Below are 54,133 nucleotides of genomic sequence, written 5' to 3'. Positions count from 1 at the left end.
GCAACAGACCGGGCGTGGTCACCTTGTGACCGACGATGGTGTTCACGAGGGTCGACTTGCCGGCGCCGGTGGAGCCACCGACGACGACGAGCAACGGTGCCTCGACCTCAGCAAGGCGCGGGATGACGTAGTCCTCGAGCTGGTCGATGACCTGCTCGCGCCCGACGCGCAGGGCGCTGACCCCGGGGAGGTCCAGGGGCAGCGGGGCTGCCTTCAGCGCGCCGTTCAGCCGCACCACCTCGGTGAGCATCCGGGAGCTGAGCCCGTCGTCGTGGAAGTCGGCACCGGTCAGGGCCTGGTGTCCGGGGGTCATCGCTGGGGTACCACCTGTCCGGGGAAAGCGATCCGTGGCCGAGCGGCCTGGATCCGACCGAGGAAGTCCTGTCCGCGCAACTGCCAGTCGGCAGGCGCGGTGCCTCGGAGAAGTCGGTGATGCAGGAAGCCCAGTTCGATCGCTGCCTGCTGGTAGTCGCGCATGGCGCGTTCTGCGTCGGGGCCGCTGTTGCGGCGGGCGTGCTGGCGGGCTTGCCGACGACCGCGGAGGTTCACGACCCAGCCGATGTCGGTGGCCGGCAGCAGGCCGCGGTTGGCGGCATCGGTGAGGGCCGCACGCAGGATGGTTGCTTCGGTCTCCCGCGCCCACCAGGCGAGCGCCACCAGGCCGATGAAGGCGGGCGCCATGATCACGAGGTAGACCACGAGGAAGCTGCCGACGCCGAAGACGGTCGAGCCGTTCCACAGCCCGTGGGCGAGTACGGCGAGCGCGTAGCCACCGAGCGGTGCGAGCCAGCGCACGGACTTGTTGCGCGAGGTCACCGCGAGGCCGATGCCGATGCCCGTGAAGGCGGTGAAGAGCGGGTGCGCGAACGGGCTGAAGATGCAGCGGACCAGGAAGGTGCCGGTGACCGCTTCCACGCCACCGGGGCCCATGCCGTCGGAGCCGTTGTAGGCCGCAGCGAGGTAGAGGATGTTCTCGGTGAACGCGAAGCCGATGCCCACCATGCCGGCGTAGACGATGCCGTCGAGGATGCCGTCGATCTCGGCCCGCCGCCACCACAGCAGCAGCACCAGGAACAGGCCCTTGCTCGCCTCTTCGACGACGGGCGCGGCGATCGCGAGCGCGAAGGTGTCGGTGAAACCGACGAGGAGGCCCCCGAGGCCCTGGACCACCACGGCGGCCATGGTCGCCACGAAGGCACCCCAGGCCAGGCCCGAGGCGAGCAATCGCTTGGGCTCCGGCTCGTAGCGGTCCAGCCAGAGGTACGCCGCCAGCACGGGTCCGACCGGGACCGCAGCGAGCCCGGTGGCGACCAGCGTGGTCCCCGGAGCACCGGACAGTGCCAGCACGAGCAGCGTCAGCAGCGCCCCGACAGCGACCGCCACGGTCACGACGACCGTGAAGGCAACACTGTTGCGGGGGGCTGTGGACATGGGCTGCAGCCTATCGGGAGGCGGACCTGCGGCCCTGATCGCGGCGTACAGTGGGAGGGGTGAGTGACAACACCCCCGAACTCAAGACTGAACAGCACGACCCCGCGGTCCCGGAGGCCTACCTCGCCTTCATGCGGACCGGTTGGGACGATCGCGGCGATGCCGTGGAGCGTCAGGCCGTCGCAGATCCGGCAGCCGCACGACGTACCCGGTTGGCCGAAACGTTCCCCGGCGAGCGGTTGGTCCTGCCCGGCGGCGGCTACAAGGTGCGTGCCTACGACACCGACTACCGTTTCCGCGCCGACACTGCCCACGCGTACTTCTCGGGCAACCAGACCTCCGACGCGACGCTCGTCATCGAGCCCGACGGATCGCCGGTGCTGTACGCCCGTCCGCGGTCCGGCAGAGAGAGTGACGAGTTCTTCAGGGACCGCCAGTACGGCGCCCTGTGGGCCGGCAAGCGTCCGTCGGCGGAGGAACTGGAGGCCGCCCTCGGGTTGCCGGTCCGGCACGTCAACGACCTGGCCACTGACCTCGCAGCCGGTGGCGCCAAGACCCGTGTGCACCGCAAGGTGTCGGCCGACGTCGACGCCCTCGTGGCAGGCGACGAAGGTCGCGACACCGAGCTGGCCCGCGTGGTCTCGGAGATGCGGCTGGTCAAGGACGACTGGGAGCTCGCCGAGCTCCAGGCGGCCGTCGACGCGACTGCGCTCGGCTTCGAGGACTGTGTCCGCGAATGGGACCAGGTCCTGGTGCACGGCGAGCGCTGGCTGGAGGGCACCTTCTTCCGCCGCGCACGCACCATGGGCAACGACCTCGGCTACGACTCGATCGTGGCCTGCGGACCGCACGCCACGACGCTTCACTGGATCGAGAACTCCGGTCCGATCGTCCCGGGCCAGTTGATCCTGCTCGACATGGGCGTCGAAGGTGCGAACCTCTACACCGCCGACGTGACCCGCACGATTCCCGTGTCCGGCACCTTCACCCCGCTGCAGCGCGAGCTCTACTCCTTGGTGCTCGAAGCGCACGAGGCCGCGCTCGCCGTCCTCAAGCCCGGGGCGAAGTTCCTCTCGGGCCACGACGCCGCGATGAACGTCCTGGCGCACGGGCTCGGCGACCTCGGCCTGCTCCCCGTGTCGGTGGAGGAAGCCCTGTCCCCCGACTCGAAGGTCTACTCGCGCTGGACGCTCCACGGCACCAGCCACATGCTCGGCATGGACGTCCACGACTGCGGGCACGCCGCGCCTGAGGCCTACCGCGACGCCGACCTGACGGAGGGCATGGTGCTCACGGTCGAGCCCGGCCTGTACTTCCAGTCCGACGACCTCCTCGTCCCCGAGGAACTGCGCGGCATCGGCATCCGGATCGAGGACGACGTCGTGGTGACGGCCGACGGCGTACGCAACCTGTCCTCGGCGCTGCCCCGGACTCCGGACGCCATCGAGGAATGGATGGGTTCGCTGCGCGGCTGAGCACGCCTCGGAACGGCCGCGAAAACCCGCTCTGACGGGGGTTCTTGACAGGCCGCTGGCGGAGGCGCAACCTGAGGAATTGGACGCAAAACGCGCCGGGGACCGAGACGCATTTCGCGCGCAAGTGATCTAGGAGCCTCCGGGGAACAAGCGTGTACAGGGCAACGAGTTGCTGCTTCTCGTGGTGCCCTGCCGCCTGCCATCCCTCGTCCGAGCGCGGACCCCCGGCCCGGCCATGTGACGACGAGACCTAGCCAGTCATTTCGCGGCCATCGCGACCCGAGTCGGGGATCCGCTTCGTCGAGTATCCCCGGGACCGATTCATCCGGTCGCGCCAGCGAGCCCTTTTGTCACCGAACTGCAACCCGACAACGGCTCGCGAAACGCACCACAGAGAACGCACTCCTTTGGAGAAAGCTCATGTACAAGAAGCTCATCGCACTCCTGGCCACACTGTTGGCCTGCTTCGTCGTGGCAGGAGGCGTGGTGCCCTCGCCGGCCTTCGCCGACAGCCCGCACTACGTCAAGGGCCCCACGGCAACCGTCGACGGCAACAGCCTGACCGTGTCGTGGAAAGCGGTCGGTCTGGGCAACACGGTGACCAGTGTCGACTTCAGCCTGACCGGAACCGTCACCACCACCTCGCAGTGCTTCACCAAGAGCGGCAACCCGGTCAACGGCGTCCCGAAGTCGGAGACGGTCAACGTCAACGCGACCGGCTCGTTCCCCGTCCGGAACGGTCAGACCACCGGTTCGCTCACGATCGCGCCGATCTCGACGCTCCAGTGCACCGGCAAGCAGCACGTCGTGATCCTGGCGGCCTCCTTCGACCTCACCCTCACCGGTGACGGCCTGCCCGCGGTCCACATCACGGGCTGACCAGCACCACACATCGCCTCGGGGCCGAACAGCGAGCACCGACATCAGGCGGCAGGACGCGTGGGAGTCCTGCCGCCTCTGCGCGCCAGAGGACCGAGGGACCGTCAGACCAGCGCGATGGTCTCCAGCTCACGGATGGCCGCACAGGCGCGTGCGGTCATCACCGCGAACATCCGATCGCCGCGTTCGGTGCGGGTTCCGTAGGCCTGGCCGAACACGCAGACCAGTGGTACCTGAAGCATCGCGAACCGGTAGTCGTCCCAGCACAGTTCCCGTGAGTACGACGTCACGCCCTGTCCCACGAGCGCTCGATGGTAGGCCGCGACCAGCGCCTCCTCCGCTCCACGTCGCGACTCCGGGTCGAGGCTGGTGGCGACGGCGTACGCCAGGTCGCGCGCAGGCAGGGCCAGGCTCAGTGTCTGCCAGTCGACGGCCACGACACCCGGTCCTCCGTCGGGCGGGAACAGCAGGTTGTCCAGGCGGTAGTCGCCGTGGACGGGACCGAAACGCTCGGCGCGCGCAAGGGCCCACCGCTCGATGACCTCTGGAACGGCACGGACCGTCGCGACGTCGTCGTCGGAGAGTTGGTCGGCAAGGTTGTCCACGAAGAGGTCGACCGCCGGGCCGAACAGCTCGGCCATCAGCGCTGCGTCCTCGGGGCCGTTGATGGACAGGCCCTCGATGTCCAGCAGCGTCGGATCACACCAGCGCGGCCCGTGGAGCCCCGCGAGGTTCACGACCGCGTCCTCGACCTGGGCGATGGTGCAGCCGCCGATCTGGTCGCCCTGGACGGCAGGCGCCAGGTCTTCGAGGAGCAGCACGAAGTCGCCGCCCTCCTCGGCTCCGTCGGCGTGGTGGACGGCGGGCACCCGCACCGCGAGGGTCGGTGCGATCTCGCGGTAGAACCGGAGCTCGGTGCGGTAAGGGTTGGCCAGCATCGCCCGCGCTGCGGGATCGACGGCGGGCAGCTTCGCCAGGACGCTCGCCGGCAGCGAGGGGTCACCGTGCAGCTCGAGACGATGGCAGGTGCCGATCTGACCGGTCCCGACCGGCGTGAGGGTCACCGAGTCGACCCGCGCACCGAGAGCGAGGCTCAGCCAGTCCGCAGTCAGGCCCTCTGCCTCCGCCACCAGCGGCACGCTGCCGCTCATCGCCCGGCCCCCGGCGTGCGCACCCAACCGGGATTGACGGGAAGCGCGTCGAGGGCGGGATCGCGCACGGCCGCCCAGGCCTTCATCACGGGCGCGAGCTCGGCGGGCGTTGCCCCGTGCAGGACCACCGAGTCGGCGCCGGCGTCGAGCTGGTCCTGGATCCGTCGCGCACAGTTCTCGGCAGAGCCGCTGGCAGCAGCCGCCAACCACTCGGCAGGAAGCACCTCGTCCCTCAGCCGGCCGAGCTCCTCGACCGTCCCGATCGCGTCGAACGCGCCCGGGTAGCCCTGCACCAAGGGGTGGTCCCGGAACCGCTGGAGGTCGTCGAGCGACCAACCGTTGGCCCGAACCAGGACCTCGCCGTACCCCTGCAGGTACGTGGCCAGCCGCCCGACGAGTTTGCGGAGGCGATCCTGCTCCGAGATCGACTCCTCCACGGTGGCCAGCACGGACCAGATCCGCACCGATGCCGGATCGCGACCAGCGTCTGCCGCCGCACCGCGGATCGTGGCGACCGCGCGCGCCAGCGTCTCGTCGGTGAAGAAGGTGTGCAGGACCACTCCGTCGGCGACCTGGCCGGCGAGCCGGAGCGACTTGTCGCCGATCGCCATCATCAGCACGGGGATGTCCTCGTTGAAGGAGGGGTCCTGCGACAAGTACGGGTAGTCGCCAGCGGGTCCCGTGTGACCGAAGGCCTCCCCGCGCCAGAGCCGGCGGTAGATCGAGATCGCGTCGGCCATCTGCGCACTGGTGACGCGCGGGAGTCCCATGACGTCGAAGAGCAGATCGAAACCGCGGCCGAGACCGAAGGCGTAGCGGCCGCCGCTCATCCGGTGGACCGATGTGGCGAGGGTCGCGGTGACCAGCGGGTGCCGGGTGTTGTGGTTCGTGGCCGCGGTCGCGATGCCGATTCGTTCGGTCGCCGCCGCGACGGCACCCGCGAGCACGCCCGCGTCCTTGACGTTGAACCGCTCGGACAGGAAGACCGACCCGATGCCGAGGTCTTCGGCGAGGCGCACCTCGTCGAGGAGGTCGCGGGGGGACTCGGTGTGGCCGGCCAGTCCGTAGCAGCCGATCTCGGACATCATCGGCGCAGCATGACACTCAACTGGACACCTGTCCAGCAGTGTGACCAGTATGAACATTTTCCGCACTGACTTCCAAGTAACCCGCTGCCGGGACCAGACTCGACCCGTGCCCAAGCGAACTGCCACCGCGTCCTCGTACTCCATCACCATGCGTCTGCACACCACAGTCGACCACGGCGTGGTCGGCGAGGTGGCCACGGCCATCGCCGATGCCGGTGGCGTCGTCACCGCCATCGACGTCGCAGAGTCCAGCAACCAGCGGCTCACGGTCGACGTGACCTGCTCGGCCGCCGACGCCGAACACGCGGGCGAACTGCAGGTCGCCGTGGCCGCGGTCGAAGGCGTCGACGTCCACAAGGTTTCCGACCGCACCTTCCTGATCCACCTCGGCGGCAAGATCGAGGTCGGCTCCAAGGTCCCGTTGAAGACGCGCGACGACCTCTCGCTCGCCTACACGCCCGGCGTCGGCCGGGTCTGCATGGCGATCGCCGAGAACCCGGCCGACCTGCGCCGCCTCACCATCAAGGGCAACACGGTCGCCGTGGTGACCGACGGCAGTGCCGTGCTGGGCCTGGGCAACATCGGTCCGGGCGCCGCGCTCCCCGTGATGGAGGGCAAGGCCGCCCTGTTCAAGCGGTTCGGCGGCATCGACGCGTGGCCGATCTGCCTGGACACCCAGGACACCGACGAGATCGTGCGCACCGTCGAACTGATCGCCCCCGGCTTCGGCGGCATCAACCTCGAGGACATCGCCGCACCCCGCTGCTTCGAGATCGAGGCCCGCCTGCGCGAGCGCCTCGACATCCCGGTCTTCCACGACGACCAGCACGGTACGGCGATCGTCGTGGTCGCCGCACTGACGAACGCCTTGCGCGTGGTCCGCAAGGAGATCGGCGTGGCCCGCATCGTCGTCTCCGGTGCCGGCGCTGCCGGTACGGCGATCGTGAAGCTCTTGCTCGCTGCCGGTGTGCAGGACGTCGTGGTCGTGGACCGCGCCGGCGCTCTGGTCACGGGCGACGAGGGCCTCTCCCCGGCGCACGTCGAGCTGGCTGCCCTGACCAACCGCGACAGCCGTCGCGGCGGACTGCAGGACGTGCTCGTCGGTGCCGACGTCTTCATCGGCGTGAGCGCCCCTGGCGTGCTGCAGGCGGAATGGATCGAGACCATGGCGACCGACCCCGTGGTCTTCGCCCTCGCAAACCCGGACCCGGAGGTGGACCCCGCCGTGGCCGCGAAGTACGCCGCCGTGGTGGCGTCGGGACGCTCCGACTTCCCCAACCAGATCAACAACGTGCTCGCCTTCCCCGGCGTCTTCCGGGGCCTGCTCGACGCCCGCGCCACCGAGGTCACCACCGACATGATGCTGCGCGCCGCAGACGCGATCGCGCACGTCGTACACGACGACGAGCTCAACGCGAGCTTCATCATGCCGTCGGTCTTCCACCCCGAGGTGCACACGGCCGTGGCGACGGCCATCGCGCTCAAGACGGAGTGAACCTCAGCGGGTGCTGACGACCGCGTGACCGGAACCGTGGCTCGGCGACTTGCTGTCGTCGTCCTCGAGCGAGGCGGCGGTCGAAACGACGAGGCCTCCCAGCAGGAAGCCGATCACGCCGGCGGCAAGGGTGTTGACGTTCATCAGTGGTGCTCCATTCCGGAGTGCTGGTCGTGCTCTGAATGTTCTGCGTGATCGTGGTGGGCGTGGTGCAGGGCGTGGCCCTTGCCGCGATCGATGAGGTAGCGGTTGACCGGGAACGCGGCCACGAACGCCGCCGACAGGGCGAGAATCATGGCGAGCCAGAAGACGGGGTCGACCAGGCCGGAGTCCATGGCCCCGGGGATCGCTGCCATCACGGCGTTGTCGACGACCTCCATCACGATGATCGAGATGGTGTCGGCCGCGAGCACCAGGCGGAGGGCCTGGCCGAACCGCATGCCGGCACCCATCAGGGGCAGCGACGACAGCAGGTAGCCGAAGACGAACGCGAGGCTGACGGCCAGCACGATCGTCTGACCGGTCGTGAGCCCGATCGCGGTGCCGATCATCAGGCCGAGGATCTCGCCGATGGCGCAACCGGTGAGGCAGTGGAGCGTTGCGTTGGCGGCCAGGACGTTGCGGGGTTTCATGGGCGTTCCTCTCCGTGTGAGTACCCAGTGAACCATACCCCTAGGGGGTATATTCCGCAGGAGGGAAATTCACCACGCCGAAGGGCACCGATATCCTCGAAGCACTGCCTCCGTAGCTCAACTGGATAGAGCAGGGAGCTTCTACCTCTCAGGCTGCGGGTTCGACTCCTGCCGGGGGCACCCATCACCGAGTTGGGCGGGGGAGAGTGACCCATGGGTCACTCTCCCCCGCCCAACTCTCCGCGCGGCGCGCCTCCCCCGGCGCGGCCCGCGGTCGTCGTACAAAAGAGCAGTAGCCCCGCGGGAGTATGAGTTCCGCGGGGCTGAATGCTTGCTGGACTCGCGGCTAGTCGACCTTGGCGTACGCCTCGATCTCACCCAACAGGCTGACCTTCACGTCGTCCGGGGCGAACGAAGCGCTGACGGCCGCACGGGACAGGTCGGCCACGCCGCTCGCGTCCAGGCCGAGCAGGTCGGCAGCGATCTCGTACTCCCGGTTGAGGGAAGTGCCGAACATCGGCGGGTCATCGGAGTTGATGGTGACCAGCACACCGGCATCGACGAAGACCGGCAGCGGGTGCTCGGCGAGGGTGGCGACGGCGCGGGTCGCGACATTGGAGGACGGGCAGACCTCAAGCGGGATCCGGTGCTCGGCGAGGTACGCCAGCAGTTCGGGATCACCTGCCGCCGACGTACCGTGTCCGATCCGCTCGGCCCCCAGTTCACGGATCGAGGTCCAGATCGTCTCGGGACCGGTGGTCTCGCCGGCATGCGGGACGGAGTGGAGTCCGGCGGACCGGGCCGCCGCGAAGTGGGGCGCGAACTGTTCGCGCGGCACCCCGATCTCCGGACCACCCAGACCGAAGCCGATCAAGCCCTCGGGCCGGTGATCGAGCGCGAACCCGAGCGTCGCGTCGGCCGCAGGCAGGCCGGACTCCCCCGGGATGTCGTAGATCCAGCGCAGCACGAGCCCGAAGTCACGCTCCGCCGCAATCCGCGCGTCCTCGATCGCCTCGGTGTAGGCCTCGATGGCCATGCCCTTGCCCGGAACGTCTGGCAGGACCGACGTGTACGGCGTGCAGGTCAGCTCGGCATACCGGACCGACTGGCCCTCGGCGAGCTCGCGACCGATCTCGTAGGTGAGGTAGCGGACGTCCTCGGGCGTCTTCACCAGGTCGACCACCGCCAGGTACACCTCGATGAAGTGGGCGAAGTCGCGGAAGGCGAAGAACTCCTTCAGCAACACCGGATCCGAGGGCACCGTGCCCGGGTGGCGCTCAGCCAGTTCGGACACGATCCGCTCGGAGGCCGACCCGACGTGGTGGACATGGAGTTCGGCCTTGGGCAGGCCGGCGATGAATCCGGCGAGGGCGCTGTCGGACATGGCTCAGTCCAGCGCCGCGATCAGGTTGTCCGCAAGGTCCTGGACCGTGCGGCCGTCGTCGAACACCTCTCCGTCGAGGAGGATCGTGGGCGTGCCCTGGACATTGGCCTTGCGGGCTTCGTCCGTCGCCTTGGTGACCCAGTCGGCGTGCGACAGGTTCTCCACGCCGTCACGGACGTCGGACTCCGTGGCACCGGCCTCGACCGCGAGGGCGATGATGTCGTCGTTCGGCGCCTCGGCGTCCGCGTTGGCCTCCGAGGGCTGGTTCTCGAAGAGCAGGTCGTGGAACTTCTTGGCCACGTCGGGGCCTGACTTCTCCAGCACGATGGCGAACGCGTTCGTGGCCCGGATCGAGTAGGTGCGCCCCTCGGCGCCGAGCAGGTTGAACGGGCGGTACTCGACGAGGACCTTGCCCTCAGCGGCGAGGTCTTCCAGATCGCCGCGGGTCTCGGACTCCAGTGCTCCGCAGTAGGGGCAGAGGAAGTCCTCGTAGATGACGACCGTGTGCGGCGCACCCTCCTCGCCGATGCTGACGCCGTAGTCGCTCGAGCCGGCCGGCGTGGCCTTGACGTCCTTCTTATTCAGCAGGCTGATCCCGATGGCACCGCCGACGATCAGCACCATGGCGGCGACGACGGCGCCGATCGTGAGGAGGCGGCGCTGGTTCTCACGCTTGGCCTGCTCGGCGCGCAGCTCGGCAGCCTTGGCTCGGGCCGTGGCCTTCGAGTTCTCGTTGGACATCAGTTCTCAGCTCCTTCAGGGACGTCGGCAACCGGGGCCGAGCGCCTTTCGAACAATAGGGAATCCAGCGCCAGTCGGGTTCGTCGTACCGACGCGATGAAGAGTGAAGCGGCCAGCAGGGCGCCGTCGCGGGCGATCTCCCACGGGTAGTCCGAGGTGGCGCCCGCCTTCGAACCACCGCCGCCGAAGCACCCGCAGTCGATCTCGATCCCCCGCGCCCACACGGACGCGATGCCGATGATGAACGCGACGAACAGCAGCGCCGAGAGGACCGCGGCGCCGCGGGTCAGCAGGCCGGCCACCAGCGCGAGGCCGATGACCACCTCCACCGCGGGCAGCGCGATGCCGACGACCTCGGCGACCGAGGACGGAAGCAGCTGGTAGGCACGCACCGCCGCGATGCTCGCGTCCGGCTCGGTGATCTTCAGACCACCCGCCACGATCCACACGCCGCCCGTCACCAACCGGGCGAGCAGCCCCGCCCAGGGCAGCGTCATGGGCACGGTTCGGTTCACGGCCCCGAGGTTAGTGGCACCCGCTGAGCGAGTCCTGAGAAGGAGGTACGGCGTAGGGTGCACCCTCGTGAACGAACGACTGGTCTGGATCGACTGTGAAATGACGGGGCTCGATCTCGTCAACGACGCGATGATCGAGATCGCAGCCCTGGTGACCGACTTCGACCTCAACGTGCTCGGGGAGGGTGTCGACGTCATCATCAAGCCGCCTGCCGAGGCGCTGGACCAGATGATCGAGTTCGTGCGCAACATGCACGAGACGTCCGGCCTGCTGAACGAACTCGAGAACGGCGTGACGCTGCGTGAGGCCGAGGAGCAGGTGATGGCGTACCTGCGCGAGCACTGCACACCGGACAGCCGCCCTGCCCTCGCCGGCAACTCGGTCGCCACCGACCGCGGCTTCGTGGTGCGCGACATGTCCGAGCTCGACGCGTTCCTGCACTACCGGATCGTCGACGTCTCCTCGATCAAGGAGCTCTCGAAGCGCTGGTTCCCGAAGGCGTACTTCAATGCACCCACCAAGCGTGGCAACCACCGTGCGCTCGCCGACATCCAGGAGAGCATCGAGGAACTGCGGTACTACCGCGACACGGTTTTCGTGCCGTTGCCCGGCCCCGACGCGGCCGCCGCGAAGGAGGCCGCGGCGCGGTACGGCGGCTCGCTGACCGGGCTCGGGACACCCGGAAAGGGCACCAATTCCTAGTTCCGGACGGGATGCGTCTAAACTCATCCCCGCCTGACTGACCGCAAGGTTGAGTCAGCATGGTGGGTATAGCTCAGCTGGTAGAGCGCCGCCTTGTGGTGGCGGATGTCGCGGGTTCAAGTCCCGTTACTCACCCCAAACAGATCAGCCGGACTCCTCGGAGTCCGGCTGGCTGTTTTTTGCCTGTGCTCAGAAACTGCCGCCGCCGCTGGCGCCGCCGCCCAGGTGGTTGTCCAGGTCGCCACCACCGCGGAGGAACGCGTCGCCTTGGTCGACCTCGCGCTGGCTGGTACCGAACTTCTTGTTGCTGCGCCGCGGGCGCAGCACCTCGAGCGCGAGAACGCCGACCGCGAGGACAGCGAACACGATGAGGGTGATCGTGAACCAGTTCATCTGCGCCTGCTCTCGTTCGAGGGATGAGGCCCCTACAGCGTATCCGGGGGGTGGCCTTTGAGGTTGGACCGTGCTTACAGTCGCAAGATCGCCTCCCGAGGAGCTTGCCATGCCCATGGAACGCCGAAGCCTGCTCAGGTCCGCTGCCGCCGTCTCGATCGCGGGACCGTTCGCCGGCCTGGTGGCCGGCCCCGCCGGGGCCGCGAAGCCGACCAAGCCCAAGTACCCGCTGCTGCCGGTGGCCGACCTGCGCGACACCGTCGTGCGCCTCCACCTCCCACCGGGCTTCAGCTACCGGTCCTTCCACGACACGTCCACGCCGGTGGAACTGACCGACAAGACGCTGCTCCCCGGCCGCCACGACGGCATGGGCGCCTTTGCGGGCACGGACGGGCGGGTGACGCTGATCCGCAACCACGAGGTCAACGGCCCCGTTCCGGCATTCAGTTCGACGGCGCCGGTGTACGACCCGATGACCGGCGGAGGTACGACGACGATCGACGTCGACCACTACGGCACCGTCGAGTCGTCCTTCGCCAGCCTCGTCGGCACGCAGATGAACTGCTCGGGCGGGATCATGCCGTGGGGCGCCTGGGTCACGTGCGAGGAGACGGTGAACGGCCCCGACGTCGGCCCGGACTTCACCGGAGCCTCGAACATCGCGCTGACCAAGCCGCACGGCTACGTCTTCGAGGTACCACTGAACGGCGTGGCCAGTGCGGAACCGATCCGCTCCGCCGGACGCTTCGCCCACGAGGCCGTTTCCTTCGATCCCGTCAACGGCCACCTCTACCTGACCGAGGACAACTTCGGATTCCCGTCCGGGTTCTACCGGTACCTCCCGCCCCACCACCCCATGGACGTCGGACGCCTCGAGGACGGCGGGCAACTGCAGATGCTCAAGGTCGCAGGCATCGACAACGCACTCCTGGTGGAGGCCCAGTCCAAGAACGCCGTGTTCCCCGTCGAGTGGGTGGACATCGACGACCCGGACCCGAGTTTCCCGTACACCCCGGGCGTCGTTGCGCCCACCTCGAACAACACGGCGATCAACCACGTCGCGGCCCAGGGGATCGCCCTGGGCGCGGCCCAGTTCTCCCGCCTGGAGGGCCAGGTCTACGACAAGGGGCGGGTGTACTTCTGTTCCACACAGGGCGGAGGGCAGATCGGGACCAATCCCTCCGTCGACGGGTACGGCACCGGGTTCGGCCAGGTGTGGGCCCTGAACATCGAGGAGCAGGAGTTGCGTCTGGTCTACCAGTCGCCGGACCGCGTCACCCTGGACTTCCCGGACAACATCACCGTCTCCCGACGCGGAACCCTCGTGGTCTGCGAGGACCACGACCAGGACAACTACATCCGGGGACTCACGCCGCAGGGTCGCATCTCGGACATCGCACTGAACCGGATGGTCGGCCGCTTCGGCGACGAGTTCGCAGGAACCACCTTCAGCCCGGACGGGTCGACCCTGTTCGTCAACATCCAGGCCTCACGTGGGCTGACGTTCGCCATCTGGGGTCCCTGGTCGATGATCGGGCTCTGACTCACCCCTGCGCGTGAGCGACGTGTCCTCGGTGAGCAGGCCCCAGTCGGTCACGATCGGCACGAGCCGGCCGTCGAGCCACGGCCGCAACTGGTCGTCGTAGTGGGCTCCGGGCCGCCCGGACGCACCGGTCGGCACCACCCAGCCGCCCGCCGAGCGGTCCGCGAGGTCCCAGACGTAGCGGGCGACCGCTCCACGCGTCGCGGCGTCACTGATCGCCGGCCAGGACCCCATGGTGCGTACGGCGTCCTGGTCGCCCGCGACGGGGAGGAACGCGATGCCGGGCTCGAAGCCCTCGTCGGCGTGGAGGGCGTGCGCAGGCTGCGCGACGTGGGTCTCGCCCCAGGTCGCAGGGAGGTCCGTGCCGGCGACGTCGTCGAGCGCGGCCTGCGCATGGGCGAAGAGGTCGATGCCGAATGGCCGTCGCGCGGCGAGCGCCTCCAGCGCCAGGGTCGGCAGGGCGAGGCCGAGCCGGGCCACGAGATCGAGGGACGGCGCGAGGAGCGGCCCGTGGTCGTGCTCGGGCGCCGGGTCGGCGATCGGGGCGAACACGGACTCGGCTGCCAGTCGTCGTACCAGGGCGGAACGCCAGGCGGCATAGCGCGCGGCGGGTGCGGAATCGACGGCCATCACTCCGTCGAAGTCATCGAATCCTCCCGGCACCAGTTGGGTCAGGATCGCGGCCGAAGGCAGCAGCGCGTCATTGTGGATGTCGGCGAAGTCGGCGGTGGTGAAGCCACTGCGGCCGGCAAGGAGTTCCCTGATCCGGTCCGCCCGGAACGGCGGCGAAAAGGACGACCCGATCAGGTCGCTCTCGGGGCCGCGACGTTCGTTGGCCGTGACGATGGCGCCGTCGGGGACGGCGTCGAACCGGTTCGGGTCCGCGAGCCAGCCCGTCCAGTGGCCGTCGGAACCCCGCAGGGGCACCCGTCCTGCGATCCGGTAGCGCACCGCTCCCGCCCGATCAGCGATGACGAGGTTGTTGACCGGCTCCACCCAGTGGTCGAAGGCACGGTCGACATCCTCGACGGAGCGGGCACGGAGCAGGGGCAGCAGGGCGTCGAAGCCGAGGTCGCCGAGAACCGCCGAAGTGGTGCGCACGGCCAGCCGCGGACCAAGCCTCAGCAGGCCGGGAAGCAGGGGCTGGTCCGGGTCGACCTCGACGACATCCTGGTAGTCCGCCGCGGCGTTGGTGATCGCCCACGCGACCTCGCCGGCATGGGCGAAGTGCTGCACGCCCGGGACACCGACGAACGAGAAACCGGCGACATCGAAGGTGTCGTCCGGGTCCGTGCAGGCCAGCCGCACCTGCTGGTAGACGCCGGGCTGCTCGAGGTTGCGGTGCGGATCGCCACCGATGAGCGGGAATCCGGATGCGGTGCGGGCGCCGCCCACCACCCACGCGTTGCTGCCCGACGTGTGCGGCCCCTCGTGCGACAGCAGTCGCGCGTCCTCGCCGAGCACCCCGGTCGCCAGCCGGTCCCACAACCGGGAACCGACATTGCCGAACAGCACGTGCTGGGCCAGGAAGGTCGCCAGCGGCGTCCACGGCTCCCACTCCCCCGGTCGGTGCCCGAGGTGGGCGAGTTCGGGGATCTCCGTCGGTTCGGTCGCAGCGAGTCCGGCATTCACGCCGTCGACGTACGACGTCAGGAAGGCCCGGGTCTCCTCGGTGCATGTCGCGAAGGCTCGCTGCGCGGTGTCGACGATCCGCATCCGGTCGGCGTAGTCGTCCCAGGCCTCGGCGAGCTCGCCGCCCGCTACGACCGCGGTTGCCCCGGAGGCCCGCAGGCGCAGCCACTCGACCTGCCAGGTCCGGTCGCGCGCGGTGACCTCGCCCTGGCCGTGCGCGAGGTCGAGGACGGATGACGCCCGCACGTGCGGGACGCCGTACGCATCACGAAAGAGCCGGGCCATGCCCGAAGGCTACGACCCGGCTCTTCACGTACGACCCGCTACTGATCAGCCGATCGGCAGACCGAAGCGGCCCTTCTGGAAGTCCTCGTAAGCACTGAGCACTTCCTGCTTGGTGTTCATGACGAACGGTCCGGCCCACGCGATCGGCTCGCGCAGCGGCTGGCCACCGACCACGATGACGTCGAGCTTGGGCGACCGGCTCTCCTGCTTCTCGTCGGCCGTGATGGTCACGTAGTCACCCGCCCCGAGGACGGCGGACTGGCCCATCCGGATCGGTCGGGCGTCGGTCGCGCCGACCGTGCCCGAGCCGTTGAGCACGTAGACCAGCGCGTTGTGATCGACGTTCCACGGCAGGTCGAGCCGGGCACCGGGTTCGATGGTGGCGTGCACCAGGGCCATGGGCGTGTACGTCGCCCCGGGGCCGTCGTGGCCGTCGACCGAACCGGCGATCACTCGGACGAGCGCACCCGCGTCGTCGCCGGTGAGCAGGGCGACCTCGCCGGACCGGATGTCCTGGTAGCGCGGCTCGGTCATCTTGCTGTCGCGCGGAAGGTTCACCCAGAGTTGGACACCGTGGAACAGACCACCGGACTGCACGAGCCACTCGGGCGGGGTCTCGATGTGGAGGAGCCCGCTCCCCGCGGTCATCCACTGGGTGTCGCCGTTCGTGATCGTGCCGCCGCCACCGTGGCTGTCGCGGTGGTCGAAGACCCCGTCGATGATGTAGGTGACGGTCTCGAAGCCACGGTGCGGGTGCCAGGGCGTGCCCTTGGGCTCTCCGGGTGCGTACTCCACCTCGCCCATCTGGTCCATCATGATGAACGGGTCGAGGCGCTGCATGTCGATGCCGGCGAAGGCACGCCGCACCGGGAAGCCCTCCCCCTCGTAGCCCTGCGGAGCAGTGGTCACTTCCCACACGGGTCGCGGCTGGTCGCCGAGGCCGGGCGCCTTGAGGCGCGGCAGGACAGTCAGGTCGTCGACGGTGATTGCGGGCATCGGGCCCACCTCCCAGGGTTTGGTGGTTGGTAGTTGCCATGTCAACCATAAGCCCGGCCGACATATTCCGCATAGGGTCGAGGCATGTCCCGCTACGACGTCGTCGTCGTCGGTGCCGGCCACAACGGCCTCACCTCGGCCGCCTACCTGGCCCGTGCCGGACTTTCAGTCCTGGTGCTCGAACGACTCGGCCACGTCGGAGGCGCGGCGATCTCCGCGCAGGCCTTTCCCGGCTACCCGACGCGGCTGTCCCGCTACTCCTACCTGGTCTCCCTGCTGCCCGAGCAGATCGCCACCGACCTCGGCCTCGACCTGCAGCTCGTCAGCCGACAGACGGCGTCGTACTCACCGATCGAACGGGGCGGCCGGGCCACCGGACTCCTCGTCGAACGCAACGAGGGCACAGCGACGCGGGACTCCTTCCGGGCACTCACCGGCGATGAGGCCGAGTACGACGCCTGGCGGGCCTTCTACGAGGGCGTGGCGGTGCTGGCGGGGGCGGTGGCCCCCACCCTGACGCAACCGCTCGTGACGGACGCCGCCCTGCGCAGCGCCGTCGATCCCGACATCTGGCGCGACCTCGTCGAGGAGCCGATCGGGCGGGCGATCGAACGCCGGTTCACCGACGACCTCGTGCGCGGCGTCGTGGCGACGGATGCGCTGATCGGGACGTTCGCATCCGTGCACGACCCGAGCCTCGTGCAGAACCGCTGTTTTCTGTACCACCTGATCGGCAACGGCACCGGTGAGTGGCGGGTGCCTGTCGGCGGGATGGGCGCGGTGACCGATGCCCTCGCCCGGGCCGCGATCGAGGCCGGCGCGACCATCGTGACGGGGGCCGAGGTCCGCTCGATCCGGTCCGGTGAAGTGACCTGGCACGACGGCATCGCCGACCACGTCGTCGAGACCGGCCAGGTGCTCGCCAATGTCGCCCCCTGGGTGCTCGGCGGCCTCCTCGGCGAAGAGGCCGATCCTGCGGCCAAGCCCGAGGGCGCCCAACTCAAGATCAACTTCCTGCTCTCGCGGTTGCCGCGACTGCGCTCCGGCCTGGATCCGCGGGTCGCGTTCTCCGGGACGCTGCACCTGGCCGAGGGCTACGGCGAACTCGAGGCCGCGTGGTCCGCGGCAGCCAGCGGCGCCCTCCCCGACACGTTGCCGGGCGAGGTCTACTGCCACTCGCTGACCGATCCCTCGATCCTCGGCGACGTTCCGGCCGGCACGCACACGCTGACCTACTTCGGCCTGCACACGCCCGCGTCGCTCTTCGACGCCGACCCGGTCGGCACCCGCGAGGAAGCCGTCCGACGAGCCCTGGCGTCACTGGACGCGGTGCTCGAGGAGCCGATCGACTCCGTCGTGCTGCGCACACCCGACGGCCAGCCCTGCATCGAGGCGAAGATCCCGCAGGACATCGAGGCCGACCTCGCGATGCCCGGCGGCCACATCTTCCACGGCGACCTCGAGTGGCCGTGGGCGCCGCACCGGGCCCGCCTCGAGACCCCGGGCGAGCGCTGGGGTGTCCAGACGTCGTACGACGGCGTGCTGCTGTGTGGCGCAGGCGCTCGTCGCGGCGGCGCGGTCAGCGGCCTCGGCGGTCACAACGCCGCGCAGGCCGTGCTGGAAAGCCTCGGTGGTTGAGGTGCGAGCGCAGCGAGCCTGCCCGGTGGTTGAGGTGCGAGCGCAGCGAGCCTCGAAACCCGGCCCGATTTCACGCCTCCAGTGATTCGCTGGTAGCGTTTCGCCCTGCTTCACCCTGCTTCATCAGATGCACCTCTAGCTCAATTGGCAGAGCAGCTGACTCTTAATCAGCGGGTTCCCGGTTCGAGTCCGGGGAGGTGTACCAACCACGAAGGTCCGGTCCTCAGACCGGGCCTTCGTGCGTTTCACGGCGCTTGCGCAGCAGCCCCCCGCCCCACAGTGCCCAGAGCACCAGGACGGGCTGGAAGAACAGTCGCGCGAGCCGTTTCTGGTCGGTGTCGAGGCCGAACGCGTCGTTGCCTTCGACGTACTGCGCGATGTTGCCGGGGAAGATCGCCACGAAGAAGGCGGCCAGGAGTCCGCCGATCAGGCGGCGTCGCTTCGGCAGGGCGACGAAGGCCGCGCCGAGGCCGATCTCGACCGCTCCCGACGCGAGCACGACGAGGTCCTTGTCGATCGGGAACCAGTCCGGCACCTGGGCGCGGAACTCCTGACGGGCGGTCGTCAGGTGGGTGACACCCGCGACCGCCATCGTCGTACCGAGCACGATCCGGGCGGTGGTCTGCGCAAGGCTCACACCCGGAACCGTACCCGGGACGACGCGGTCAGCCCCGCGGGAAGACGGTGAGGTTCTGCGCGCGGTTGATGAGGCCCCGGGGCAACTGCCCGATGCCGAGCACCGCGAGCGCGAGGTTCGCGATCGCGCCGGTGAAGATCGGTTGCGGGCCGGTGTAGGCAACCCGGGCGGCGCCGGGGTTGGTCACCAACGGGTTCATGGCATAGAGGTCCCCGCCCGCTTGCACGCCGTAACCCCAGACGAGGATCGGGACCTGGTAGCGCAGCAGCGACGCCTCGGTGCCCGGACCGCCGCCCGAACCGGAGGTCACGATCACGAGGGTGTTCTTGACCAGCGCCGCGTTCCCCTTGACCGCGTTGATGATCCGCCCGACATGGGCATCGACGGTCTTCACGGCCCGCTGGTACTGCGTGCTGGAGAAGCCGTACCGGGCTCCGATCCGACCGAGGTCAGCCAGTTGCACGTAGGAGAACGCTGCCGGACGGACGTTGAGGTCGGTGCGCAACTGCGCCACCAGCAGGCCGTCGCCGGTGGTCCGGATGGTGCGGGTGATCTTGTCGCGCCCGTTGTCCTGCCCGAAGTTGTCGCCACCTCCGTTGGTGGCGTTCCAGGCGCGGTCGAGCGCCGTCGCGGCGGGGTCCGACGAGTAGAGCGCCGTACTGCGGCCGCGGTTGTGCACCATGTCGAACACACTGGACATGTACTGCCCCGTGACGGCGTGAGGCGTCGTGCCCGGATCCGTGGCCGTGGCCATCCCGTGCCCGCCCGAGGGGACATGGACCGGCCGCGCCGTCAGCAGACTGAAGGCGTTCGGCAGCGGCGTCACTCGTTCATAGGCCGTTCGGGCATTGAGCGTGCTGGCCCCCTTGGCCCGGATGCTGCGCAGGTTCGGCACCAGCGGAGCCGCCGCATCCGCCCCGATCAAGCCGGAGCGCAGGCCCTCGATCGAGACCACCACGACGTGCTTGATGCCTCGCGACCGCGCCCACCGCGGTGGGATGTCGACGTTGGCGATGATGATCGGGTGGTCGGTGGTCGCCTTGACCAAGGTGTCCCGCAGCGCCTGGTAGCCCCAGAACGTCACGTCGGGAGTCGCCGTGACCCAGTCGATCTGGGAGCGCGGCGGCGCCGTGCAGGTCGATCCGGAGATGTAGCCGCCGGGCTGAGCCGACTCGAGCTCGGTGCCCTTCATGACCGGGCAGATGAAGTCGGAGCGTTCGTTCATGTCACCGGTGAGGAAGACCGGGATCGTCGGGTTGTCGGCGCGCAACTTGTTGACCAGCGCGATCTCGGTCCGGGTCGCGGCATTGCGGTAGCCCTCGGCGTTGCCGAAGGTGTCGGCCGGGTTGTGGACGTTGACGAACCACGCGCGCTCACCGCTCGCCCGGTGCTGGAGCAGCACGTAGGGCATCTGGATGAGCTTGCCGTAGAAGTACGGCACGCCGAACGTGTGCTTCTCGACGGCGATGAAGGTGTTGTTGCGCCAGCTGATCGAGTTGTGGCCCGAGGAGTCCGACATGGTGTTGAGCGGATAGGTGAGCCAGGTGGGCGACGCGATCTTCTCCCACAGGTCCTGCTGGGATCCGTGCATCTCCTGGAAGCCGACGACGTCGATGCCGTTGTTCGTCAGGACCTGGAGCGCGCGCTGGAGTCGGATCGGAGACTTGGCGTACCCCTTGCGCGGGTTCGCGCCGTCGGTGTGACCCGAGCCGAGGATGTTGAACGAGGCGACCTGGAAACGGGCCGAGGCGGTGGCGTTGGGCAGGGCAGCGGAAACCTCCGGCGCCGCGACCACTTCGGCTTCGCGATCTGGCGTCGACGACTGCACCGCGGTGAGAGCGGCTGCTCCCAGAGCAGTGGTCACCGCGACGGCAACGAATCCGAGGGCAGCTCGGCGGCGCAGTTCCATGACGCTTCCTTTTCTCCCCGCACCCGAGGACGATCGATGGTGCGGGTGAGGATGACGTGGTCTGTGTGACAGTTGATGCTACGTCAGACAGTGCGATGCGTCAGCCCCATCGGTCTCACCGGTACCAGACCTGAGGACTACGGGTCCCCCGGGTTGGCTACGACGAGTGGTGGAACAGCAGTTCCTCAGCGAGTACGACGCCCGCGGTCTCGAGTTCGCGAGGACTCATCACGAACGCGTCCGGTCCGGCCGCCAGGAGCAGCATGCCGACGCGACGGTCGAGCGGCGGGAGCAGCTCGAGGTCGAGGACCACGGACTCCTCGTCGTCGGACACGTTGGTGACCTTCTCGGCGTAGAAGTCCGCCGCCCAGCGGGCGCTCTGCGGGAGCACCATCTGGACGGTGGTCGTCGCGCGCTTCTCGTCGAGGCGGGCGGTGAGGTCCTCGGGCAACTCGAAGCCACGCTCCAGCGGTTCCACGGAGCGGATGTTGGAGATCAGGAAGGTCCGCAGCTGACCGTTCTCGTCGGCCGGGCCGGCGTCGACCTCCCAGCCGCGCCGGGTCTGCACGAGCCGGTAGGGCTCGATCTCCCGGTCGGTGACCCCGTGGTCCCAGGCACGGGAGTAGACGATGCGGACGGCCTTCTGCGCGCGCTGCGCCTTCTGCAGGGCCGGCAGGAGGCGGTTCCACGCCCGCACGTCGGGTACACCCGACGCTTCGCCGAACATCGTCTCCGCGAGGACGTCGATGGCCTCGCCGAGTTCGGCGTTGTCGGGCTCGATGTCGAGCAGGGCCTGGGCGGCGGTGTAGACGAGGCCGAGTTCGCCGGCGTCGACGTACTCCACCCCGAGGTCGGCGGGGCCTTCGGAAACCATCCGCACGATGCCCGCGGTGCCGGGGTCCTCGGTGTCGCCGTCGGGGCCGATGAACTCGAGCACGTCGGGGCGCGACAGGAGCCACTCGCCACCGAGGTCGGCGGTGTAGAACGCCAGCAGGTCCTCGCGGAGCTCGGCCACGGGGGCGTCGAACTCGGCAGCCAGGGTCTCGAGCGCGATGCCCTCGGGGTGCCTGGTCAGCCGCTCGAAGACCTCGGGCAGACGGGCGATGCGGGTGACGTACTTCGGCGCGACACTCATGCCGGGACCGTCTCTCCACGGGCCGCGTCGAGGGCGGCGATCACCTCGGCACGGACATCGTCCGGACCGACCACGCGGACGCGCTCGCCGAGCTCGAACAACCGCGTGCGGAGCGCGGCACGGTGGGTCACGCGGTAGACCATCCGGACCCTCTCGCCCTCGCTCGGCTCGACCGACAACGGCTCGCCCAGCCAGCGACGGACGTCGGGATCGAAGTGGGCAGGCGCCTCCAGGGTCACGTCGACGGGCGGGTCGATCTCCCACGACATCGGATGGAGTCCGGGGTGCCGGACCGTCGGCACCGGTTGCGCGGTGCCGGGCGCGTCCGCGTCGGCGTCGACCATCCGGGAGACGACGAAGACCTTCAGGACCGGGTCGTCGAGGTCGGCGGCCTCGACGCCACGGACGTACCAGGTGCTGCCCTGGTTACGGACCGACTCGGGGTGCACGACGCGGGGCGTGCCCTTGTAGCCGAAACGCAGGACCTGGTGGTCGCGTACCGCGTCGACCACGAGGCTCAGCGCGTCCGGGGCCGCGGCCGTGATGGCGGCCGGTGCGCCCTTGGTCTCCGAGGACAGCGACTCGTCCGGGAGGCCGAGCCGCTGGACCAGGTCCACCCGGTCCGCGAGCAGCACTGCACGACGCAGGGCCGCCTGCTGCCCCGGGGAGAGCCGCACCCGCAACCGGTTGTCGACCGTGGTCAGCCGGTAGACCGCCGTCGCTCCGGCCGGCGCGATGTTCTCGATCTGCCAGCCCTGTCGCTCCAGGTGGCGGATCTCCCGCTTGAGCTGGGTCCCGGCATCGGCGCCGCCGTCGAACCCGGCAACCTTGCTCAACGTGTCGCCGGGCACGCCCTGTTCGGGGTGCGCCTGGAGCATCGCCGCGATCCTGACGAGCCGCTCCATCGGTGCCCGCTGGTCTCGTCCTGGACCCTTGACCACGTCGTTCCTCCCGAAAATTCGCTACTCGTCGAAGCTGCCGTGCCGTCCGGCTCCCCCGGCAAAACGCGACGCGCCGTCGAGAGTATCTGCGGCGAGCGACCTGAGTCCGTGTTTCCACTCGACTGCCAGCGCGTCGTCGATCCCCAGTCCTTCAGTTTCGTACGACGACAGGCGGTCCTCGCGCAGGCAGGTCTGCGGGAAGGCTGCGATCTGGGTGGCCAGGGCCAGCGCTTCGTCGAGCACGGCTCCGGGTGCGGCGACCCGGTTGGCGAGCCCCATCCGCAACGCCTCCTCGGCACCGACTTCACGGCCGGTGAGGATCAGGTCGAGCGCGTGGGAGTGCCCGATCAGCCGTGGCAACCGGAAGGTGCCACCGTCGATCAGGGGGACGCCCCAGCGACGGCAGAACACCCCGAACGCGGCTTCCGGGTCCATCACCCGCAGGTCGCACCAGAGGGCCAGTTCGAGGCCACCGGCAACGGCGTAGCCGTCGACCGCGGCGATCACCGGCTTGGTGAGCAGCATCCGCGTCGGCCCCATGCCGGCCGGCCCGGCGTCGGGTCCGTCGCCCGGCGCACCGACCACGACGTCACCGCGGCTCACCGCCTTCAGGTCCGCGCCCGCGCAGAAGACCCCACCGGCGCCGTACAGGACAGCGACGGAGGCGTCCGCGTCCGCGTCGAACTCCTCGAAGGCCTCGGTCAGCAGGCGGGCGTGCTCGGCGTCGACCGCGTTGCGGACCTCGGGCCGGGACAGGGTGACCAGCGTGACCGGACCGCGCTTCTCGACTTCCACCGTCATGGCCGGAGCCTATTCGCTGGAGCCTATTCGGACAGGTTGATCGTCCCCACGAGGTCGGCGGTGATCTGCGCCGGCGTCCACGCGAACCGAACCCACTTCTCCTGCGAATAGAGCAAGGTCTGGTCGGTCGACCACGGTGAGGCGGGGTCCTCGTCCTGGCCGTAGGTCAGGATCGTGCGCGCGTCGACCGAACCGTCGGCCAGGTAGGCGACGGCCTGGATGTGCGAGGAGCCGTAGCTGATCGGCTTGTAGCGGTCCTTGTTCGCCGCCGGGTTCCGCGACGCCACGGCGTTGGCATTGCCCGCCAGGTCGCCGTTGCCGCCGCCGAGCGGGTAGGCGGGTGCACCACGGTCGCCGGCGACCTGGAGCGAGCCCCACGTCGCGTCGAAGGAAACGCCTGCCGCACGGACGGCGTCGATCGCTGCCTGCATCGCCTTCACGACCTCGGGACCGGTGCGCAGCCCGCGCGGCGTGTTCAGCGGGTCCTTCGCGTCGAACGGCACCGACCACAGGGTCGTGCCGGTCGGGGCGCGTTCCACGAAGGCCTCGAAGAGGTGCGTGCCGACCGAACCGATGTCGGAGCGGCCGTCCCACGCGTGCAGCACGGCACAGGCCTGTGTCTCTCCAGTCCCGGCACAGACGTCGTCGAGCTTGCCGCCTTCACGCATCACTTCGGCGGCACGCACCCGGTTCTCGTACTCGTGGCCCCGCAGGGTCTCGGGCGTCTCCTTGCCCACCTTCAGTCGGTCAATGACGTACTGCTGAACCATCCGGGTCCGCATCGTCCGCTCACACTTCTCGCACCCGATGATCGAGGCGTAGCCCTCGAGCCGCACCTTGTCGTTGGGCGTCCAGTACGAGTCGTTCGCGTTCATCACCCAGTCCCGTCGTACGACGGCGGGCAGCTTCGCGGGCCCGAGGATCCCGGGCCGCTGGGCGTCCGCGTCGGTGCCCCACTTGCAGAGGCCGTCGGCGAGCAGCCCGTTGAGACCGGGCAGTCCTGCGACGGTCTTGAGCAGGAGGCCGACCGGCGTCATGCAGGTCGTGGCCATCACGTTCGTGACGTGCGGGACCACGCTGTGGTCGGCGTACAGGACCTCTCCCCCGCGGTCGGCCGCCGTGGTGTTGACCCACGGGATGCCGCCGCCGGCGTCCTGGCGTGCGAGGAGGTCACGGCTGCTGGTGGCTTCGCCCATCGCCAGGAACGAGTCGATGGTGCGCAGGTGCTCGGCGTTGGCGTCGCGGATCGCCCAGAAGCTGAGCGGCGACCAGCCCATGAACTGCGACGGGCTGTCGATGACGTAGCCCTGCGGCACGCGCCACAGGTCCTCACGGACCGTGGTGGTCGAGCCGTTGGGCTGCTTGACCTCGATGTCGACGTAGCGGCGCTCGGCCTTCTTCAGCAGGCCCTGGGCGCTGAGGTAGAGCGGGCCGGGGCCGACCGTGAAGAACTCGTAGGGAGTGAACCGGAAGGCCGTCGAGACGGTGTGGCTCCAGGCCACGTCCTTGTTCCAGCCGATGTTGATCACCGGCGAGCCGATCAACGAGGCGCCCGCGACGTCGTACTGCCCCGGAATCGTCAGGTGCTGCTGCGTGAACTTGTAGCGACCGACCCACGGGAAGTGCGGGTTGCCGAGCAACATGCCGCGCCCCGTGGAGCTCGCGTCGCCGCCGATGGCCGTCGCGTTGGAGCCGAAGTCGCTGTCCTGCCCGAGCGATGCGAGGAGCGCCGTCTTGTCGACCTTCGCGGCGTAGGCCGCAACCTCCTCCTTGGTGGTCGGCAGCGGCAGATCGATGCCGAGGTCCGGCAGGCCCGGATCCTGCAGGGTCGGCGGGTCCGCCTCGACGATCTCCTTGAGGAACACCCCCGACGACGCGATCAGGTTCGCCATGTAGACGCCGTACCAGAGGTCGATCTCGGTGGCGTTCGGCTGGATCCAGGTGGCGTCCTTGCACGCCGGGTCCGTGATCTCGTTGTCGCGCAGCCAGCGGTTGATGCCCGCCGTGTAGCCCGTCACCATCGCCCGGGCCCGCGCGCTCGGGCCCGCCGGCGAGGCCAGCAGTGTCTCGACGACCTTGCGGTTGTGCAGGTCGGTGACGAACGCGTCGACCTGCAGGTTCGAGGCGTCGAGCGAGACGCCGTCGAGGTAGCGACCGCTACCGCCGAGGTACTTCGACCGCTGGCCACGGCCGGTCAGCACGGTGTCTGCCAGATTGCAGATCGAGGACCGCGCCGTGGCGTACCCACTCCCGTATCCCAGTGACCCCCAGTCGCTCGCTGAGATGTGCGGGATCCCGTGTTCGGTGATCTTCACCGTCGCGTTGTACGACGGCGCAGCCACCCCGTCCGGCGCGGCGCGACCGACCTCAGCGGTACCGGCCGCGAGGGCCGGGACGACGAGGCAGGCGGCAAGGACGCTGAACAAGCGGGGGGAACGCACGTAGGTGTAACGGGGGCCTGCGGGAGTGAGTTACGTCACACGGTCGTCAGAGGTAGAGGCCCGCGGCCTCGTCGCCGAGCCTCTCGGCAGCAACGGCGTGGATGTCGCGCTCGCGCATCACGACGTAGACGTCACCGGAAACCTCGACCTCGGCCTTGTCCTCCGGGTCGTAGAGGACCTTGTCGCCGGACACGACGGTGCGGCAGTGCGGACCGACAGCAACGACACGCGACCAGGCCAACCGGCGGGCACCCATCGCGGCCGTGGCCGGAATGACGATCCCGCCGGAGGAACGGCGTTCGCCAGCCTCGGTGTCGAGTTCGCACAGGATGCGGTCGTGCAGCATCTTGATGGGCGTCTTGTCGGACACGAGGACGGCGGTTCTAGCGGGTGATCTTGCGCAGGATGGCGAAAACGGCGATCACGCCGACCACGCCACCCACGGTCTTCAAGATGTTGTCCGTCCGCGGCTCGCCCGTCTCGGCGTCGACGAAGAACGCCTTCGCCTGCGCGACCTCGCGACTCACGATCGTCTTCGGGTGCGAACGGTGGAGGAGCAGGTCGATCGTGCCCGCGAGGCGCTCGCGCGCCTCTTCGATTTCACGCTCGATGTCAGAAGGCTGGTTGCTCACCCGGGCAGGCTATCAATCGAGATCGTCCGTGGGTCGAAGCCCCAAGGGAGTTCCAACCGGTGGGCACGCATGAGGGCGTCGTCGGTCAACACGTCGTACGTCGTCCCGTCGGCCACGACCTTGCCCGCACTGAGCACGACGGCTCGGGGGCACAGTTCGAGTGCGTAGGGCAGGTCGTGGGTGACCATCAGCAGCGTCACGTCCAGGCCGCGCAGGATGTCGGCCAGTTCGCGGCGGGACGCGGGATCCAGGTTGGAGCTGGGTTCATCGAGGACCAGGATCTCGGGCTCCATCGCGAGCACCGTGGCGACGGCGACCCGGCGGCGCTGGCCGAAGGACAGGTGGTGGGGAGGACGGTCGGCGTACTGCGCCATGCCGACCTGCTCCAGCGCGTCCATCACGCGCTTGTCGAGCGCCGCGCCCTTGAGCCCCAGGTTGGCCGGTCCGAACGCGACGTCGGCGCGCACCGAGCCCATGAACAACTGGTCGTCGGGGTCCTGGAACACGATGCCGACCCGGCGCCGGATCTCGAGCAGGTTCTTCTTCGTGACCGGCAGCCCGCTGACGGCGACACTGCCCTCACCGTGCCCGGACTCGCCGGACAGGATCCCGTTGAGGTGCAGGACGAGCGTGGTCTTGCCCGCACCGTTGGGGCCGAGCAGCGCCACCCGCTCGCCCTGGTGGACGTGGAGGTCGACACCGAACAGGGCCTGATGGCCGTCGGGGTAGGCGAAGGCGAGGCCGCGGACATCCAGCACGGGCGTCATCGGGCGCTGCTCTCCGGGAGGCGGCCGTCGTACCCACGGGAAAGCATGGCGAGGTGCACGCGCTCACCGCGCTCGTAGGAGCGCACGAACAGCGCGCCGAGGGTCCGGGCGAGTGCCGGCCAGTGACGCGGCGAGCGGGGGTCGACACCGCGGGACTTCATGGCGGTGATCATCCTCCCGAGGTCGCCGGCCACGACATCGAGGTACCGCACCATGAAGGCCATGATCTGCACCAGCAGGTCCGGCATCCGCAGTCGTTGCAGGCCGCGCAGGACCTCGGTCGGTTCGGTGGTGGCGGCCAGGGTCAGCGAGGCGAGGACGCCGAGCGTGCCCTTGACGGCCAGCCCCCAGGCAGCCACCAGTCCCGACTCGGACAGCGACACGTCCAGCCCACCCACCAGCGGTACGACGACCCGCGGCCCCTCGGCGACGAACGGGATCAGGGCCGCGAACACGAGGAAGGGCACCTCGAGCACCATCCGCGGCAGCAGGTAACGGAAGGGCACGCGCGAGACGACGATGACGGCGACGAGCAGCGCCAGGTAGCCACCGAAGACGGGGTACCACTCACGCGGCGTGGCGACCACGGTGAGCACGAAGCCCAGCAGCAGGAGGATCTTGAGGTGCGCAGGTGCGCGATGGATCACGGAGTGCCCGTGGAAGTGCAGTCGGTGACCGTGCCCTGCGCCCATCGGGTCAGCCCGCGTCGGCCATGGCCGGCTCATCGCGGCGCCGCAGGACCCGGAACAGGCCGCCACCGATCACCAGGGTGAGCAGGACGCCTGCCACCCCGGCGATGCCGCCGCTCAGGCGCGAGTCGTCGACACCCTTCGTACCGTAGTCGGCGAAAGGGCTGCCGGTGTCGACCGGCTCATCGGCCGAGTCGAGGAACCCGGTCTTGCCGGCGACGTACTCGAGGCCATCGGGGTGGCTACTGGCGTAGTAGCTGCCGACGCCGGCGATGACGAGCGCAACGAGGAGCCCCGCGAGCAGGAACGAGCGGGTCCTCATGCGGACACCTCCTCGGTGAGCAGCGGACGTCGGATCGAGGCGAGACCGCGGGCTCCGTGGACCAGGTCGGGCCGGGAGGTGATCACGGCGCTGACGACCAGGCCGGTCACGATCGCCTCACCGATGCCGATGATCACGTGCCAGCCGACCATGGCGGCCAGCACCTTGCCGGTCGCGACGTCGGCGGTACCCCCGATCGCGAAGAGCAGCGTGAAGACAGCCGCCGCGGCAGGGACCGAGACGAACGCACCGATGCCCGCAGCGACCGGCACGGAGCCGACCTTCTTGGGGAGCACCGCGAGCACGAGGCGGAAGACGCCGTACCCGACGAAGGCGCCGACGATGGCCATCAGCGTGATGTTGGTGCCGAGCGCCGTCAGTCCCCCATCGGCCATGAAGAGGGCCTGGACGAGGAGGACGACGCTGATGCAGAGCGCCCCGGTCCACGGTCCGACGAGGACGGCAGCGAGGGCTCCGCCGAGCAGGTGGCCGCTGGTGCCGGCGCCGACGGGGAAGTTGATCATCTGGCCGGCGAAGACGAAGGCGGCCACGAGGCCTGCCATCGGCGCCGTGCGGTCGTCGAGTTCGGCCCGGGCCTTGCGCAGGGCCACGCCCACGCCGGCAGCGGCGACGACGCCGGTCACGACCGAGGTCGGTGCGTCGAAGAAGCCGTCGGGTACGTGCATGCCTGTGCTCCTCAGATGGGCGCTGTGTTCGGATCGATGCTCGCGGGGTAGTTAGATGGTGACGAGCAGATCCCACCTTATTGCATGCCGTTTGCAACAACACCTGACCATCAGGAGAGTACCCACGCCATGAGCGACCCGGCCCGCCTCGCCGTCGGCGACACCGCCCCCGACTTCACCCTCGTCTCCGACTCCGGCGACGACGTCTCGCTCGCCGCGCTCGTGGCCGAGGGCCGCAAGGTGATCGTCTACTTCTACCCGGCTGCGATGACGCCCGGGTGCACGAAGCAGGCCTGCGACTTCACCGACTCGCTCGATGCCCTGCAGGCAGCGGGATTCACGGTCGTCGGCGTCTCGAAGGACGCCCCCGCGAAGCTCGCCAAGTTCCGTGAGCGGGACGGCCTGACCATCACCCTTCTCTCCGACACCGATCTGGCCGTGCACCAGGCCTACGGCGCGTATGGGGAGAAGAAGCTGTACGGCAAGATTGTGCAGGGCGTCATCCGGTCCACCTTCGTCGTCGGCGCCGACGGTCGGATCGAGATCGCCCAGTACAACGTCAAAGCGACCGGGCACGTCGCCAAGCTCCGCCGGGACCTGGGCCTGCCCGCCCCGACCACAGAGGACAACTGATGAAGCTGCACGAGTCGCTCGCCGACCTTGCCCGCGACCACGGTCACGACCTGTTCCGTGACGCGGCAGCTTTCCGCGGCTCGCTGGACGACTACCTCGACGAGGGCCAGGCCTCCAGCGGAACGATCAATCTGCTCACCGACGCCGTGCGCCTGGGCGCCCTCGACGGCATGATCACCATGCTCGACAGCGGCGCGAACCCCGCCGACGCCGTGGAGTCGGCCGGTCAGCGGCTCGCCCGCGACCGCGGCAGCGCCGACGTGCGCGGCTGCCAGTGGGCCGTCGCCGTCCTCGGCTTCGCTCTGGGCAAGGTCCCCGAGGGCCTCGTCACCGGCCTCGACCCGGAGGCCGGTACCACCGCGCCCCCGACCCACGGCCCCGGCGGTACGGCGCCCACCCCGCCTGCCCCTCCCGTCCAGTCGCCGGTGGCGCCGTTCCAGCAGCCGATGATGTCGCCGCCGCACCAGCCGGTCAGCACCCCGACCCATGCCGTCTACCAGCAGTCGGGTGGCGCCGGTTACAGCGCTCCGACGCCGCCGTACCCCGGCGGTGGCTGGTCGCAGCCCACGCCCCCCAAGAAGAAGAGCAACCTCGGCCTGATCATCGTGGCTGCGGTCGTGGGCCTGATCGTGCTCATCGGCGGCGTCGTCGGCCTCGTCCTGGCCAACGGTGGCGACGACGACAAGAAGGCCGGCGGGGACAGCTCGCAGAGCGGCAGCGACAACAGCGCCAGCGAGGGCAGCTCCGACGCGGCGAGCAGCGGGAGCGACGATGCCCCCGACATCGGCGGGCCGCGCATCGAGGGCCTCGGCTACAAGGTCCAGGCCCCCACCGGCTGGACCGACGGCACCGAGGAGTTCAAGGCGAACAACCCCGGCCTCACCACGCTCGACAAGGTCCTGCTGTGGGGCAGCACGTTCAACACCGCCCGCGGCAACGTGATCGTCGAGACCCAGTCGTCGTACGGCTCCACGGACCCGAACGACCTCAAGGAGGCGTGGAAGGGCGCGCTCATCTCGGGCGACGCAGCTGCGGAGATCAATGACATCTCGAACATGGCGATCGACGGACAGACCGCCCTGGGCGTCGAGATCCTGCGCACCAACGAGAACGACGTGACCGTGCGCCAGCGCGCGTTCCTCGTCATCAGCGGCGACAAGGGCTACTCGATCACGGTGTCCCTCAAGGACGGCGACGACGACGTGTTCGACAAGTTCGAGGAGATCCTCAGCACCTGGCGCTGGACGTCCTGATCCAGCTCGGCTGAGCACCGCAACGGACACGCCCCTTGCGGTGTTGATTGATATCAATCAACACCGCAAGGCAGTCCCCGGTGCGACGTTTCGAGTCGACCGTCCTACGATCGACCCGCTCCTGCCGGAGTGGTGGAACTGGTAGACACGCAGGTCTTAGGAACCTGTGCTTTCGAGCGTGCGGGTTCGAGTCCCGCCTTCGGCACCCTCAGTTCGTCAGGCCAGCAGGCCGGCGACCAGCGGCGCGATCTCGCGCAACGCCTTGCCCCGGTGGGAAACGGCGTCCTTGTCCTCGCGGGACAGCTCGGCGGTCGTGACGTCGGGGAAGTCGTCGGCCACGAACAGCACGTCGTAGCCGAACCCGCCGCTCCCCCGGACCTCGCGGATCACGCGCCCGTCCATCCGCCCCTCGACGACGAGCTCGCGCCCGTCGGGGTGGACCAGCGCGACGGCACAGGCGAAGTGCGCCGTACGACGGTCGTCGGGCACGTCTCTCAGCTGGGCCAGCAGCAGGCTGTTGTTGCGTTCGTCCGACTTCGGCGGGCCACTCCAGCGCGCCGACAGCACGCCCGGCATGCCGTTGAGGGCGTCGACGCAGAGACCTGAGTCGTCCGCGATCGTCGGCAGGCCGGTGGCCAGGACGCCTGCCCGGGCCTTGAGCAGGGCGTTGCCCTCGAAGGTGGGCTCGTCCTCGACCGGCTCGTCGAAGGTGGCGACGTCATCGAGGCCGACGACCTCGACCCCACCCTCGAGGTGCTCGGCGAGGATCCGCCGCATCTCCTCGACCTTCTTGAGGTTGCGGGACGCAACGAGAACGCGGGTCTCGACAGGCTCGACCACCGAGGTCACTCCGCGAGGGAGGCGAGCTGGAGGCGAGTGAGATCGACGCAGCCCTTCTCGCCCAGGCTGAGCAGCGCGTCGAGCTCGGCGCGGTCGAAGGCTGCGCCCTCGGCCGTGCCCTGCACCTCGACGAACTTACCGGCGCCGGTCATCACGATGTTCATGTCGGTCTCGGCGCGGACGTCCTCGACGTACGGCAGGTCCAGGCGCGGGACGCCGTCGATGATGCCGACGCTGATCGCCGCAACGGAGTCGGTCAGCGCACCGGACACACCGAGCTTCGCGCAGGCGTCGGCGAGTGCGATGTAGGCGCCCGTGATGGCGGCGGTGCGGGTGCCACCGTCGGCCTGCAGCACGTCGCAGTCGATCTGGATGGTGTTCTCGCCCAGGGCCTTGTCGTCGATGACGGCTCGCAGCGAGCGGCCGATCAGACGGCTGATCTCGTGGGTGCGACCACCGATCCGGCCCTTGACCGACTCACGGTCCGAGCGGGTGTTGGTGGCGGCGGGGAGCATCGCGTACTCGGCTGTGACCCAGCCCAGACCGGAGCCCTTGCGCCACCGCGGCACACCCGGCGACGCGGACGCCGCACAGAGCACGCGGGTCTTGCCGAACTCGATCAGGACCGACCCGGCCGGGTGGTCGAGCCAGTTGCGGGTGATCTTGACGGGGCGGAGCTCGTCGTCGGCACGGCCATCCTCACGGGTACTCATGGAGCCAACTTATCGACCGGCCCCGATCGCCCGACGCACCGCCCACGGCCCGAGGTCACGCGCACGCCGTCCGACCCACGGCGCACCCTCGGTGACCATCCACGCGACGTCGCGCCGCCAGCTCGGCGGGCATCCGCCCGAGGGCTCCAGATCCGGCATCGGCAACTCGAATCCCGCCGTCCGGAGCCGCTCGGCCCAGGCTCGAGCCAGGGCCCGGTGACCGAGTTCGGAGGGGTGGAAGCGGTCGATGGACCAGCACTCCCGCTGCAGGACCTCCGGCAGCAACGCCAGATCCAGCCGGATGCCGCCGTGGGTCGCGTGCACCTCGTCGTACACCTCGTTGAGGACCTCGATGCGTTCCTTGATCGGTCGCACCACGACCCGCGGCAGGCCCAGTACGGCGCCGTGGTCGTGCCAGCGCGCCGTCATCAGGGTCGCGCCCCCGTCGACGAGGGCACCGGCGGTCTCCAGCAGGTCCGAGCGCAACCGGTCAGCGTTCCACGACGACCGCAGCGTGTCGTTGACACCGACCATGAGGGACGCGAGGTCCGGTCGGTGCGCGAGCGCCTGGGCGAGCTGTTGCTCCCGCACAATCGCTGCGGTGGCCCCTGAGATGGCGAGATTGCAGAAGGAGACGTCGTACGACGACTTGAGTGACTCGGTCAGCAGCCGGGCCCAGCCCCGCCACTCCCCGCCCGGAACGGGGTCACCGAGTCCGACGGTTGTGCTGTCGCCGAGAGCGGCGAAACGCAGGTATCCGTTGCCCACGCGAACACGGTCGCGGTCCGGGGAAAGCAAACGGTCACCGGGCGGTGTCGTGTCCGACAACGCCCGGTGACCGTTTCACACCGTCTTCCTGCAGTCCCGGGATCCGCAGGAGGTCGACTTGATCACTTCACTTCGGCCCGCATGATTCGCCACAGGCCGAGGGTCACAGGGATCCCTACCCACAAAACGATGGTCCATGCACCCTGGACGTAATTGATCAGCTCGGGCGTCACCGACTCCCCGGCGAAGTCATTCCCGGACATCAGCGGCGTGAGAGCCGTGTTGATGTCGATCCACGGCAGGACGTCCTTGGCCCAATCGAAGATGAAGTACAGCGGGGTCCAGACCACGATCGGCAGCACCAGCGCGACGACGTAGTACAACGCGATCGCGCCCGGGGTGTTCAGCAGGAGGCACGCCAGGGCGTAGCCCATGGCGAAGAAAGCCATCTGGCCGACGACGATCCAGGCGAGCTGCGAGCCGTCGAGCTCCCACTGCAGCGGGTTCCCCGTGACGACACCGCACAGCAGGTTGGTCAGCGCCCCGAGCAGGAAGGCGAGCGCGATGGTACTGATCGCCAGCGCGGTCACGGCGACCAGCTTGGCGCCCATCACCCGCAGGCGGTGCGGTTCGAGCGTGAAGGTGGTCAGGTTGTTGCGCTGGCTCCACTCGCTGGTGACGACCAGGATCGCGAACACGGGCACCAGGATGGAGACCGGGATGGTGAAGATCTGAACGAGGTCACTGGCGGTGACCAGCCCGTCGTTGAGGCCAACGACCAGGACCACCAGTGCCATCACCAGCGCCAGCAGGCCGCCGGTGATGCCCATCAGCCAGATGCCGCTCTTGGTGTCGACCATCTTGCGCCACTCGACGGTGACGAGCCGTCCGAAGGGGATCGGGCCGCTCTTGGACAGGTCGAGGGTCATGGGTGCAGTGCTCATGCCGGGATACCTCCGGAAGTCGGGACGGGGGCCATACCGGGCACGGCCTCGCGGGCCGTGGACGAGGTCAGCTCGAGGAACAGGTCCTCCAGGCCGGCGCCGCCGGTCCGGAGGTCAGTCAGCACGACGCCTGCCGCCAGCGCGACCCGGCCGACCTGCTCGGTCGTGGCCAGGATCTTCAGTCCGGCTCCGGCGGGTTCGACCCCGTGCCCGGCTGCGGTGAGGGCGTTGCCGAGGGCGCCGTTGTCGAGCGAGGTGGCCATGGTGACCGCCGTGGTGTTCGCACCGGCGAGCAGGGTGGCCTTGTCACCGCGGGCAACGATCTTGCCGCGGCCGATCAGGATCATCTCGTCGGCGATCTGCTCGACCTCGTGCAGGAGGTGGCTGGACAGCAGCACGGTGCCGCCGCGGTCGGCGTACCCCTTGAGCAGGCCGCGCATCCAGCGGATGCCGGCGGGGTCGAGGCCGTTGGCCGGCTCGTCGAGGATCAGCACCGACGGGTCACCGAGCAGAGCGTGGGCGATGCCGAGACGCTGCTTCATGCCCAGGGAGTAGTTGCGCAGCCGACGACCGGACTCGGCGTCGGTCAGGCCGACCAGTTCGAGCATCTCGTCGACCCGGGTCTTCGGCAGTCCCATGGTCAGCGCACCGATGGTCAGGATCTCCCGACCAGTGCGGCCGGCGTGCTGCGCGGACGCGTCGAGGAGCGAGCCGACGTGGCGGGCCGGGTTGGGGATGTCGTGGTAGCGGAGACCACCGATGGTGACCTGGCCGCGCGTCGGAGGAGTGAGGCCGACCATCACGCGCATCGACGTCGACTTGCCTGCACCGTTGGGGCCGAGGAAGCCGGTGACCCGGCCGGGCTGCGCGATGAAGCTGATGTCGTCGACGGCGGTGAAGTCGCCGTAGGAAACTGTGAGTTGATCCACTGTGATCATGCGCCCAGCCTGCCGCATTCGCTCCAGCGCGCGCATCGGACCCGCGGCCCGGATCGCTGCGACCAAAGTAGGGGGCGCGGCCACCCTCGGGCGCTGCCCCCGGCCGCCCCGGACGCCCTAACCTCGAACCATGGACGGGGGACACGACTACCAGCCGCCGCTGCGCTGGTACGGCCACCTCTGGCGCTACGCGCTGGCGCTCGCTGTCAGTGGCCTGGCCTGGGTGCCGGTCCTTGAGGCGCAGGCCGACAGCGACCGCGAGTGGCTGTTCGTCCTCGACATCGTCTTCGGCATCTCCGCGTTCGTCCTCGTGTGGTGGCGCCGCCGCTGGCCGATGACGATTGCCGTCATCACCGCGCTGATGACGCCGCTCACCGCCTCCGGTGGCGGCGCGATCCTGCTGGCCACGGTCTCGCTGGCCACCCGCCGACGCTGGTGGCAGGTGATCACGATCGGTGCCCTCAACCTGGCCATGACCTGGGTCTACTACCAGGTGCAGCCGACCTCGGACAACGATCCCGCCTGGCTGATCACCACCTTCAGCATCGCCTTCGTTGCCGCGGCGCTGGCGTGGGGCATGTTCATCGGCTCCCGACGCGAACTCCTGTGGACACTGCGCCAACGCGCGGAGACTGCCGAGGCCGAACGCGACCTGCGGGCAAACCAGGCCCGGTCGAACGAGCGCGCCCGGATCGCCCGCGAGATGCACGACGTCCTCGCCCACCGGATCTCCCAAATCTCCCTGCACGCGGGCGCGCTGACCTTCCGCGAGGACCTCTCCCCCGAAGAGATGCGCAGCAGTGTCGCCGTGATCCAGGCCAAGGCCCACGAGGCGCTCACCGATCTCCGCGAGGTGCTCGGCGTGCTCCGTGACGAGGAGACCGGGACACCACTGACCGGACCGCAACCGACGTACGCCGACCTCGCCGCCCTCCTGCAGGACGCACGCGACGCCGGCGCCACCATCGAGTACGACGACCGGCTGGCGCCGTTGCCGCCGTTGCCCGACGCAGCGGGGCGGACCGTCTACCGGATCGTGCAGGAGGGGATCACGAACGCCTCCAAGCACGCGCCTGCGGCGACCCTGCGGATCAGCCTCACGGGCTCGCCGGAAGACGGCGTCGACCTCGTCCTCCGCAACGCGGTCGGGTTCGGTCCCACGCGCACTCCGGGCGCCGGGCTGGGCCTGGTCGGCCTCACCGAACGCGCGGCCCTGCGTGGCGGCTGGCTCGCCCACGGGCTGGAGGAACCGGCCGCCGGATCGCCGGACCCGCAGATGTTCGTGCTCCGCACGTGGCTACCGTGGGACCCCGCCGACTCTGCGACGGGCAGCCGCGACGACATCGAGGGCAGCAACGGATGACCGACCAGATCCGCGTGATCATCGTCGACGACGACCCGTTGGTGCGATCCGCGCTCGCCCTCATGCTCGGCGGGCAGGCAGACCTCGCGGTCGTCGGTGAGGCCGCTGACGGCCGGGCCGGTGTTGCCCTCGCCCGGGAGCTCGCCCCCGACGTGGTCCTGATGGACATCCGGATGCCCGTGCTCGACGGCCTCGCGGCCACCCGGATCCTCCACGACGATCCGGTGCCGCCTCGCGTGATCGTGCTGACCACCTTCGACGCCGACGACTACGTGGTCAATGCCCTCGCGGCCGGCGCCGACGGCTTCCTGCTCAAGGACACGCCGCCGGCCGAGATCGTGGCCGCCCTGCGCAAGGTCGCGGACGGCGACCCCATGCTGTCGCCGTCGGTGACCCGCACCCTGATCGAGCGGGTTCGCATCGCGTCGCCCGATGGTCGCGCCACCGACGCCCAGCGCCGCCTCGAACGCCTCACCGAACGCGAGCTCGACGTGGCCCAGGCCGTCGGACGTGGCCTGTCGAACGCCGAGATCGCGGCCGAGTTGTTCCTGTCGGTGCCGACGGTCAAGGGCCACGTCTCGAAGCTGTTCGAGAAGCTGGAGACGACCAACCGGGTCCAGATCGCGCTCTGCATCCGCGACGCCGGCGATCAGAGCGTGTAGACGACGCCCTGCGCAGCGAGCTCCAGCGGGCCGTCGTACGTCTTGGTTGCCTCGGCGAGCATCTCCTGCGCGTCGTGCCACGGGGGCACGTGCGTGATCACCAGGCGCTTCGCGCCCGCCCGGGTCGCCGCTTCGCCGGCCTCGTGGCCGGTGAGGTGAAGCTCCGGCGGGTTGTCGTCACACGAACGGAACGACGCCTCGCACAGGAACAGGTCGGCGTCGGCGGCGATCTGGTCGAGGACATCCGTGGGGCCGGTGTCGCCGCTGTAGGCGAGCGTCTTGCCGAACGCCGTGAGCCGCATCCCGTAGGCCGGCACGGGGTGCGGGACCTCCCAGGACTCGATACGGAAGGGCCCGATGGTGATCGGGGCGCCGTAGAGGTGGAACTCGAACTCTTCCTTCATGCCGGGCTTGCGCGGCAGGTCGTAGGCCTTCGCGAGCCGCTTGGCCGTGCCCTTCGGGCCCCACACGGGGATCTTCGGCTGGCTGCCCTTGGGGTGGTACTTGCGCAGCACGTAGTAGCTGGTCATGTCGACGCAGTGGTCGGCGTGCAGGTGGCTGATGAACACCGCGTCGACCTTGAGCGGGTCCACGTAGCGCTGCAGCACACCGAGCGCGCCGTTGCCCATGTCGAGCACGATGCTCCAGGTGCGCAGTCCGTCGGTGGCCTGGACGAGGTAGCAACTGGCCGGTGACTCCGGTCCCGGATAGGACCCGGAGCAGCCGACGACCGTGACCTTGATCGAGCGGTCGGCCACACTCTCGGGAACCCGGAGCAGAGTCGTCTCCGGTGCCACTTCGTCACTCATGCAGCTCCCCCATTCGCGTTGGCCAGCCCGCCTGCAAACTGTCCTGCCGCCACCAGTTCGGGGCCCAGGAACCGGCGCCCGATCGTCTCGAACTCGGCCGGCGCACCCGTCGTCACGAAGGAGTACGACGGTTCGCCGGTCGCGCGCATCAGGCCGGTGTCGGCCAGCATCCGGTAGACGTCCTTGGCGCACTCCTCCGCGCTGCTCACCAGCGTCACGTCATCACCCATCACGTAGGAGATGACGCCGGTCAGGAGCGGGTAGTGCGTACAGCCGAGGATCAGGGTGTCGACACCGAGTTCCGACAGTGGGTCGAGGTATTCGTGGGCGACCGCGATCAACTCGTCGCCGCCGGTCACGCCGGCCTCGACGAAGTCGACGAACCGCGGACAGGCGCGGGTGGTCAGGGAGATCTGGGGCGCGGCGGCGAACGCGTCGTCGTACGCCATCGACTCGGCGGTGGACCGGGTACAAATGACACCGATCCGACCGTTGCGACTTGCGGCGACCGCCCGTCGCGTGGCGGGGTAGATCACTTCGACCACCGGGACGTCGTACCGCTCGCGCGCATCGCGCAGCATGGCCGCACTGGCGGAGTTGCAGGCGATGACGAGTGCCTTCACGCCCTGCTCGACGAGGTGATCGAGACATTCGAGGGCGTATTCGCGCACTTCACCGATCGGCTTGGGGCCGTACGGCTGGCGTGCGGTGTCGCCGACATAGGTGATCGACTCGTGCGGAAGCTGGTCGATGACCGACCGGGCCACCGTGAGCCCACCGAACCCGGAATCGAAGATCCCGATGGGGGCGTCGACATCGACGTCGAGGTGGTTCAGGTGCCGCACCCGGTCAGACTACGACGTCGACACCCTCCCAGTCGGTATTCAGGGATCGAGATCACGTTCGGGGACGTACGCTCGAGCCGTGACTTCCTTGCGCCTCGGGGCGCGACTCCGGACTCGTGCACTCACCGCGACGCTCGTCGTTGCCTGTTCGCTGGTCCTCACCCATGCCGGCAGTACGGCGGCGACACCCGCTTCCGGGAGACCGGCCGCCAGCCAGGTGACGGCCTCGGAGCCGGTACCGACCGCCGCGCGCCTCGCGCTGAACAGCAAGCACGTGATCGCGATCTCGGTCGACGGGCTCAATCCAGCGGCGCTGACGAAGCTCGGCCCCTCGAAGACGCCGAACCTCCACAAACTGATCGTCACCCAGGGCGCCGGCACCACCAATGCCCGCACCCAGATCGAGATGACGGTGACGCTGCCGAACCACACCTCGATGGTGACGGGCCGACGGATCAAGGCCTCCGCGGGTGGACACGGCGTCACGTGGAACACCGAGACGTCGACCAGGACCGTGCAGCAGGCGGCCGGGCACCCCGTGTCGTCGGTGTTCGAGAAGGTGCATGCCGCCGGCGGCCGGACGGCGGTCTTCTCCACGAAGGCCAAGTTCGCCCTCTTCGACCGCTCGTGGCCGACCTCGGTCGGCAGGAGCTACATCAAGGTCGAGCAGAACGGCGCGGTCACCACGGCGCTGCGCGACGACCTGGCCAGCGTCCGCCGGAGCTTCTACTTCCTGCACCTGGGCCTGCCGGACCAGCGGGGCCACACCTACGGCTGGATGAGCCCGCAGTACCTCGACGGCGTCAAGCGCATCGACCTGCTGCTCGGATCCATCATGATCCAGGTGCGGCGCGATCCCGCGCTGAGCAAGTCCACGGTCATCATCCTCACCTCGGACCACGGCGGGGTCCCCGGCACCAGGGACCACGGCAAGGCCACCGACCCCCGCAACTTCCGCGTGCCGTTCGCGTTCTGGGGAGCTGGCGTCGACAACATCCCGCTCTACACGCTCAACCGGACGACACGTCGCGTGCCCAGCACGACCTACCAGCCGGGATTCGGCGCGTCACCGCAGCCGATCCGCAACGGAGAACTGGCGAATGCGGCGCTGGACGTCCTCGGACTGGGTCCGGTCACCGGCAGCCTGTGGGACCGCAACCAGGACCTCGCCTGGCACGACTAGTGCCGGGCGGTGCCGGGCACTACGCCCAGAGCTGGCCTTCGAGGCGGTCCTCGGCCTGGTCGATGGTGCCTTCGTAGGCGCCGGTCGAGAGGTACTTCCAGCCGCCGTCGGCCACGACGAACGCGATGTCGGCGGACTCGCCGGCCTTGACCGCCTTGGCGGCCTGGCCGAGCGCGGCGTGCAGGATCGCGCCGGTCGAGATGCCGGCGAAGATGCCTTCGAGTTCGAGCAGTTCCCGGACCCGTCGTACGGCGTCCCGCGGCCCCACCGAGAAGCGGCTGTCGATCAGCTCGGCGTCGTACAACTCGGGAACGAAGCCCTCGTCGAGGTTGCGCAGGCCGTAGACCAGCTCGCCGTAGCGCGGCTCGGCGGCCACGATCGTGACGTCCGGCTTGGCCCCGCGGAAGAAGCGGCTGACCCCCATCAGGGTGCCGGTGGTGCCGAGACCGGCGACGAAGTGCGTGATCGAGGGCAGGTCGGCCAGGATCTCCGGGCCGGTGCCTTCCTCGTGCGCGAGCGCGTTGGCGGCGTTGCCGTACTGGTAGAGCATCACCCAGTCGGGGTGCTCGGCAGCGATCTGCTTGGCCACGCGGACGGCCTCGTTGGAGCCGCCTGCTGCCGGGCTGGAGACGATCTCGGCGCCCCACATCCGCAGGATCTGGCGGCGCTCCTCGGAAGTGTTCTCCGGCATCACGAACACGGTGCGGTAGCCCTTGAGCTTCGCCGCCATCGCGATCGAGATGCCGGTGTTGCCCGAGGTGGGTTCGAGGATCGTGCAGCCGGGACGGAGCACGCCCGCCTTCTCGGCTTCCTCGATCATTTTCAGGGCCGGGCGGTCCTTGATCGAGCCGGTCGGGTTGCGGTCCTCGAGCTTGGCCCAGATCCGGATCTGCGGCGCACCGTCGGCGCCGGTGTTGAACGGTGCGGAGAGTCGCGGCAGCCCCACGAGCGGCGTGTTGCCGACCGACGCGAGCAGGCTGTCGTAGCGGACCATCGACTCAGGCAGACTCAGGCAGCGCCGCCGGCAACGGCCGGCAGGATGACGATCTGGTCACCGTCGGAGAGTTCGGCCTCGAGGCTGCCGATGAAGCGGACGTCCTCGTCGTTGATGTAGACGTTGACGAAGCGGCGCAGCTCGATGCCGGCGCCCTTGTCCTCCACCAGGCGGTCCTTGATGCCGGGGTGGTTGGCCTCCAGCGAGTCGATGAGCGCACTCAGGTTGGCGCCCTCGGCGCTGACAGCCTTCTCGCCACCGGTGTAGGTGCGCAGAATGGTCGGGATCCGGACCTCGATGGCCATGTCAGCCAGTCTCCTCTGTAGATGTACCGCTCTGGGTGCCGACGACCTCGACCGATTCCTCGGTCACAACGCCGTCAATGATTCTGTAGGACCTGAACTCCACCGGGCCTGCGTTATTCCCGTGCTCCTGCGTGCTGACCAGCACGTAGTGGGCTCCGGGCTCACCGGCCAGGTTGATGTCGGTCACGCTCGGGTACGCCTCGGTCGCGGTGTGCGAGTGGTAGATCACCACCGGCTCCTCGTCGCGATCGTCGAGTTCGCGATACAGGCGCAGGAGGTCCGTCGAGTCGTACTCGTAGAAGGTCGGACTGCCGGCAGCGTTGACCATCTCGATGAGCCGTTCGGCGCGATCGGCGCCGATCGGGCCGACGACCATGCCGCACGCCTCGACGGGATGGTCCCGCTTGGCGTGCTCGACAATCGCGTCGTACGTCGTCTGGTCGATCTGCAACACCCTGTCAGGGTATTGGCTCGGAGCCTCCAGCCCGGAATCGGCCCGAGCGCCGGGACGGGTGTCAGGCGGCGGGGGTGACCGTCTTGGAGCGGATCCGCTCGGCGGAGGGCCAGCGCACGTCGCGCACCCAGCCGAATTTCTCCATGATCCAGATGACCCGGGCCGAGGTGTCGAATTGGAAGCGCTTCACGCCGTGGCGTGCCGAGGTCGGGTCGGCGTGGTGCAGGTTGTGCCACGACTCGCCACCTGACACGAGGGCCAGCCACCAGACGTTGCCGGAGAAGTCGCGCGACACGAACGGGCGCTCGCCGATGACGTGGCAGATCGAGTTGATCGACCAGGTGACGTGGTGCAGGAGGCCGATCCGCACGATCGTGCCCCAGAAGAACGCGGTGAGCGCGCCCTGCCAGGACCAGGTCAGCAAGAAGCCCAGCGCGGCGGGCAGGAAGATCGAGGTCAGCACCCACACCCAGAAGGTGCGGGAGATCCGGACCAGGTCCTTGTCCTTGACCAGGTCGGGGGCGTACTTGTCGATCGGGGTCTGCTCGGCGTTGAACAGCCAGCCGACGTGCGCCCAGAGGAAGCCCTTGGTGAGCCCGCGCAGGCTGCTGCCGTAGCGCCACGGGGAGTGCGGATCGCCGTCCTTGTCGGAGTACTTGTGGTGCTTGCGGTGGTCAGCGACCCACCGGATCACCGGGCCCTCGATGGCCATCGAGCCGAGGATCGCCAGCGTGATCTTCACCGGCCGGTTGGGCTTGAAGGACTTGTGCGTGAAGAGCCGGTGGTAGCCGACGGTGACGCCGTGCAACGTCAGGTAGTACATCCCGAAGGCGATGACGATGTCGCTCCAGCCGAGCCAGCCTCCCCACGCCACCGGGATGGCCGCCGCGAAGGCGACGAACGGAAGGCCGATGAACAGGGCCAGCGCGAAACGTTCCATCCACGACTGGTGCTCACCGCCCATGGTGACCCGTGGTGCCGGGACAGTCTCGTTGCTGTTGTCGATCGCAGTCATGGGTGACTCCCAAGAGAGGACGGGACCGGTCAGGCAAGGGACCGGTCAGGCAAGGCTAAGTCTTTCAGGAGGTCACGCGATAGCGCCGTTCGGGTCGACCCGAACCGCCGTACTGCAGGCGCACCTCGGCTGCACCGGTGTCGACGAAGTGCTCGAGGTACCGACGCGCCGTGACACGCGAGAGCCCGACGGCATCGGCCGCTTCGGACGCCGAGATCTCGGACGCCGCACGGGCCGCTTCCAGCACCAGGTCGGCGGTCTCGGCGCTCAGGCCCTTCGGCAACACCGTGGGTACGTCGCCCGGTCGGCCGGTCCCGAAGGCCCGGTCGATGCTCGCCTGATCGGGCTCCCCCGTGAGCTCGCCGAGCGTGGCGGCGACCCGTCGCAACCGGTCGGCCAGGTCGTCGTACTCGAAGGGCTTGACGAGGTACTGCAGCGCGCCGCCATGCAACGCGGACCGGACCGCCGCGGCGCCACGCTCGGCCGTCACCATCACGACGGCGACGTCGCGGCCCTGGCCGCGGAGTTGCTCGAGGACTTCGAGGCCGGACAGGTCGGGCAGGTGCACGTCGAGCAGCAGCAGGTCGGGGGCGAGCGTGTCGACCATCGCCAGTGCCTCGGCGCCCGTGCGGGCCGTGCCGACGACCTCGAAGCCGTCGGTCTGCTCGACGAAGCGGCCGTGGATCCGGGCGACCATGAAGTCGTCGTCCACCACGAGAACACGCAGGTCCGTCACGACGAGCCATCCTTCCCGACGGTCGGGCCGATCGGGAGCACCACGCGGAATTCCGCTCCCCCGGCGCTGCCGGGCTCGGCGTCATCAGCCACCACGGATCCCCCGCGCTGGGCGCAGATCAGCCGAACCAGCGGGAGTCCGATGCCGCGACCACCGAGGACTTCGGGCTTCGTGGAGAAGCCGCGCACGAACACCGCTTCCTTCAGGTCGTCGGGGATGCCCGGCCCGTTGTCGCGGACCCGCACGTGGACGGCGTCCTCGTCGGCCAGGATCCAGAGCTCCACGGTCGGGTCGCTCGCACCGGAACTCGCGTCGACCGCGTTGTCGACGAGGTTGCCGACGACGGTGGTGAGGTCGGCCGCCACATCGGGCGGGAGTGCGGGCAGCCGGGAGCCCGGGTCGAGCTCGAGGGTGACACCTCGCTCCTCCGCGACCGCGTGCTTGGCGATCACCAGGGCTGCGACTGCCAGGTCGGCCAACCGCTTCGCGACGCGCTCACCGACCTCCGCCCGGTGCCGGGTCAAGGTGCCGACGAGGGTGGCCACTTCGTCGTACTCGCCCAACTGGACCAGTCCGGAGATGGTGTGCAACCGGTTGTCGAACTCGTGGGTCTGCGCGCGCAGCGTGTCGGTGATCGACAGGTTCGAGCTGAGCTGGCCCTGCAGCGACACCAGTTCGGTGCGGTCGCGCAGGGTGGTGACGGTGCCGATGCCGCGTCCACCGGTGGACGCCCGGCCGCGGTTGAAGACGACGACCCGACCGCCGACGAGCGCGAGGGCGTCGCGAACGTCGGCGCCTTCGCCGGTGAGCAGGGCAACGACGTGCGGGTCGAGGCCGAGTTCATCGACGGGGCGGCCGACCGGGTCAGGGCGGTTGTCGAGCCCGAGGGTGGAGCGCGCGGCGTCGTTCATCACCGTCACCCGGCCGTCGGTGCCCACACCGACCACCCCTTCCCGGATGGCGTGCAGGAGCGCTTCGCGCTGGTCGGCCAGGTTGCCCAGCTCGGTGGTGCCGAGGCCGCGCGTCGACCGGCGCACGACGCGGGAAACGACCCAGGTGCCGATCAGCCCGAGGAGGGCACCGAGGCCCAGGAACAGGGCGAGGTCGGGGGCTGCGGTGGCGACCTGGTCGGCCACCGACGGGTAGGTCACCTCGGCCACCACGATCGCCACCGTCGGCGTGCCGCGTTCGTCGGAGATGACGGGCGCGTGACCGGCCACGGCCCGTTCACCGTCGTACTCGACGTCGCCCTTCCAACCGCGACCCTTGGCCAGTGCGTCGCTGTCACCGAGCTCGGCCCGCTGCCCGACCCGGCTGGGGTCGGTCGCTGCGAGGACCGTTCCGTCCAGGCCGACCACCATCACCTCGTCGGCACTCAGCAGGCTGACGCCGCGGTCGGCGTACGGCGCAAGGACGCGGTCGATGTCCAGGGCGCCGGAGCCGTCGTTCGCGAACTCCTCCAGCGGGTCCCGCACCGGCGAGAGGTCGGCGATGTAGTCGGCCACCGAACGCATCTGGGAACCGCGTTCCTCGGCGAAGTCCGCGTTCGACTGGCGAATGCTCAGGACTCCGACGGCGGTGAGCAGGACCGCGATCACGGCGAGCTGGAGGAGCAACACCTTGCCCGCGAGCGTGAGCTCGCCCCGGCGAAAACGCGCATTCAGGGGTGCGACCACAACGACCACAACCTCCTTTGCGTCCGCAAGCGTGACGGGCGCCACACCGCACAGACATGCTGGCACGGATCGCCGGTGACGGCGCTCGCGCCCCAACTGCACGGAGGTTCCCATGCACCCGAGTCGTCGGATGTTCCGCATCCTGGCGTTGCTCACCGCCCTCGTCGTGACCGCTGCCCTCAGCGGCTGCGGCGTCACGCGCGGGTCCGACGACCCCAACAACCGCCGGCTGCGGATGTTGATCCCCAACAGCGTCGGTGGCGGGTACGACCTCACCGGCCGCGCCGCCGCGAAGGCGATGGAGGACAACGACCTCACCGGCCGGTTCGAGATCACCAACGTCCAGGGCGCCAGCGGCACCGTCGCGATGCAGCGACTGCTCAACGAGAAGGGCGCCGACGACGTCCTCATGCTGATGGGGCTGGGCGTGGTGGGCGCCGTCTACACGAACAAGTCCAAGGCCACTCCCCTGAAGATGACGCCGATCGCGCGCCTCGTCGAGGAGCAGGAGGGCATCCTGGTCCCGGCCGACTCCCCCTTCAAGACCGTCGATGACCTGGTCGACGCGTGGAAGAAGGACCCGGGCGGGCTCACCGTCGGCGGCGGTTCCACCAACGGCGGTCCCGACCACCTGTTCCCGATGCAGCTGGCCGACACGATCGGGATCAACCCGAACGACGTCAACTACATCTCGTACGACGGCGGCGGCCCGCTCACCACGGCGCTCCTCGGTTCGAAGATCGACGTCGGCATGTCCGGCCTCGGCGAGTTCGAGGGCCAGGTCAAGGACGGCAAGCTGCGCGTCCTGGCGGTCTCCGGCGACGAACGGCTCGACGGCGTCGACGCCCCCACACTGACCGAGGCGGGCGTGGACCTGGTCTTCACCAACTGGCGCGGCGTCCTCGCCCCTCCCGGCATCTCGGACGAGCAGCGCGAGTACCTCGTCGACCGACTCACCGAGATGCACGACACCGACGAGTGGCGGGCGGCCCTCAAGGCCAACGGCTGGACCGACAACTTCGCCACCGGCAAGGAGTTCGAGGACTTCCTCGCCGAGCAGGACATGCGCGTGGCCGACACCCTGAAGGAGCTGGGACTGGCATGAACACCACCACCGAAGAGCACGTCGACAAACGCGCGCTCCACCCAACCGTCGACAAGGCGCAGTACGGCCTCGCGGGCTTCCTCGCCCTCGCCGGCGGCTACGTCGTGTACGACGCCCTGACGCTCGACGAGGCGTTCGCTGACCAGCCCGTCCAGCCGTACACGCTGCCCTTCATCGTCGGTGGCGCACTCGTCCTGCTCGGCGTGCTGCTCGCCGTCGCCACGGCCCGCGGCAACCGGCCCGAGGCCGAGGAGGGCGAGGACATCGACCTCACCCAGGGCACGGATGCCCGCACTGTCGGGCTTCTGGCGCTCGTGCTGATCGGCAACATCGTGCTGATCGACTGGCTCGGCTGGGCGATCACCGGAGCGCTGCTGTTCGCCGGCGCCGCGACCGTGCTCGGCAGCCGCAACTGGGTGCGCAATCTCGCGGTCGGCGTCGCCTTGTCCGTGGCGAGTTGGTACGGCTTCTACGTCGGGCTCGGCGTGCCGATCCCGGCCGGCATCCTGGACGGAGTGCTCTGATGGACCTGCTCCTGGATGGCTTCGCCACCGCACTGACCCCCGAGAACCTGCTGTTCGCGACGATCGGTGTGCTGCTCGGCACCGCCGTCGGCGTACTCCCCGGCATCGGGCCGGCGATGACCCTGGCCCTGCTGCTGCCCGTGACCTACAGCGTCGGCGCCGACAGCGCGATCATAATGTTCGCCGGCATCTACTACGGCGGCATGTACGGCGGCTCAACCACCTCGATCCTGCTGAACACACCAGGTGAATCCTCCTCGGTGATCACCGCGATCGAGGGCAACAAGATGGCCAAGGCAGGCCGGGCCGCCCAGGCCCTGGCCACCGCGGCGATCGGGTCCTTCGTCGCCGGCACCATCGCGACGGTGCTGCTGTGGATCGTCACGCCGCAGGTCGCCGACATCGTGGTGACGCTCGGCTCGCCGTCGTACTTCGCGCTCATGGTGCTGGCACTGTTCGCCGTCACCGCGGTGCTCGGATCCTCCAAGCTGCGCGGCTTCATCGCCCTGTTCCTCGGCCTGGCCATCGGCCTGGTCGGCACCAGCACCGGCCAGGCCCGCCTCACCTTCGGGGAGCCGCTGCTCGCCGACGGGATCGACATCGTCGTGGTCGCCGTTGCGCTGTTCGCGATCGGCGAGGCCCTCTGGGTCGCCGCCCACATGCGCCGCAAGCCGCTCGAGATCATCCCCGTCGGCCAGCCCTGGATGAGCAAGGCGGACTGGAAGCGCTCGTGGAAGCCGTGGCTGCGCGGCACCGCGTTCGGGTTCCCGTTCGGTGCACTGCCCGCCGGTGGCGCCGAACTGCCGACGTTCCTGTCGTACGCAACCGAGAAGAAGCTGTCGAAGCACCCCGAGGAGTTCGGCCACGGCGCGATCGAAGGCGTCGCCGGCCCCGAGGCCGCGAACAACGCCTCGGCCGCAGGCACGCTCGTCCCCCTGCTGGCGCTCGGCCTGCCGACCACCGCCACCGCGGCGATCATGCTGGTCGCCCTGCAGGGCTACGGATTCCAGACCGGACCGACCCTGATGGACGACCACCCCGACCTGGTCTGGGCACTGCTCGCCAGCCTGTTCGTGGCCAACGCGCTGCTGCTGATCATCAACCTGCCGATGGCACCGATCTGGGCGAAGCTGCTGCGGATCCCCCGGCCCTATCTCTACGCCGGCATCCTGTTCTTCGCCTCCCTCGGCGCCTACAGCGTGAACTTCCAGGCCTTCGACCTCGCGCTGCTGCTGGCGCTCGGCGTCCTCGGCTTCTTCATGCGCCGCTTCGGTGTCCCGGTGTTGCCGCTGATCATCGGAGTCATCCTCGGCCCGAAGATCGAGGAGCAACTGACCACGGCACTGAAGATCTCGCAGGGCGACGTCTCCACCCTGTGGAGCGAGCCCGTCGCGGTCGTCGTCTACAGCGTGATGGCCCTGCTGCTGGTCGCCATGGCCGTGACCGGCGCGCGCAAGCCCGCCTCCGAACCGACCCCGGCTGACACCGACGAGAAGGAACTGGTCGAGCGATGAATCACCCCGCGAGCAACCCGAACCCACTGCAACCCACCTGCGTGGTCGCGGCCTACAGCGCCGACGTCTACGGCCGTGCTGCGATCGAGTACGCCGAAGCGGTGGCCCGCGCGGCCGGTGCGCGCCTCGTGATCGTCAACGCCACCCGCGGCGACAGCCTCGTGGACGCCCGCTTCGCCCACGACGTCGACATCGAGGCGCTGCGCGAGCGGCTGGTCGGTGAGGGCATCGCCGTCGAGGTCCGCCACGACGTCGTACCCGATGTCGCGGAAGCGGTGGTCGCCGCAGCCGAAGAGGTGCAGGCCGACCTCGTCGTGGTGGGCGTGCGTCGTCGTACGCCCGTCGGGAAGCTGCTCATGGGCAGCGTCGCGCAGCGGGTGATCCTCGACGCGCACTGCCCCGTGGTGGCAGTGAAGCCACCCAGCTGACCGGTTAGCTGACGGCGTGGACCAGCGTCTCCTGCAAGAACCCGAGCCACTCGTAGATGTGGTGGGCCTGGGCACGCGGGTCCTCGTCGGGCAATGAGTCCCAGTAGTCCTCGTCGCCCTCCTCGACCTCGAGGCGGGTGCCGAGGGCGAGGCGCAGGTCGGTGAAGGAGCGCATCCAGATCAGCGCGGTCTCCTGGTCGAGCTCGACGTCGATGGTGAGGTCCTCGTCGGTCGGCTCCTGCGGCAGGCCGGCGTCCTCGAGTACGTCGATGATCGTGGCCGCGGCACGGGACTTCCCGTCGCGCAGGGCGCCCTCGGTGAACCGGCGGAACTCACCGGCCGACTCCTCGTCACCGCGATAGGCGTTGGGGAAGAGCCGCAACAGGACCGGGTCCTCGGGCTCGGTGGTCGGTCCCCTGAAGTCCAGCATCGCCTCCAGCGGATCCCGCGTCGCGGAGGGGATGGCCGACTCGTTGTGCAGCAGCTCCACGATCTGTGCAGCGAGCGAGCGCAGCAGGTCGGCCTCGAACACCGGGAAGGTCGCGTGGATGACCTTGCTCCGGCGATGCCGGACGAATCCAGACACGTCGCTCACTCAGCCTTCGACAGGGTGGCCCACAGGCCGTACTCGTGCATGGCCTGGACGTCGCGTTCCATCTCTTCGCGGGTGCCGGTGCTGACCACGGACTTCCCGTCCTCGTGGACCTCGTGCATCAACTTCTCCGCCTTCTTCTTGCCGTAGCCGAAGTGCTTCTGGAAGACGAAGGTGACGTAGGACATCAGGTTCACGGGGTCGTTCCACACGATCGTCACCCAAGGGGTGTCGAGTCTCGTGGTCGTGTCGAGGGAGAGGTCCTGCTCGACTCCCGGATCCACCTCGACAGGGCTCGCGGTTGTCACAGGACCATCGTGTCACAGCAGCGACAGCCGTCCGAACCCTCAGGTGCACCACTTGTCGGCCAAGGTGGTGACGACGTTGAAGTTGCGGTTGGTCGCCACCACGTGGAGGCCCTTCTCGGCCTTGAACGGGTCCACTCCCCCCGCCTCATAGCCCGGTCCGAGCAACACGTGCGCGGCGCGACCCCGCACGACGACGGCGTTGACGTCATCACTGCGCGCCTCGATCTCAGCCACCTTCGCGGCGTCCGGCTCATCCTTGAGGAGGTAGACGTAGTGCCGCTCGAGATCGTTGCGGGACGCGGTCAGTTCGCGCGCGTCTTCGGCGATGGCCGTGAGCTCAGCCGGCGTGAACACGATGGTGGGTACGGCGAAGCCGGTCTGCTCCTCGTACGCCTTCTCCAGCGCGGCCTCCACCTTCGCCCGCGACCTGAAGCCGATCGTCAGCCGGACGTTGCCGGTGTTGATGTGGGTGGCGACATCCGTGCCACCCGCGGCCTCCGTGGCCGTGATGATGTCGGCCTTCGGGAACTTCCGGTTCGGCCCGAGGTTGATGGCCCGCAGGAACGCGACGTACGACGGCATGGGCCCAGTCTCGCGCACGCCGCCGACACGCTCGGCGATGATGACGGCGTGACTCCCCTGACCGGCGCCGCCCGCGATCACCTGAGCGCGGCCCCGTTCACCTACACACCAGTTGGCGGGACGCCCCATCCCCAGCCGGGTTTCCAGCACCTCGAGCGCCGACTTCGGCTGGGACGCACTGACTTCCGGGGCGCGGCCGATGACCTGTCGCGGTGGCGGGTGCACGAGCGAGCCGGGCTGCACGTCGCGGCCTCGGCGGACCGCGCCGCGACGGACGTCGTGGTGTTGATGACGCTCGGCATCGGGCGAGCCGGGCTTCGCATCCCGTGCCGCGTCGTCGCCGTCATCGACGAGCCGGACCGCCAGGGCTTCTCCTACGGCACCTTGCCCGGGCACCCCGAGTGCGGTGAAGAACTCTTCGTCGTGGAGCGACAGCCGGACGGAACACTCGAGTTCGTCGTCACGGCGTTCTCACGGCCGGCGTCACTCCTGGCGCGCGCCGGCGGGCCGGCCACGCGATGGGCACAACGCGCCATGACCGACCGCTACCTGCGGGCGCTCGACCAGATCAGCTGAAGATCATGCAGCTCGACGTGGCGTACGCGACGAGGCGGTCCTGGCCGTCGTACAACTTCGCCTCGGCCAACGCCGTACGACGACCACGCTGGATCACCGAGCCGACGGCCCGGAGGCGGCCGGAGTCGACGGTGACGGCACGGAGGAACTTCACGGTGAGGTCGAGGGACGTGTAGCCCTCCCCGACCGCGAGCGTGGAGTGCACGGCGCAGCCGCAGGCCGAGTCGAGCAGCGTGGCGAAGACGCCGCCGTGGACGCTGCCGATCGGGTTGTAGTGGCGCAACTGCGGGTCGAGCTCGAAGATCGCCGAGCCGCGCTCGGGGACCTCGAAGCCGACGAAGCCGAGGGTGTCTGCGATCGGGGCCGGGGGCAGGTGGCCGTCGAGGATCGCGTGCAGCTGCTCGAACCCGTCGAGCTTCGCAACATCAATCTGGGTCTTGATCGCGGACTCAGTCATGACCTCATGGAACCAGTCCGAGGCTGAGTCTGTCAATGAGACCTAGATCGCTCTATGCTGGCCGCGTGAGCCCCCCCAACGCCGTCACCGACGCTCCCCCGGCCGCTCCCCCGGCCCTGGCCTGGTCGGTCGACAACTGCACCCTGGGCCGCGCCATGGCGATCCTCGGCGAGCGCTGGACGGTCGTCGTCCTGCGCGAGGTCTTCCTCGGCGTACGACGCTTCGACGACATCCGCCGCCATGCCGGCATCCCGCGGCAGGTGCTGACGAACCGGCTCGCGACGCTCGTGGACGAGGGCCTGCTCCGCAAGGAGCCGTACCGGCCGGACGGAGCGCGCACGCGCCACGAGTACCGGCTCACCGACAAGGGCCTGGAGCTCCAGCCGATCCTGCTGGCCATCACCCAGTGGGGCGACCGGCACCTCGCCGACCCCCAGGGCGCCCCGGTCGAGTTCATCCATCGCGACTGCGACGAACCGATCCACGTCGAGGTGCACTGCGCCGCCGGACACCACGTCGACAACCCCCGCCAGGTCGGCAGCCGATCCGGTCCCGGAGCCCGCCCCTTCTCCTGATCAGGAGGACTTGCGCATCGCCCATTCGCGGACGCGGTCGATCCGCTTCTGCAGTTGGTCGGCGTTCGCGACTGCGGCAGCGGGACCGCCGCACTCCTTGCGCAGCGCGGCGTGCGTGATGCCGTGCGCCTGGCCGGTGCGGTGATTCCAGGAGGCGACCAGCCCGTTGAGCTCGCGCCGCAGGACCGCGAGGTGTTCGTGGGTGGTGACGTCCGCGAGGGTGTCGGCGGGACGCTCGTCCTCGACCTTCTTCGGGCGACGGCGGTCGGCCTGGCGCTGCTGCAGCAGTTCGCGCATCTGGCCGGGCTCGAGCAGGCCGGGGATACCGAGGAAGTCCATCTCCTCGTCCGACCCCGACAGGACCTCGCCCTCGTGACCGAACTGCGCACCGTCGTACAACGCGTGGTCGAAGCGGGCCTCGGAGCCGAGCGCCTCGAAGGGCGTCGAGATGAGGTCGTCGGAGGCGGCGTCGCCGGCCTCGGCCTGGGCGAGCAGGTCGTTCTCGGCAGCGAAGATGTCGCCGTCGTCGTTGACCTTGCGACCGAGCACGTGGTCGCGCTCGACCTCGAGTTCGGAGGCGTAGGTCAGCAGGTTCGGCACGGACGGCAGGAACACCGACGCGATCTCACCGCGCGACCGAGCACGCACGAAGCGGCCGACGGCCTGGGCAAAGAACAGCGGGGTCGAGGTGGTGGTCGCCCACACGCCGACCGCGAGACGCGGCACGTCGACGCCCTCGGAGACCATCCGGACCGCGACCATCCAGCGCTTGTCGTTGTCGGTGAACTCGGAGATCTTCTTCGACGCAGCCTTCTCGTCGGAGAGGACCACGGTCGCCGCTTCGCCGGTGATCGTGCGGAGCAGCTTCGCATAGGCGCGAGCGGAGTCCTGGTCCGACGCGATGACGAGCCCACCGGCATCGGGGACGTGTCGTCGTACCTCCGAGAGGCGCTTGTCAGCAGCCGCGAGGACCGACGGCATCCACGACCCCGAGGGGTCGAGGGCGGTACGCAGCGCGTGCGCCGTCATGTCCTTGGTGAGCGGCTCGCCGAGACTGGCCGTGATCTCGTCGCCGGCGCGCGTGCGCCACTGCATCTCGCCGGAGTACGCCAGGAACAGCACCGGTCGGACCACGTGGTCGGCAAGCGCCTGGGCGTAGCCGTAGGTGTAGTCGGCGACCGAGGTCGGGACGCCGTCCTCGCCGGGCTGGTAGGTGACGAACGGGATCGGGTTCACGTCCGAGCGGAACGGGGTGCCGGTCAGCGCCAGGCGGCGGGCAGCGGGCTCGAAGGCCTCGCGTACGCCCTCGCCCCAACTGAGCGAATCGCCCGCGTGGTGCATCTCGTCGAGGATGACGAGCGTCTTGAAGCGCTCGGTGCGGATCCGCATCGCGAGCGGATTCACGCCGACACCGGCATAGGTGACCGCCACACCGACGTAGTCGCTGGCGATCTTGCCCTTGCCTGCGGAGTACGTCGGATCGATCGGCAGCCCGGCGCGCGCGGCCGCCTCGGCCCACTGCATCTTCAGGTGCTCGGTCGGCGCGACGATGATCAGCCGGTCGACGATGCGACGACCCAGCAGTTCAGCGGCCACCGTCAACGCGAAGGTCGTCTTGCCCGCTCCGGGGGTCGCGACCGCCAGGTAGTCCCGCGGATTGCGGGAGAGGTAGTCCTCCATGGCAGCCGTCTGCCAGGCGCGCAGTGATGGCGCCGTGCCCCAGGCTGCCCGTTCCGGCCAAGCCGGACCGAGCGAACTCACGAGTCCTTACCGGGCCCGTCTCCGGGGGTGTCCCCATCACTGAGGCCCTCCCAGATCTCCTTGCAGTCAGGGCAGACCGGGAACTTCTCGGGCGCGCGACTCGGCACCCACACCTTGCCGCACAGGGCGACGACGGGGGTGCCCATGACCATGGCCTCGGTGAGCTTCTCCTTCTCCACGTAGTGGGAGAAGCGCTCGTGGTCACCCTCGTCGGTCGGTACGGTCCGCCGCTCCTGGAGCGTGTCCGTGTCAGTCGAGAATCCGATGGTGGTCACGGGAGGAGAGTCTACTGGGCGTCAGTGCCCACCGGAGACATCGACATCAGCCGGAAGTTGCCGCCAGACGATGACGGCGACTGCCAACGTGATCAACGCCCCAGCAAGTCCGATCGCCCCGAAGGCGTCCGCGTACGACGCCAGGGCGGCCGCTTCGGCACGGGTGCCCAGCGCACCCGTGAGTGACTCGACCGCCGCATGGTCGGCGCCGGCCGGCAGACCCGCCCGGTAGACGATGCCGGCAAGGCTGCCGAGCACCGCGATGCCGATCACGCCACCGACCTCGTAGGACATCTCCTCCATCGCCGCCGCGGAGCCGGCCTGGTGGGTCGGAGCGCTGCCCATGATCAGGGCCGATGCCAGA

General features: G+C 69.2%; 61 protein-coding genes and 4 tRNA genes (2 of these 65 cut by a window edge). 21 read left to right on the top strand and 44 right to left on the bottom strand.

Going from position 1 to position 54,133, the window contains the following annotated elements:
- Positions 1-313, bottom strand: partial view of a dynamin family protein gene (locus HRC28_RS09845; protein ID WP_237111775.1) — the 5' end (the start) only. 1,445 nt of this gene lie to the left of the window's left edge; the window shows 313 of its 1,758 coding nt (coding positions 1-313); it begins with the start codon at positions 311-313; its stop codon lies off the left edge, out of view.
- Complete coding sequence (locus HRC28_RS09840) at positions 310-1,431, bottom strand: PrsW family intramembrane metalloprotease (RefSeq protein WP_182379916.1); 1,122 nt, start codon at positions 1,429-1,431, stop codon at positions 310-312. The genes HRC28_RS09845 and HRC28_RS09840 overlap by 4 nt, the downstream gene beginning before the upstream one ends.
- Before the next feature lie 59 nt (positions 1,432-1,490).
- Here HRC28_RS09840 and HRC28_RS09835 point away from each other — a divergent pair, with 59 nt between their 5' ends.
- Both HRC28_RS09835 and HRC28_RS09830 read left to right on the top strand, forming a co-directional pair.
- The gene (locus HRC28_RS09835) at positions 1,491-2,906 is read left to right on the top strand and encodes an aminopeptidase P family protein (protein ID WP_237111774.1); all 1,416 of its coding nucleotides are present in this window, start codon (positions 1,491-1,493) and stop codon (positions 2,904-2,906) included.
- A 420-nt stretch (positions 2,907-3,326) separates the two neighbouring features.
- The gene (locus tag HRC28_RS09830; RefSeq protein ID WP_182379915.1) at positions 3,327-3,785 is read left to right on the top strand and encodes a hypothetical protein; all 459 of its coding nucleotides are present in this window, start codon (positions 3,327-3,329) and stop codon (positions 3,783-3,785) included.
- A gap of 104 nt (positions 3,786-3,889) precedes the next feature.
- Here the strand turns inward: HRC28_RS09830 and HRC28_RS09825 are convergent, their stop codons facing one another.
- Together HRC28_RS09825 and HRC28_RS09820 are read right to left on the bottom strand one after the other, a co-directional pair.
- Positions 3,890-4,936, bottom strand: coding sequence for a phosphotransferase (locus HRC28_RS09825; protein WP_182379914.1), 1,047 nt, complete (start codon positions 4,934-4,936; stop codon positions 3,890-3,892).
- Entirely contained in the window at positions 4,933-6,024 is a 1,092-nt protein-coding gene (locus HRC28_RS09820; protein WP_182379913.1) for a TIGR03857 family LLM class F420-dependent oxidoreductase, read from the bottom strand. The genes HRC28_RS09825 and HRC28_RS09820 overlap by 4 nt, the downstream gene beginning before the upstream one ends.
- Before the next feature lie 148 nt (positions 6,025-6,172).
- Between HRC28_RS09820 and HRC28_RS09815 the strand changes: the two genes are divergently transcribed.
- Positions 6,173-7,519, top strand: a complete 1,347-nt coding sequence (locus HRC28_RS09815; RefSeq protein WP_202033402.1) for an NAD-dependent malic enzyme — start codon at positions 6,173-6,175, stop codon at positions 7,517-7,519.
- A 3-nt stretch (positions 7,520-7,522) separates the two neighbouring features.
- Here HRC28_RS09815 and HRC28_RS09810 read toward each other — a convergent pair whose 3' ends face one another.
- Positions 7,523-7,663, bottom strand: coding sequence for a hypothetical protein (locus HRC28_RS09810; protein WP_182379911.1), 141 nt, complete (start codon positions 7,661-7,663; stop codon positions 7,523-7,525).
- The gene (locus HRC28_RS09805) at positions 7,663-8,151 is read right to left on the bottom strand and encodes a DUF4396 domain-containing protein (protein ID WP_182379910.1); all 489 of its coding nucleotides are present in this window, start codon (positions 8,149-8,151) and stop codon (positions 7,663-7,665) included. Before HRC28_RS09805 ends, HRC28_RS09810 begins: the two co-directional genes overlap by 1 nt.
- A gap of 106 nt (positions 8,152-8,257) precedes the next feature.
- On the opposite strand from HRC28_RS09805, the gene HRC28_RS09800 reads away from it, so the two are divergent.
- Positions 8,258-8,331: transfer RNA gene (locus HRC28_RS09800), tRNA-Arg, on the top strand.
- 166 nt (positions 8,332-8,497) lie between these two features.
- Here the strand turns inward: HRC28_RS09800 and HRC28_RS09795 are convergent.
- From HRC28_RS09795 to HRC28_RS09785, 3 genes are read right to left on the bottom strand one after another with little or no spacing between them, the layout of a single operon-like run.
- Positions 8,498-9,535 (bottom strand): adenosine deaminase, encoded by a 1,038-nt coding sequence (locus HRC28_RS09795; RefSeq protein WP_182379909.1) that lies wholly within the window; start codon positions 9,533-9,535, stop codon positions 8,498-8,500.
- A gap of 3 nt (positions 9,536-9,538) precedes the next feature.
- Entirely contained in the window at positions 9,539-10,276 is a 738-nt protein-coding gene (locus HRC28_RS09790; protein ID WP_182379908.1) for a thioredoxin domain-containing protein, read from the bottom strand.
- Positions 10,276-10,791, bottom strand: a complete 516-nt coding sequence (locus tag HRC28_RS09785; protein ID WP_237111773.1) for a MauE/DoxX family redox-associated membrane protein — start codon at positions 10,789-10,791, stop codon at positions 10,276-10,278. The genes HRC28_RS09790 and HRC28_RS09785 overlap by 1 nt, the downstream gene beginning before the upstream one ends.
- A gap of 67 nt (positions 10,792-10,858) precedes the next feature.
- Here HRC28_RS09785 and orn point away from each other — a divergent pair, with 67 nt between their 5' ends.
- Positions 10,859-11,494: an oligoribonuclease gene (orn, locus tag HRC28_RS09780; protein WP_182379907.1), complete on the top strand. Its 636-nt coding sequence runs from the start codon at positions 10,859-10,861 to the stop codon at positions 11,492-11,494.
- Between the two features lie 62 nt (positions 11,495-11,556).
- Positions 11,557-11,632, top strand: a tRNA-His gene (locus HRC28_RS09775).
- Positions 11,633-11,683: 51 nt separating this feature from the next.
- Here the strand turns inward: HRC28_RS09775 and HRC28_RS09770 are convergent.
- Positions 11,684-11,887 carry a hypothetical protein gene (locus HRC28_RS09770; RefSeq protein ID WP_182379906.1) on the bottom strand — a complete coding sequence of 68 codons (204 nt, stop codon included), beginning with the start codon at positions 11,885-11,887 and terminating at the stop codon, positions 11,684-11,686.
- Positions 11,888-11,996: 109 nt separating this feature from the next.
- On the opposite strand from HRC28_RS09770, the gene HRC28_RS09765 reads away from it, so the two are divergent.
- Positions 11,997-13,430, top strand: a complete 1,434-nt coding sequence (locus HRC28_RS09765; RefSeq protein ID WP_182379905.1) for an alkaline phosphatase PhoX — start codon at positions 11,997-11,999, stop codon at positions 13,428-13,430.
- Here the strand turns inward: HRC28_RS09765 and HRC28_RS09760 are convergent.
- On the bottom strand, positions 13,377-15,347 hold the full coding sequence (locus HRC28_RS09760) for a penicillin acylase family protein (RefSeq protein ID WP_182379904.1): 1,971 nt from the start codon (positions 15,345-15,347) through the stop codon (positions 13,377-13,379). The two genes, HRC28_RS09765 and HRC28_RS09760, sit on opposite strands and share 54 nt — an antisense overlap.
- A gap of 45 nt (positions 15,348-15,392) precedes the next feature.
- Positions 15,393-16,343, bottom strand: coding sequence for a pirin family protein (locus HRC28_RS09755; protein ID WP_182379903.1), 951 nt, complete (start codon positions 16,341-16,343; stop codon positions 15,393-15,395).
- Between the two features lie 84 nt (positions 16,344-16,427).
- Here HRC28_RS09755 and HRC28_RS09750 point away from each other — a divergent pair, with 84 nt between their 5' ends.
- Both HRC28_RS09750 and HRC28_RS09745 read left to right on the top strand, forming a co-directional pair.
- The gene (locus HRC28_RS09750; protein ID WP_182379902.1) at positions 16,428-17,981 is read left to right on the top strand and encodes an NAD(P)/FAD-dependent oxidoreductase; all 1,554 of its coding nucleotides are present in this window, start codon (positions 16,428-16,430) and stop codon (positions 17,979-17,981) included.
- A gap of 129 nt (positions 17,982-18,110) precedes the next feature.
- Positions 18,111-18,186, top strand: a tRNA-Lys gene (locus tag HRC28_RS09745).
- 18 nt (positions 18,187-18,204) lie between these two features.
- Here HRC28_RS09745 and HRC28_RS09740 read toward each other — a convergent pair.
- The 12 genes from HRC28_RS09740 to HRC28_RS09685 form a co-directional block, all read right to left on the bottom strand.
- Positions 18,205-18,573 (bottom strand): hypothetical protein, encoded by a 369-nt coding sequence (locus HRC28_RS09740; protein WP_237111846.1) that lies wholly within the window; start codon positions 18,571-18,573, stop codon positions 18,205-18,207.
- A gap of 73 nt (positions 18,574-18,646) precedes the next feature.
- Positions 18,647-20,527, bottom strand: a complete 1,881-nt coding sequence (locus tag HRC28_RS09735) for an endonuclease/exonuclease/phosphatase family protein (RefSeq protein ID WP_182379900.1) — start codon at positions 20,525-20,527, stop codon at positions 18,647-18,649.
- A gap of 157 nt (positions 20,528-20,684) precedes the next feature.
- Positions 20,685-21,662, bottom strand: coding sequence for a WYL domain-containing protein (locus tag HRC28_RS09730; RefSeq protein ID WP_182379899.1), 978 nt, complete (start codon positions 21,660-21,662; stop codon positions 20,685-20,687).
- Entirely contained in the window at positions 21,659-22,567 is a 909-nt protein-coding gene (locus HRC28_RS09725; RefSeq protein ID WP_182379898.1) for a WYL domain-containing protein, read from the bottom strand. Before HRC28_RS09725 ends, HRC28_RS09730 begins: the two co-directional genes overlap by 4 nt.
- Positions 22,568-22,624: 57 nt before the next feature.
- Positions 22,625-23,404 (bottom strand): crotonase/enoyl-CoA hydratase family protein, encoded by a 780-nt coding sequence (locus HRC28_RS09720; RefSeq protein WP_182379897.1) that lies wholly within the window; start codon positions 23,402-23,404, stop codon positions 22,625-22,627.
- Between the two features lie 23 nt (positions 23,405-23,427).
- Positions 23,428-25,845 (bottom strand): penicillin acylase family protein, encoded by a 2,418-nt coding sequence (locus HRC28_RS09715; RefSeq protein ID WP_237111772.1) that lies wholly within the window; start codon positions 25,843-25,845, stop codon positions 23,428-23,430.
- Between the two features lie 46 nt (positions 25,846-25,891).
- Positions 25,892-26,191 carry a co-chaperone GroES gene (locus tag HRC28_RS09710; protein ID WP_182380553.1) on the bottom strand — a complete coding sequence of 100 codons (300 nt, stop codon included), beginning with the start codon at positions 26,189-26,191 and terminating at the stop codon, positions 25,892-25,894.
- A 37-nt stretch (positions 26,192-26,228) separates the two neighbouring features.
- Complete coding sequence (locus tag HRC28_RS09705; protein ID WP_182379896.1) at positions 26,229-26,477, bottom strand: DUF3618 domain-containing protein; 249 nt, start codon at positions 26,475-26,477, stop codon at positions 26,229-26,231.
- Entirely contained in the window at positions 26,474-27,244 is a 771-nt protein-coding gene (locus HRC28_RS09700; protein ID WP_182379895.1) for an ABC transporter ATP-binding protein, read from the bottom strand. The genes HRC28_RS09705 and HRC28_RS09700 overlap by 4 nt, the downstream gene beginning before the upstream one ends.
- A complete protein-coding gene (gene cbiQ, locus HRC28_RS09695; protein ID WP_182379894.1) occupies positions 27,241-27,936 on the bottom strand; it encodes a cobalt ECF transporter T component CbiQ in 696 nt (231 codons plus the stop codon). The genes HRC28_RS09700 and cbiQ overlap by 4 nt, the downstream gene beginning before the upstream one ends.
- A gap of 4 nt (positions 27,937-27,940) precedes the next feature.
- Positions 27,941-28,255, bottom strand: coding sequence for a PDGLE domain-containing protein (locus HRC28_RS09690; RefSeq protein WP_182379893.1), 315 nt, complete (start codon positions 28,253-28,255; stop codon positions 27,941-27,943).
- Entirely contained in the window at positions 28,252-28,941 is a 690-nt protein-coding gene (locus tag HRC28_RS09685; RefSeq protein ID WP_182379892.1) for an energy-coupling factor ABC transporter permease, read from the bottom strand. The genes HRC28_RS09690 and HRC28_RS09685 overlap by 4 nt, the downstream gene beginning before the upstream one ends.
- Before the next feature lie 129 nt (positions 28,942-29,070).
- Here HRC28_RS09685 and bcp point away from each other — a divergent pair, with 129 nt between their 5' ends.
- From bcp to HRC28_RS09670, 3 genes are all read left to right on the top strand, one after another.
- Entirely contained in the window at positions 29,071-29,574 is a 504-nt protein-coding gene (bcp, locus tag HRC28_RS09680; protein WP_182379891.1) for a thioredoxin-dependent thiol peroxidase, read from the top strand.
- Entirely contained in the window at positions 29,574-30,827 is a 1,254-nt protein-coding gene (locus HRC28_RS09675; protein WP_182379890.1) for a hypothetical protein, read from the top strand. Before bcp ends, HRC28_RS09675 begins: the two co-directional genes overlap by 1 nt.
- Positions 30,828-30,950: 123 nt before the next feature.
- Positions 30,951-31,032: transfer RNA gene (locus tag HRC28_RS09670), tRNA-Leu, on the top strand.
- Between the two features lie 11 nt (positions 31,033-31,043).
- Here the strand turns inward: HRC28_RS09670 and rdgB are convergent.
- From rdgB to HRC28_RS09645, 5 genes are all read right to left on the bottom strand, one after another.
- Entirely contained in the window at positions 31,044-31,667 is a 624-nt protein-coding gene (gene rdgB / locus HRC28_RS09665) for an RdgB/HAM1 family non-canonical purine NTP pyrophosphatase (RefSeq protein WP_182380552.1), read from the bottom strand.
- A 5-nt stretch (positions 31,668-31,672) separates the two neighbouring features.
- Positions 31,673-32,380: a ribonuclease PH gene (rph, locus tag HRC28_RS09660; protein ID WP_182379889.1), complete on the bottom strand. Its 708-nt coding sequence runs from the start codon at positions 32,378-32,380 to the stop codon at positions 31,673-31,675.
- A gap of 9 nt (positions 32,381-32,389) precedes the next feature.
- Positions 32,390-33,148 carry an SGNH/GDSL hydrolase family protein gene (locus HRC28_RS09655; protein ID WP_182379888.1) on the bottom strand — a complete coding sequence of 253 codons (759 nt, stop codon included), beginning with the start codon at positions 33,146-33,148 and terminating at the stop codon, positions 32,390-32,392.
- Positions 33,149-33,270: 122 nt separating this feature from the next.
- Positions 33,271-34,092, bottom strand: coding sequence for an ABC transporter permease (locus tag HRC28_RS09650; RefSeq protein ID WP_182379887.1), 822 nt, complete (start codon positions 34,090-34,092; stop codon positions 33,271-33,273).
- Positions 34,089-35,030: an ATP-binding cassette domain-containing protein gene (locus HRC28_RS09645; RefSeq protein ID WP_182379886.1), complete on the bottom strand. Its 942-nt coding sequence runs from the start codon at positions 35,028-35,030 to the stop codon at positions 34,089-34,091. The genes HRC28_RS09650 and HRC28_RS09645 overlap by 4 nt, the downstream gene beginning before the upstream one ends.
- A gap of 130 nt (positions 35,031-35,160) precedes the next feature.
- On the opposite strand from HRC28_RS09645, the gene HRC28_RS09640 reads away from it, so the two are divergent.
- Complete coding sequence (locus HRC28_RS09640) at positions 35,161-36,393, top strand: histidine kinase (protein WP_182379885.1); 1,233 nt, start codon at positions 35,161-35,163, stop codon at positions 36,391-36,393.
- A complete protein-coding gene (locus tag HRC28_RS09635; protein WP_182379884.1) occupies positions 36,390-37,055 on the top strand; it encodes a response regulator transcription factor in 666 nt (221 codons plus the stop codon). Before HRC28_RS09640 ends, HRC28_RS09635 begins: the two co-directional genes overlap by 4 nt.
- Here HRC28_RS09635 and HRC28_RS09630 read toward each other — a convergent pair.
- A complete protein-coding gene (locus HRC28_RS09630) occupies positions 37,043-37,864 on the bottom strand; it encodes an MBL fold metallo-hydrolase (RefSeq protein ID WP_237111771.1) in 822 nt (273 codons plus the stop codon). The two genes, HRC28_RS09635 and HRC28_RS09630, sit on opposite strands and share 13 nt — an antisense overlap.
- On the bottom strand, positions 37,861-38,700 hold the full coding sequence (gene murI, locus HRC28_RS09625; RefSeq protein ID WP_182380550.1) for a glutamate racemase: 840 nt from the start codon (positions 38,698-38,700) through the stop codon (positions 37,861-37,863). The genes HRC28_RS09630 and murI overlap by 4 nt, the downstream gene beginning before the upstream one ends.
- Positions 38,701-38,788: 88 nt before the next feature.
- On the opposite strand from murI, the gene HRC28_RS09620 reads away from it, so the two are divergent.
- A complete protein-coding gene (locus HRC28_RS09620) occupies positions 38,789-39,892 on the top strand; it encodes an alkaline phosphatase family protein (protein WP_182379883.1) in 1,104 nt (367 codons plus the stop codon).
- Between the two features lie 19 nt (positions 39,893-39,911).
- On the opposite strand, the gene HRC28_RS09615 is transcribed toward HRC28_RS09620, so the two are convergent.
- The 6 genes from HRC28_RS09615 to HRC28_RS09590 form a co-directional block, all read right to left on the bottom strand.
- A complete protein-coding gene (locus HRC28_RS09615) occupies positions 39,912-40,886 on the bottom strand; it encodes a pyridoxal-phosphate dependent enzyme (RefSeq protein WP_182379882.1) in 975 nt (324 codons plus the stop codon).
- A gap of 14 nt (positions 40,887-40,900) precedes the next feature.
- Positions 40,901-41,191 (bottom strand): MoaD/ThiS family protein, encoded by a 291-nt coding sequence (locus HRC28_RS09610; RefSeq protein ID WP_182379881.1) that lies wholly within the window; start codon positions 41,189-41,191, stop codon positions 40,901-40,903.
- A gap of 1 nt (position 41,192) precedes the next feature.
- Positions 41,193-41,645, bottom strand: a complete 453-nt coding sequence (locus HRC28_RS09605) for a M67 family metallopeptidase (RefSeq protein WP_182379880.1) — start codon at positions 41,643-41,645, stop codon at positions 41,193-41,195.
- A gap of 61 nt (positions 41,646-41,706) precedes the next feature.
- Entirely contained in the window at positions 41,707-42,660 is a 954-nt protein-coding gene (locus HRC28_RS09600) for an acyl-CoA desaturase (RefSeq protein WP_182379879.1), read from the bottom strand.
- Between the two features lie 64 nt (positions 42,661-42,724).
- Positions 42,725-43,396 (bottom strand): response regulator, encoded by a 672-nt coding sequence (locus tag HRC28_RS09595; RefSeq protein WP_237111770.1) that lies wholly within the window; start codon positions 43,394-43,396, stop codon positions 42,725-42,727.
- Positions 43,393-45,072, bottom strand: a complete 1,680-nt coding sequence (locus HRC28_RS09590) for an ATP-binding protein (RefSeq protein WP_202033283.1) — start codon at positions 45,070-45,072, stop codon at positions 43,393-43,395. Before HRC28_RS09590 ends, HRC28_RS09595 begins: the two co-directional genes overlap by 4 nt.
- Positions 45,073-45,184: 112 nt before the next feature.
- Here HRC28_RS09590 and HRC28_RS09585 point away from each other — a divergent pair, with 112 nt between their 5' ends.
- From HRC28_RS09585 to HRC28_RS09570, 4 genes are read left to right on the top strand one after another with little or no spacing between them, the layout of a single operon-like run.
- Positions 45,185-46,177, top strand: coding sequence for a tripartite tricarboxylate transporter substrate-binding protein (locus tag HRC28_RS09585; protein WP_182379877.1), 993 nt, complete (start codon positions 45,185-45,187; stop codon positions 46,175-46,177).
- On the top strand, positions 46,174-46,701 hold the full coding sequence (locus HRC28_RS09580) for a tripartite tricarboxylate transporter TctB family protein (RefSeq protein WP_182379876.1): 528 nt from the start codon (positions 46,174-46,176) through the stop codon (positions 46,699-46,701). Before HRC28_RS09585 ends, HRC28_RS09580 begins: the two co-directional genes overlap by 4 nt.
- On the top strand, positions 46,701-48,215 hold the full coding sequence (locus tag HRC28_RS09575; protein ID WP_182379875.1) for a tripartite tricarboxylate transporter permease: 1,515 nt from the start codon (positions 46,701-46,703) through the stop codon (positions 48,213-48,215). The genes HRC28_RS09580 and HRC28_RS09575 overlap by 1 nt, the downstream gene beginning before the upstream one ends.
- Positions 48,212-48,643, top strand: a complete 432-nt coding sequence (locus HRC28_RS09570; RefSeq protein WP_182379874.1) for a universal stress protein — start codon at positions 48,212-48,214, stop codon at positions 48,641-48,643. Before HRC28_RS09575 ends, HRC28_RS09570 begins: the two co-directional genes overlap by 4 nt.
- A gap of 4 nt (positions 48,644-48,647) precedes the next feature.
- On the opposite strand, the gene HRC28_RS09565 is transcribed toward HRC28_RS09570, so the two are convergent.
- The 3 genes from HRC28_RS09565 to HRC28_RS09555 form a co-directional block, all read right to left on the bottom strand.
- A complete protein-coding gene (locus HRC28_RS09565; RefSeq protein ID WP_182379873.1) occupies positions 48,648-49,229 on the bottom strand; it encodes a DUF2017 domain-containing protein in 582 nt (193 codons plus the stop codon).
- A 5-nt stretch (positions 49,230-49,234) separates the two neighbouring features.
- Positions 49,235-49,519, bottom strand: coding sequence for an ATP-dependent Clp protease adapter ClpS (clpS, locus tag HRC28_RS09560; RefSeq protein ID WP_237111845.1), 285 nt, complete (start codon positions 49,517-49,519; stop codon positions 49,235-49,237).
- 63 nt (positions 49,520-49,582) lie between these two features.
- Entirely contained in the window at positions 49,583-50,125 is a 543-nt protein-coding gene (locus tag HRC28_RS09555) for a DUF1697 domain-containing protein (protein WP_182379871.1), read from the bottom strand.
- Positions 50,126-50,173: 48 nt separating this feature from the next.
- Between HRC28_RS09555 and HRC28_RS09550 the strand changes: the two genes are divergently transcribed.
- On the top strand, positions 50,174-50,701 hold the full coding sequence (locus HRC28_RS09550) for a DUF1990 domain-containing protein (RefSeq protein ID WP_182379870.1): 528 nt from the start codon (positions 50,174-50,176) through the stop codon (positions 50,699-50,701).
- Here the strand turns inward: HRC28_RS09550 and HRC28_RS09545 are convergent.
- Positions 50,694-51,158, bottom strand: coding sequence for a PaaI family thioesterase (locus HRC28_RS09545; protein WP_182379869.1), 465 nt, complete (start codon positions 51,156-51,158; stop codon positions 50,694-50,696). The genes HRC28_RS09550 and HRC28_RS09545 overlap by 8 nt on opposite strands.
- 65 nt (positions 51,159-51,223) lie before the next feature.
- Here HRC28_RS09545 and HRC28_RS09540 point away from each other — a divergent pair, with 65 nt between their 5' ends.
- Positions 51,224-51,733 carry a helix-turn-helix domain-containing protein gene (locus tag HRC28_RS09540; RefSeq protein WP_237111769.1) on the top strand — a complete coding sequence of 170 codons (510 nt, stop codon included), beginning with the start codon at positions 51,224-51,226 and terminating at the stop codon, positions 51,731-51,733.
- Here the strand turns inward: HRC28_RS09540 and HRC28_RS09535 are convergent, their stop codons facing one another.
- The 3 genes in view from HRC28_RS09535 to HRC28_RS09525 are tightly spaced (at most 30 nt apart) and all read right to left on the bottom strand, a layout consistent with a single transcriptional unit that may run on beyond the window.
- Entirely contained in the window at positions 51,734-53,494 is a 1,761-nt protein-coding gene (locus HRC28_RS09535; protein ID WP_182379867.1) for a DEAD/DEAH box helicase, read from the bottom strand.
- Entirely contained in the window at positions 53,491-53,760 is a 270-nt protein-coding gene (locus tag HRC28_RS09530) for a DUF3039 domain-containing protein (protein ID WP_202033399.1), read from the bottom strand. The genes HRC28_RS09535 and HRC28_RS09530 overlap by 4 nt, the downstream gene beginning before the upstream one ends.
- 30 nt (positions 53,761-53,790) lie before the next feature.
- On the bottom strand, positions 53,791-54,133 hold the end of the coding sequence (locus tag HRC28_RS09525) for an MFS transporter (protein ID WP_182379865.1). 1,139 nt of this gene lie beyond the right edge of the window; 343 of the gene's 1,482 nt are visible here — the last part of the coding sequence; its start codon lies beyond the right edge, outside the window — the gene reads right to left on this strand; the stop codon is at positions 53,791-53,793.

Origin of the sequence: Nocardioides sp. WS12 (assembly GCF_014108865.1) — a bacterium.
GTDB lineage: Bacteria > Actinomycetota > Actinomycetes > Propionibacteriales > Nocardioidaceae > Nocardioides.
The sequence above is the reverse complement of the archived record's forward strand: the minus strand, read 5'-3'. Positions and strand labels throughout refer to the sequence as shown.

Excerpts from the sequence above, each read along its gene's own strand:
- HRC28_RS09840 (WP_182379916.1), bottom strand. The coding sequence starts at position 1,431 with ATGTCCACAGCCCCCCGCAACAGTGTTGCCTTCACGGTCGTCGTGACC.
- HRC28_RS09830 (WP_182379915.1), top strand. The coding sequence starts at position 3,327 with ATGTACAAGAAGCTCATCGCACTCCTGGCCACACTGTTGGCCTGCTTC.
- HRC28_RS09825 (WP_182379914.1), bottom strand. The coding sequence starts at position 4,936 with ATGAGCGGCAGCGTGCCGCTGGTGGCGGAGGCAGAGGGCCTGACTGCG.
- HRC28_RS09820 (WP_182379913.1), bottom strand. The coding sequence starts at position 6,024 with ATGATGTCCGAGATCGGCTGCTACGGACTGGCCGGCCACACCGAGTCC.
- HRC28_RS09815 (WP_202033402.1), top strand. The coding sequence starts at position 6,173 with ATGCGTCTGCACACCACAGTCGACCACGGCGTGGTCGGCGAGGTGGCC.
- HRC28_RS09810 (WP_182379911.1), bottom strand. The coding sequence starts at position 7,663 with ATGAACGTCAACACCCTTGCCGCCGGCGTGATCGGCTTCCTGCTGGGA.
- HRC28_RS09805 (WP_182379910.1), bottom strand. The coding sequence starts at position 8,151 with ATGAAACCCCGCAACGTCCTGGCCGCCAACGCAACGCTCCACTGCCTC.
- HRC28_RS09795 (WP_182379909.1), bottom strand. The coding sequence starts at position 9,535 with ATGTCCGACAGCGCCCTCGCCGGATTCATCGCCGGCCTGCCCAAGGCC.
- HRC28_RS09790 (WP_182379908.1), bottom strand. The coding sequence starts at position 10,276 with ATGTCCAACGAGAACTCGAAGGCCACGGCCCGAGCCAAGGCTGCCGAG.
- HRC28_RS09770 (WP_182379906.1), bottom strand. The coding sequence starts at position 11,887 with ATGAACTGGTTCACGATCACCCTCATCGTGTTCGCTGTCCTCGCGGTC.
- HRC28_RS09765 (WP_182379905.1), top strand. The coding sequence starts at position 11,997 with ATGCCCATGGAACGCCGAAGCCTGCTCAGGTCCGCTGCCGCCGTCTCG.
- HRC28_RS09760 (WP_182379904.1), bottom strand. The coding sequence starts at position 15,347 with ATGGCCCGGCTCTTTCGTGATGCGTACGGCGTCCCGCACGTGCGGGCG.
- HRC28_RS09755 (WP_182379903.1), bottom strand. The coding sequence starts at position 16,343 with ATGCCCGCAATCACCGTCGACGACCTGACTGTCCTGCCGCGCCTCAAG.
- HRC28_RS09750 (WP_182379902.1), top strand. The coding sequence starts at position 16,428 with ATGTCCCGCTACGACGTCGTCGTCGTCGGTGCCGGCCACAACGGCCTC.
- HRC28_RS09740 (WP_237111846.1), bottom strand. The coding sequence starts at position 18,573 with ATGGCGGTCGCGGGTGTCACCCACCTGACGACCGCCCGTCAGGAGTTC.
- HRC28_RS09735 (WP_182379900.1), bottom strand. The coding sequence starts at position 20,527 with ATGGAACTGCGCCGCCGAGCTGCCCTCGGATTCGTTGCCGTCGCGGTG.
- HRC28_RS09730 (WP_182379899.1), bottom strand. The coding sequence starts at position 21,662 with ATGAGTGTCGCGCCGAAGTACGTCACCCGCATCGCCCGTCTGCCCGAG.
- HRC28_RS09725 (WP_182379898.1), bottom strand. The coding sequence starts at position 22,567 with ATGGAGCGGCTCGTCAGGATCGCGGCGATGCTCCAGGCGCACCCCGAA.
- HRC28_RS09720 (WP_182379897.1), bottom strand. The coding sequence starts at position 23,404 with ATGACGGTGGAAGTCGAGAAGCGCGGTCCGGTCACGCTGGTCACCCTG.
- HRC28_RS09710 (WP_182380553.1), bottom strand. The coding sequence starts at position 26,191 with ATGCTGCACGACCGCATCCTGTGCGAACTCGACACCGAGGCTGGCGAA.
- HRC28_RS09700 (WP_182379895.1), bottom strand. The coding sequence starts at position 27,244 with ATGACGCCCGTGCTGGATGTCCGCGGCCTCGCCTTCGCCTACCCCGAC.
- cbiQ (WP_182379894.1), bottom strand. The coding sequence starts at position 27,936 with ATGGGCGCAGGGCACGGTCACCGACTGCACTTCCACGGGCACTCCGTG.
- HRC28_RS09690 (WP_182379893.1), bottom strand. The coding sequence starts at position 28,255 with ATGAGGACCCGCTCGTTCCTGCTCGCGGGGCTCCTCGTTGCGCTCGTC.
- HRC28_RS09685 (WP_182379892.1), bottom strand. The coding sequence starts at position 28,941 with ATGCACGTACCCGACGGCTTCTTCGACGCACCGACCTCGGTCGTGACC.
- bcp (WP_182379891.1), top strand. The coding sequence starts at position 29,071 with ATGAGCGACCCGGCCCGCCTCGCCGTCGGCGACACCGCCCCCGACTTC.
- HRC28_RS09675 (WP_182379890.1), top strand. The coding sequence starts at position 29,574 with ATGAAGCTGCACGAGTCGCTCGCCGACCTTGCCCGCGACCACGGTCAC.
- rph (WP_182379889.1), bottom strand. The coding sequence starts at position 32,380 with ATGAGTACCCGTGAGGATGGCCGTGCCGACGACGAGCTCCGCCCCGTC.
- HRC28_RS09650 (WP_182379887.1), bottom strand. The coding sequence starts at position 34,092 with ATGAGCACTGCACCCATGACCCTCGACCTGTCCAAGAGCGGCCCGATC.
- HRC28_RS09645 (WP_182379886.1), bottom strand. The coding sequence starts at position 35,030 with ATGATCACAGTGGATCAACTCACAGTTTCCTACGGCGACTTCACCGCC.
- HRC28_RS09640 (WP_182379885.1), top strand. The coding sequence starts at position 35,161 with ATGGACGGGGGACACGACTACCAGCCGCCGCTGCGCTGGTACGGCCAC.
- HRC28_RS09635 (WP_182379884.1), top strand. The coding sequence starts at position 36,390 with ATGACCGACCAGATCCGCGTGATCATCGTCGACGACGACCCGTTGGTG.
- HRC28_RS09630 (WP_237111771.1), bottom strand. The coding sequence starts at position 37,864 with ATGAGTGACGAAGTGGCACCGGAGACGACTCTGCTCCGGGTTCCCGAG.
- HRC28_RS09615 (WP_182379882.1), bottom strand. The coding sequence starts at position 40,886 with ATGGTCCGCTACGACAGCCTGCTCGCGTCGGTCGGCAACACGCCGCTC.
- HRC28_RS09610 (WP_182379881.1), bottom strand. The coding sequence starts at position 41,191 with ATGGCCATCGAGGTCCGGATCCCGACCATTCTGCGCACCTACACCGGT.
- HRC28_RS09600 (WP_182379879.1), bottom strand. The coding sequence starts at position 42,660 with ATGACTGCGATCGACAACAGCAACGAGACTGTCCCGGCACCACGGGTC.
- HRC28_RS09585 (WP_182379877.1), top strand. The coding sequence starts at position 45,185 with ATGCACCCGAGTCGTCGGATGTTCCGCATCCTGGCGTTGCTCACCGCC.
- HRC28_RS09580 (WP_182379876.1), top strand. The coding sequence starts at position 46,174 with ATGAACACCACCACCGAAGAGCACGTCGACAAACGCGCGCTCCACCCA.
- HRC28_RS09575 (WP_182379875.1), top strand. The coding sequence starts at position 46,701 with ATGGACCTGCTCCTGGATGGCTTCGCCACCGCACTGACCCCCGAGAAC.
- HRC28_RS09570 (WP_182379874.1), top strand. The coding sequence starts at position 48,212 with ATGAATCACCCCGCGAGCAACCCGAACCCACTGCAACCCACCTGCGTG.
- HRC28_RS09555 (WP_182379871.1), bottom strand. The coding sequence starts at position 50,125 with ATGCCGTCGTACGTCGCGTTCCTGCGGGCCATCAACCTCGGGCCGAAC.
- HRC28_RS09545 (WP_182379869.1), bottom strand. The coding sequence starts at position 51,158 with ATGACTGAGTCCGCGATCAAGACCCAGATTGATGTTGCGAAGCTCGAC.